Here is a 56,707-nt window from a genome sequence, read left to right as displayed (position 1 = left end):
ATGCGCCGCGCCATGACCTCGAGGCGGGAGACTACGTGCTGCTGAGCGTATCGGACACGGGCACGGGCATGACGGCGGAGGTCGCCGCCAAGGCCTTCGACCCGTTCTTCACGACCAAGCCGATCGGACAAGGCACGGGCCTGGGCCTGTCGATGATCTACGGCTTCGCGCGCCAGTCCGGCGGCACCGTCCTGATCGACTCCGCGCCGGGCCAGGGCACGACCATGCGCATGTACCTGCCGCGCTGCCGCGACGCCGCCCAGCGCACGGCGGAACCGGCCGTCCCGGCGATCCGCCCCGTCGCGGCCGGCGCCTCCGTCCTGCTGGTGGACGACGAGGCGCCGTTGCGTGCCGTGATGGCGGAAGCGCTGGAGCGCCTCGGCCATGCGATCACGACGGCCGGCGACGCCGCCGGCGCCTTGCGCGCACTCGATGCGGGGATTCCCGTCGACCTGCTCGTTACCGACATCGGCCTGGCCGGCGGAATGAACGGACGACAACTGGCCGAAGCGGCCCGGGCTGCACGGCCCGCGTTGAAGATCCTGTTCATCACGGGCTACGCCGAAGCCCGCCTGGTCGAACACGGGAGTTTCGATGCCAACACGCAGGTGCTGATCAAGCCGTTCGAACTGGGCGTGCTGGCACAACGGATCGCCGACATGACCGGCCAGAAGTGACCGGCCTTGGCCGCCGTGGCGCGGCCAACGAAAAAGGGGCATCGATCACTCGATGCCCCTTTTGGAATTCTGGCTCCCCGACCTGGACTCGAACCAGGGACCTGCGGATTAACAGTCCGTCGCTCTACCGACTGAGCTATCAGGGAATTGTGTTGCTATTATAACCGCCCCATCGCTCCTTGCACAGGCTGATTGCCAATCGTGCATGTTGCGCCAAGGCTTGAAACTTGGCTCCCCGACCTGGACTCGAACCAGGGACCTGCGGATTAACAGTCCGTCGCTCTACCGACTGAGCTATCAGGGAATCGTCTTCCAGCTCAGCATGTGCTGAACCGGAAGAGCCAGGATTTTAGAGAACTTTTGCGATAGCGTCAACGACGCGATCGATGTTCTTCGAATTCAGTGCGGCGACGCAGATACGGCCCGTGTCCACGGCGTAGATCGACTCGGCGCGCAGCTGCTCGACCTGCTCCTTGGTCAGGCCCGAATACGAGAACATGCCGACCTGCTTGCGCACGAAGTCGAAGTCCTTGCCCGGGGCCTTCTCGGCCAGCTTCTTGACGAGTTCCTCGCGCATTTCCTTGATGCGCACGCGCATGCCGGCCAGCTCGTCTTCCCAGGTCTGGCGCAGTTCCGGCGTGGACAGCACGGTGGCGACCACCTTGCCGCCGTGGGTCGGCGGGTTCGAGTAGTTGGTGCGCACGATGCGCTTGAGTTGCGACAGCAGGCGCGCGGCTTCCTCGCCCGACGATGCCACCACCGACAGCGCGCCCACGCGCTCGCCGTACAGCGAGAACGACTTCGAGAACGAGTTCGAGACCAGCAGCGGGCCGCCCGCGTCCACGAAGCGGCGCACGACGGCGCCGTCTTCGGCGATGCCCGAGCCGAAGCCCTGGTAGGCCATGTCCAGGAACGGGATCAGGCCGCCCGCCTTGACCGCCTCGATCACCTGGCCCCACTGTTCGGACGTCAGGTCGGCACCGGTCGGGTTGTGGCAGCAGGCGTGCAGCACGACGATGGCGCCTTCCGGCATCGCCTTCAGGGCGGCCAGCATGCCGTCGAAGTTCACGCCGTGGGTGGCCGGATCGTAGTAGGCGTAGTTGTTGACGGTGAAGCCGGCGCTTTCGAACAGCGCGCGGTGGTTTTCCCAGCTCGGGTCGCTGATGTAGACGTCGGACGACGGCGAGAAACGCTTCAGGAAGTCCGCGCCGATCTTCAGCGCGCCCGTGCCGCCCAGGGCCTGCACGGTGATCGCACGTTTCTCTTGAATTACCGGGCTGTCGGCCCCAAATACGAGTTCTTGCACAGCCTTGTCGTACGCACCCAGGCCTTCGATCGGCAGATAGGTGCGCGGGGCCGGTTGCTCCATCAGTTTCGCTTCTGCCTTGCGCACGCAATCCAGCAGAGGTACTTTCCCGTTGTCATCGTAGTAGACGCCGACGCCCAGGTTGATCTTGGCCGGATTGGTATCTGCATTGAAGGCTTCGGTAATGCCGAGGATGGGGTCGCGCGGGGCCATGGCGATGGCGCCGAAGATGCTGGCAGGAGCTGTGGAATTCATCGTGATAAACTGGGTTTGTCGCTGGGTTCGCAGCAGTTGTATAGACAGCGGTGACCGAAATCGCAAGGCGCGAAGCGGGCCGCAGGCGGATTCTCATTCTAGCAAAGGTCTGATCCCATGGCAGATTTATCGGTCGTAAATTCCCCCGAACCTACCGTCATCACCTTCCCGGACTCGCCGTTCAAGCTGCACCAGCCCTTCCCTCCCGCCGGCGACCAGCCGACGGCGATCGAAGGCCTGGTGGAAGGCATCGAGGACGGCCTGATGTACCAGACCCTGCTCGGCGTGACGGGCTCCGGCAAGACGTACACGATGGCCAACGTGATCGCCCGCGCGGGCCGTCCCGCGATCGTGTTCGCCCCGAACAAGACGCTGGCAGCCCAGCTGTACGCGGAGTTCCGCGAGTTCTTCCCGCAGAACGCGGTCGAGTACTTCGTCTCCTACTACGACTACTACCAGCCGGAAGCCTACGTGCCGCAGCGCGACCTGTTCATCGAGAAGGACTCGTCGATCAACGAGCACATCGAGCAGATGCGCCTGTCGTGCACGAAGTCGCTGATGGAACGGCGCGACGTCGTCATCGTCGCCACCGTCTCCGCCATCTACGGTATCGGTAATCCGAACGAATACCACAAGATGATCCTGACGCTGCGCCACAAGGACAAGGTGGCCCAGCGCGACATCATCGCGCGCCTGATCCAGATGCAGTACACGCGCAACGAGATGGATTTCTCGCGCGGCTCCTTCCGCGTGCGTGGCGACACCATCGACATCTTCCCGGCGGAGCACGCGGAACTCGCGATCCGCGTCGAGATGTTCGACGACGAGATCGACTCGCTGCAGCTGTTCGACCCGCTGACGGGCAAGGTGCGCCAGAAGATCCCGCGCTTCACCGTCTATCCGGGTTCGCACTACGTGACGCCCCGCTCGACCGTGCTGCGCGCAGTCGACTCGATCAAGGCCGAACTGCGCGACCGCCTCGAACAGTTCCGCGAGCAGGGCAAGCTGCTGGAAGAACAACGCCTCGAGCAGCGCACCCGCTTTGACCTGGAGATGCTGGCCGAAGTCGGCTTCACCAAAGGCATCGAGAACTACTCGCGCCACCTGTCCGGCGCCATGCCGGGCGAACCGCCGCCGACGCTGATCGACTACCTGCCCAAGGACGCGCTGATGTTCATGGACGAGTCGCACGTGATGATCGGCCAGCTGAACGCCATGTACAACGGCGACCGCTCGCGCAAGGTGAACCTGGTCGACTACGGTTTCCGCCTGCCGTCGGCGCTGGACAACCGGCCGCTGAAATTCCAGGAGTTCGAGAGCAAGATGCGCCAGTGCATCTTCGTCTCCGCGACGCCGGCCGAGTACGAGCAGCAGCGCGCCGACAACGTGGTCGAGCAGGTGGTGCGTCCGACGGGCCTGGTCGACCCGAAGATCATGGTGAAGCCGGCCCGTTCGCAGGTCGACGACCTGATGGGCGAGATCAACGACCGCATCGCCAAGGACGAGCGCGTGCTGGTGACGACGCTGACCAAGCGCATGGCCGAGCAGCTGACGGAATACCTGGGCGACCACGGCATCAAGGTGCGCTACCTGCACAGCGACATCGACACGGTGGAACGCGTGGAGATCCTGCGCGACCTGCGCCTGGGCACCTTCGACGTCCTCGTCGGCATCAACCTGCTGCGCGAGGGCCTGGACTTGCCGGAAGTGTCGCTCGTCGCCGTGCTGGACGCCGACAAGGAAGGCTTCCTGCGTTCGGAACGTTCGCTGATCCAGACCGTCGGCCGCGCCGCGCGTAACCTGAACGGCGTCGCGATCCTGTACGCGGACCAGATCACGGACTCGATGAAGCGCGCGATCGACGAGACGGAACGCCGCCGCGCCAAGCAGATCGCCTTCAACGAGGCGAACGGCATCGTGCCGAAGGGCGTGAACAAGAAGATCAAGGACATGATCGACGGCGTCTACAGCGCCGCCGCCGCGAAGAACATGCTGGAAGGCGCGCAGGATGCCGTGCAGGCGGCGAAGGTCGAGGGCATGAGCGAGAAGCAGATCTCGAAGGAGATCAAGCGCCTCGAGAAGCTCATGGTCGACCACGCGAAGAACCTCGAGTTCGAAAAGGCGGCGCAGGTGCGCGACCAGCTGCACGTGCTCAAGCAGCAGGCCTTCGGGGCGCCGGGGGCGGACAATGTGGTGTCGATACTGGGCAAGTAACTGCACGCTCCAGCAGCGTAACGGCCGGATCATCCGGCCGTTTTTTCGTGCCGCAGCACTGGAGCGCCTGACAAAACTTCCATGGCTGCGTTGCATCGTCTCGCGGTACCAGCGACTGTCTTCGACGCTGCGCCTTGCCCTGGAGGTTTTGTCAGGCGCTCTTAGTTGCCATTTGGACACAATCGTGCGCGCATGCACGAGCCAGCATGATACATTCGGGTCATCATTGTGAATTCCGAATGCCATGTCGTCCACATTATTCGACCGGATCGCGGATGCGCTCGCCGGCTTCGCTGCGGATACCCGCTTGTACGAACTCCGGCTGGCCGGCGACGACTCGCCGGACCTGCTCGTCGAAGCCTTCGCGGCCGATGATGCGCTGCAGTCCACCGGCACGCGCGACCTGATCGTCCTGTCCACCAGCGCCCACCTTTCCCTCTCTTCGCTGCTCGGCCGCCAGGCAACGCTCGACGTCAGCCTGGCGGACGGCAGCCGCACCGCCTTCCATGGCGAGATCACCCATGCGGCCATGCTCGGCAGCGAAGGCGGTTTTGCGCGCTACCGCTTGCGTGTGCAGAGCTGGCTGTGGCGGCTGACGCAGGTCCGCAACAGCCGGGTCTGGCAAGACCGCAGCGTCGTCGACATCGTGGACGACGTCTTCGCCGCCTACGCCCCGGCCGCCCAGTGGCGCTGGAGCGCCGAGGTCGGGGCGTTCATGGAACGCGTCTCGGCGCGCAGCTACTGCTGCCAGTACCGCGAATCCGACCACGATTTCGTCCTGCGCCTGCTCACCGAGGAAGGCCTGGCCTGGCGGATCGACCATGGCGCGGAAGGCGCGTGCCTGGTGCTGTTCGCGGACAGCACGGACGCGGATGCGATCCCGGACGATGCCAGCAGTGCGGCCGGCGCCGGCATCCGCTTCCACGGCGCCCGGGCCGCCGAGCGGCAGGACACCATCCAGGCGCTGCAGGCACGGCGTCGGCTCGTTTCCGGCATGACCACCCTCCTCAGCTACGACTACAAATCGAAAAAGGTGATCGGCGCCAGCGTGCCGGCCAGCCGGCGGCGCGCCGCGCTGCCGCAGCTGGAGAGCTATGACGTGCCCGGACAATATGCCTGGGCGGACGCCGACGAAGCCGATCACTATGCGCGCGTGCGCATGGAGGCGCGCGAGGCCACGGAAGCGCGCTGGCACGGCCGCTCGACCGTGCGCACGTTCGCCGCCGGCACCCGCTTCGCCGTCACGCAAGGTCCCCTCGCCTCCGCGCATCCGGACACCCCGCCCGCGTTCACACTGCTGCGCGTGACGAGCGTCGGCGTCAACAACCTGCCCGTCGCCGCGGCCCACGGCCTGGCCGAGCTCTTCGGGCCGATCCCGGAGTTGCTGGACCAGGTGCTGCGCGAGTGCGACCTCCACATCGACGGCATGGCACTGGCCATCGCCCAGGCCCGCGACGCCGGTTACGCCAACGTGTTCGACGCCGTGGCCGCCGACGTGCCCTGGCGCTTCACGCCCGCAGGCATCGACGGCCACTATGCACCCAAGCCGACGGCCGCGGGCGCGCAGAGCGCCATCGTCATCGGCCCCGATGGCCAGGACCAGCCGGCCGGCGCCGACGAACTGTATTGCGACGCCTTGGGGCGCGTGCGCATCCGCTTCCACTGGCAGGACGACGGCAATGCGTCCTGCTGGGTGCGCGTCGCGCAGCGCACGGCGGGCGGCGGCATGGGCAGCCAGTTCCTGCCGCGCATCGGCCAGGAAGTGCTGGTGCAATTCATCGAGAACGACATCGACCGCCCGATCATCGTGGGCGCGCTGTACAACGGCCAGGGCGAAGGCGGCGCTGCCCCCACGCCGGGCGGCGCGGCGCCAGGCGATGGCGCCGATGCCGACGCGCTGTACCGCCAGGCGGCGGACCATGCACCCTCATCGCAGGGCAACCTTGCCGCCGGCAACAGCCCGGTATGGCACGGCGCCGCGGCGGGCGCAGACGCCCACCGCAACACGGCCGGACAATGGGGCGTGCGCAGCAAGGAATTCGGCGCGCAGGGATACAACCAGCTGCTGTTCGACGATACCGATGCCCAGGGACGCGTGCAGCTGCGCTCGACCTCCGCGATGTCCGAGCTGACGCTGGGGCACCTGATCCACGCCGCCGACAACTACCGCGGCAGCCTGCGCGGCCAGGGCGCCGAGTTGCGCACGGATGCCTACGGCGCAGTGCGCGCCGGCGCCGGCCTGCTGGTGACGAGCTACGGCATCGGCCACGCAGCACAGGAGCGCGACCCGGCCGGCGACAACGCGGCCGGCATCGCGCTGCTGAAACAGGCCGTCAAGCTGGGCGAGACGTTCGATGCGGCCGCCGTCGCGCACAAGACCGTGGGCCTGGCCGCCCACGCCGGTGCGCACAAGGCCGGCGCCAGCAAGCTGGACGACAAGGCGGCGCCGCTCGCCGCCATGCTGGCTTCGGTATCGGGCATGGTCGGCAACGGCGGCGTCGACGCGGCGCGCAAGGATGCCGCGTCCAGGAAAACGGCGGCGCAGGACGGCGACCTGCCCCACACCGCCGATCCCCTGGTCGCGATCAGCGCGCGCGCCGGCCTGTCCGTGACGGCGGGCCAGTCGATCCAGCTCGCCAGCGACGAAACCACGACCCTGATGAGCGGCGCGGACAGCCAGCTCATCGCCGGCGGCCAGTTGCGGATGCACAGCCGGCAAGCCATCGGCATGCTCGGTGGCGCGGTGGCGCCAGGGGCGGACGGCTTGGGCATGCAGTGGATCGCGGCGCAGGACGCCATCGACGTCCAGGCCCAGGCCGACGCATTGGCCGTGCAGGCGCGCGACGACGTCCACGTCGTGAGCGCCAATGCCAACGTCGACTGGGCGGCGGCAAAGCACATCAGCCTCTCGACGGCGGGCGGCGCCAACATCACGATCGAAGGCGGGAACATCACGGTCCAGTGCCCGGGCAAGCTCACCGTTCATGCCGGCAAGAAGAGCTTGATCGGCCCGACCCGCCTGGCGTACCCGATGCCGTCCATGCCGACCAGCATCTGCATCGAATGCCTGAAGAAATCCCTGTTCGCAGCCCCCGCATTTACCCTGGTGGAGTAAGCGATGTTCGTTGACACCTATGCCCCCGGATGGCTCGAAGAACTGGCTACGCGCCCTGCCGCGCCGGACGGCAGCGCTTCCTACCTGTTGATCGATGGCGTGTTCGTCCCCGGCCTGTATCGCGACTTCCAGCGCCTGCTCGGCGCCGATGCGGTCCGCCTGCTGTTCGAAGGCCGTGCCGGATACACCGACGAGGTCGGGGATGTATCGCCGTTCCTGCTGCGCTATCCGGAAGGCGAACCACGTCTGGCTGCTGTGCTGGAGCGCTGCAGCGGCTGGCCCATGCTGAGCGTGCTCGAATCGCGCGAAGCCCTGCCCGATCTGGCGCGCAGGTTGGCCGCGTGGTGCCTGGTCGACAACGACGGACAAATGTTCAACTTCCGCTTCACGGATACCCGTCGCCTGCCCGGCATCGTCGCCGCGCTGGACGATCAACAACGCCGATCGCTGGCCGGGCCCGCGACGACGTGGCGTTATATCGGCCGGGATGGCGCCTGGCACGCACTCGACTTGCCCGGCATCGCGGCCCCCTACAAGGATGGCCCCCAACCGCTGAACAGCCGTCAGTTCGCACAGATGCTTGCCGATTCCGAGATCGACGAAGCGGTCCGGAGCCTGTCCTCCGTCGACACGGCGCTGCCGGCAACGCCGTTCGCGCGCTATCGGCTGGTGGCGACGGCCATGGACATCGCCAAGCAACACGGAATCGCTGAGGAAGACCGGCGTGCCTGGTGCGCCTATTTCGTGCGGGCGGGAGCGCCGCAGGACGAGCGTGCGATTGCCGGATTGATGCACGGCTGGCGCGAGTTGGCCTGATTCTTGGGATACGACAGCGTGTCGACCATGAATACAGAAATGCGGAAATGGATCGTGCTGGCGGCAATGTGTGCTGCAGTGGTTCCGGCGGTGGGGCATGCTGAACAAAAAATTCCGGTGAGTATTCACGGCATTAATTACAGCAATGAAGACTTCAGCTTCACGCTGGTCGACCCGGAGGATCCCAGGAACGAAGGCGGCGGCGAGCTGGTCGGCAGGTTTTCGGGCGGCGGCACGGTTTGCTGCTACGCCTTACCGAGGAATTGGCATCCTGGCATCAAAATCCTCATCAAATCGCAACATTGGCTGAAACGCGATGCCGACGGAAAGTTGCCCGAAATTGACGAAACCCATACGGTCGAAGTACCACGTTATGCAGACGATAAAGTGAGCGATCTTTGGGTATTGCGTCAGCAGGATGGATCGTATGCCGTCATTTCGAGTCGCTATCAACCAGATCATCAAAAATGGCCCGGCGAAGTCAAAGGATGGCCAGTTCCGTCACTCGAATACAGACAAGAAAGAATAAAGCTCGAACTCTCGTCAGCCGAAGACAGTGTCGAAACTGCTGAGCAGGTAAAACGAGAAATAGAGACAAACCCGGGAGATCATGCAAAAAGAATGTGGCCACTGATGGCTGACGGGCCATTAATTGATCGATCAAAATATCGAGGGCCAGATGACGAAAATTTTCGGGATTTTCTTAATTACCAAAATGAAGACAACCTGAGATTTTATAGAGAGCGAGTTCGCCTTTTGAGGAATATGGCTAAATGATTACGCATCTCTGCGGCCCCACCAGAAAAAATATTGTCATTCAGCAATAAAGGATTGCTTATTTTTCCGGGAATAGAAAAGTTCTACGGAATTGCAAGCCATAACTACTCGACTACTAGAGGATTATTTGGATAGTGATCGCAACGCATATGAATACTACATTGCTCTACTGCGAAACCACATTCGGACGTCAAGTTATACTCGCACGCTTATGACCCTCCTTCGGCAAAGAGAGATCTTGGTATCGTAGAAAAGATACGTATTCTTACCTTCGCTTTGTCCCGCGGGACTACGTAAGCCCGCGCTTTCGCTGAAGCAGAACACTAATGGCAAGTATTAGCGGGTTTCTTACCGTAGATAAAATAATAATTTATAGCGGGATATACCGTGATGACAATATGCATGAAGAAATCTTTTTTCCTAGTCTCACTGTTCACCGCCATGCTACCACTTGAGGTTCGTGCCGAACAAAAGGTTCCGGTGAGTATACACGGCGTCAATTACAGCAACGAGGACTTTAGCTTTGCGTTGGTCGATCCGGAAGACCCCAAGAACGGAGGCGCCGGAGAACTAGTTGGGCGGTTTTCAGGTGGTGGTACGGTCTGCTGCTACTCCTTGCCGAAAACTTGGCATCCTGGTATCAAAGTCCTGATCAAGTCACAACATTGGCTGAAGCGGGACGCTGACGGAAAGCTGCCTGAGATTAACGAGACCCATACAGTCGAGGTGCCACGTTATGCGGATGACAAGGCGAGCGACGTATGGGTGTTACGGCAGCAGGATGGATCATATGCCGTCGTTTCGAGTAAATATCAGCCGAATCATGAGAAGTGGCCTGGAAAGGTAAAAGGATGGCCCGTACCATCGCGTGAATATCAACTAGAAAGGATTGCGCTACAACTAAAAGAAGCAGAGAGGGCCGTAAGAAATTCGGAACGCGCACGAGTCCTCATGGAGCAGGATCCAGTAGGCTACTCGCGGAAGATGTGGGAGATAATGAAAGACACGACCTTAATCGATTCCTCAAAATACTCGGGTCCGGAAGACACAAAATTTCAGGATTTTCTTAGAGGGCAGAATGAAGAAAATTTAATAATCTTTCGCGAGAAAGTTAAGCAATTAGAAGCGTACCAACCATGATTGCGAAGCTTTGCAACGCAGTTCCAAAAAATTATCGGATGCTCAAAAGACAGTAACCGCGGCACATATGGAAACTACGCTGTCCCAATGCGAAAACCATCTTCGGCAATGAAGCTATACTCGCATGCTGCTGGTGCGCTACCTGCATAGAAAGATCCTGACATTGGAAAAAAGATAAATGTTCCCATCTTTAATTTTTCCATGGGACCACGCAAGCCCACGCTTTCGCCGAAGCAGAACATTAACGAGAAGTATTCGTCGGCTTCTTACCGCAGATAAAATATTCTGTAGCGGGACATATATTATGATGAAAAGATTTATGAAGACATCGTTTTTCCTAGTTTCACTGTTCACCGTGATGCTACCGCTTACGGCTCGTGCCGAACAAAAGATTCCGGTGAGCATACATGGCGTTAATTACAGCAACGAAGACTTTAGCTTTGCATTGATTGATCCGGAAGATCCCAAGAACGGAGGTTCTGGAGAACTAGTTGGGAGGTTCTCAGGAGGTGGTACAGTTTGCTGCTATGCCTTACCAAAAACTTGGCATCCGGGTATTAAAGTGCTCATCAAAGCGCAACATTGGCTGAAGCGAGACGCTAATGGACAGCTACCTGAGATTAAGGAAACTCATACGGTCGAGGTGCCACGCTATGCGGACGACAAGGTAAGTGATTTATGGGTATTGCGGCAGCAGGATGGATCGTATGCAGTCGTTTCAAGTCGATATCAGCCGAATCATGAGAAGTGGCCGGGGACGATAAAAGGGTGGCCAATCCCCTCTGCGGAATATAAGCGTGAAAGAATAATGGCTGAGATTAAGGAAACGGAAAATAGTATAAGGAATCTTGAGGCAGAGGAAAAAGAGATTAAAGTCGATTCAATAACGCATGCTAGGAAGATGTGGCCTGCGCTGGTCGATGCCGGGATAATTAAAGCCTCAGACTATACTGGCCCTGAGGATAAGAAATTTCAGAATCGCCTAAAGGATGACACTGAAAAATTCCTGAAGTCGGACCGAGAAAAACTTGAATATCTGAGAAACTATAAGCCATGACTACCGGACTATGCGCGCCAATCCCTGAGTTATTTACCAAATCGGCAGACAAGAGTTCCTTTTTCAATCAGACAGAGCAATTAATTTTGCGAAACCTCGAGAATATCGAAAAGCCTGCGCAAAATTCCCCTCTTGCCATCTGTAGAGAAAACCTATATTTCGGTTTCTTCTTTGACGGCACGAGAAATAATTATATAAAAGCAGAGGATACAAAAAGCCACTCTAATGTGGCTCGACTATATGACTGCTTCCCTGGCACAGATGCCGTAGGAGTGTTACCCAACGCAAGGTGGACATACAAAGACGACACGTTCAAAGACTTCAAAAACTACTTCAGAACATATATTCCCGGAGTAGCCACCCCGTTCGACAAAATTAAAGACCCAGGCAAAGGTTGGCAAGCGCTGTTCGGTGGGGCAATGGGACTCGGCGGCAGCAGCAGGATCGGCTGGGCGTTAGTCCAGGCGATCAACAACGTCCATCGCTTTTTCTTGGGGCAGCCTCTGGTTTCAGGAGAGGAAGAATACAGAGCCACTTGTGCCAAGTTCAGTTGGCTGCAGCGCGAAAACATGTTCTTCCAAGACCCTGTATTCGAAGATATGTCGGATAGCAATCGCGACACGTGCAGGCACCTCACGGCTCTACTGCGCAAGTTGCATTTTGCAGTCAAGCAACACTGGCACGCCCCTGGCGAGCTTCCTGCGAAAAAAGATCCGGGCATTGTAGAAACCATTCATATTTCCATCTTTGGTTTTTCGCGCGGCGCCACCCAGGCTCGTGCGTTCGCAAACTGGCTCATTGCCCTATGCGAACTGGATGCGCAACTGTGCAAAAAAACTGGGCGGACCCTAGGTGGTTTTCCGGTCCGGTTTGACTTTATCGGTATCTTCGACACGGTCGGCTCCGTTGGGGTTGGCGCTACGTTTGCCGACAAATTCTGGGGCAGATTCGCCGACGGACACGGCGATTGGGCAGACTCCGAGCGTAATTTGCGCATTCCTGCTGGCGTACCCTGCTTGCATTTGGTCGCAGCCCATGAAATCCGGCGCAGCTTCCCAGTCGACTCCATATCGATCAGGGGGGTCTTGCCCGATAAATGCAACGAGATCGTCATTCCCGGGGTGCACTCGGACATCGGCTCCGGCTATACCCCGAAGGAACAGGGAAGAGGCATTACCGACGATGGCTCCGACATGCTTGCGCGCGTGCCACTCATCATGATGTACAAGGCTGCACGCTTGAGCGGCGTCCCCCTGAAGCTCGAATGGGCACCGGAAATCGCGAAACAGCGATTTGCGATCTCGAAGAACGTCATCGACGATCTCAACAGCTATCTGGAGTGCTGTAGCGTCAAGGAAGGTTCGCTCACCGACATCATGCGTGAGCAGGCGCATTTGCGGATCCTGTATCACCGTACCCGTCGGATTGGCGGCAAGACGCCCATCACGGAAACCGACAGCTTCAAACGTGCAACCATGTTCGATAAAAACGATCTCAGGGGTGCGTATGAGGAACTGAACGCCGAAGTCGACGCGTTCGAACAGAGTCTTGCATCTGGAAAGACCAGCGCCCCGAGCCAGCCTCAAGGTCCAGGACTCGAGGACAAAGCCGAAGAATGGCGTGAAATCGCACTTTGGTGGAAGAAAAACGAAACTGCACCGGCCGCCGTGTTGAAGCTGTTCGATGACTATATCCACGACTCCCGCGCTTGGTTCAAGATTGCAATAAACGCGAAGGACAACGAGGCCGATCTGATCAAGGAGTTGGAAACCTGGAAGCATACGGTCGAAGCAGCCGAACTGCGTGCCAAGTCTTCTGGGGCGAAGCCGTATTACGGGGGACTCGACGCAGAACAGGTAAAGGCCGCGAAGGACTATGCGAAAACAGGCACCATCCCCGAAATGAAAACATTCGGGCGAGAGAACTGGGAGATCGCCGGCTATCTGCGCTACCGGCGAATCTACGCTGGCGGGGATAGTATGATGATCACGAAGACCGAGCAGGTGCCGGCACCTGCCGCTGCGTTTGCCAGCGTCGAAAGCGGTCGGGGGAAGGAAAGCGCCGCCATCTAGAGGCTGCGGCATACGCTGACGACCGGGTCGCGTATGCCGCTACCGCTGGGTCGGTCAGTGCACCTCGACCAATTGGATCTCGAAGATGAGATTCGCGTTCGGCGGAATCGGCCCCGTCCCTTCCTTGCCGTAGCCCATGGACGACGGCACGACGAGCACGCGCTTGCCGCCTTCCCGCATGCCGGCCACGCCTTCATCCCATCCCTTCAGCACGGCCGCGCCGCCGATGCGGAAGGTGAACGGCAGGCGCTTGAGCGAGCTGTCGAACTCCTCGCCGCGCTGCTGCGGCGCCTTCGGGTCGTACATCCAGCCCGTGTAGTGCACGGTAACGCGGTCGCCCACATTCGCAACCTTGCCAGTACCGACCACGGTGTCGATCTTCTGGAAGGTGATGGCCGACGTGTCGGCGACGAAGGGCTTCGGCGGCGGCGCTTCCTTGCGGCGCTCGCAGCCGGCCAGCATGCCCGCAAACGCGATGCCGATGGCGCAGGCGGCGAGCAGGGATTTCATCGCGGTGCGCATCACCTTACTTCACGTCGAGCAGTTCGACGTCGAAGATCAGGTTCGCCTTCGGCGGGATCGGGCCGATGCCGTCGTCGCCGTAGCCCAGCGCGGCCGGGATGATCAGCGTGCGCTTGCCGCCGACCTTCATGCCTTCCACACCCTGGTCCCAGCCCTTGATGACCTGGCCGGCACCCAGCGCGAAGCTGAACGGCTCGCGGCCGACGGAGGTGTCGAACATGGCGCCCTTCTGGCCCGGCTGGCTCGGTGCGAACAGCCAGCCCGTGTAGTTGACGACGACGGTCTGGCCGGCGGCGGCGACCTTGCCGGTTCCTTCGACGGTGTCGATCTTCTTGAATTCCTGGGCCGAGGTGTCGGCGGCGACGGCGGGCGCCTGGGGCGGCTCGTTCTTCTTGCGCTCGCAGGCACTCAGGGTCAGGACGACTGCCAGGCCGAGGGCGCCTGCGGTAAGCATCGATTTCATGGTTGTTTTCGGGATCTGTTGGACAAGTCCGACAGTATCCCCGGGCTTGCGCCGCCGCACAAGGGCGGCGGCGCGTCCGCGCGGGCAGCGCCCTCCCCGCCCAACCGGTCAGGCGGCTTCGGCCGGTGCCGGCGCCATGCGGCGGCGGCGTGCAGCCACCAGGCCGGCCAAGCCCATGCACACGAGCGCCAGGCTCATCGGCTCGGGCACTGCGGCGACGTCGTCCACGGCAAAGCCGCTGAAACCGGCACCATCGACGAGGAAGGTGCCGCTCAGGATCAGCGAATAGGTGCCGCTGTCGAGCCAGCCGGAACCGGCGATGGCGGCGCCAGTGACGTCGAGCAGGAAGTTGGGCACGTCCGTGTAGGGATCGCCCGTCGCGAAGAAGCCGGCGTCCTCGAACGTCACGGCGTTCGCGCTGTCCGGCTGCAGCTTGAGGCCGAACCAGGTCGTCGGTGCCGACGGCGGCGTATTGAACAGAAATTCCCACAGGAAGGTCTCGCCGGCCTGGACCGAGGCATCGCCGAGGCCGAAGTTCCAGGTCTGCGCCGTGCCCTCGCCCGACATGTCGGGGAACACGAACGAGGAGCCCGTGTAGGTATAGATCGGCGCGGCGAAGGCGGTGGCGGCCGTGCAGGTGGCAAGTACCAGGCCCAGCAGGAAATGCTTGATCGATTTCATTGTCGTCTTTCTCCGTTGTTCAAGTGAGCAAAAGCGTTCAGAACTGCACGCCGAGGACGCGCGCGAGGTTCGCCACGTCGAGCGTGCCGAGGCCCGTCGCCGGATTGAAGCTCGCCTTGCTGCTGTAGTAGAAGTCGGTGCCGGCCGTGATGGCGCGGAACGGCGAGCCGGCACCGTAGCCCCTGGCCTTGAAGGCGCCGTACAGCTGCGGCTGCAGGAAGCCGACGCGGCCGCCCTTGCCGGCGCTGATCAGGGTGAAGATACCGTTCAGCTGTGGCGAGACGAAGCTGGTACCGCCGCTGCCCGATCCCCACATGCCCTCCTGGTACACCGAGTAGCCGCTGTACGGGTCAGCGTTGAGGGACACGTCCGGCAGGTTGCGGCCCGCGTAGTTGCCGGGCATGTCGATCAGGTCGAGGACGCCGTTGCCGGGCTCGCCGACGAACGCGTTCTTGCAGTACAGCGTCTGGCCGGCCGCGCTGTTGGCGACGCCGGCCAGGTTCGCCTGGTAGCTCGGCCGCGCGAAGTTGACGCTGACGCCGCCGCCCCCACCGACGGGGAAGATGTTCGCGTAGTAGTAGGCCTGGCCGTAGTTCTTGACGAAGTAGTCGCGCAGGTAGTCCCAGGCCCAGGCGCGTTCCTGGCTCACCGTGATGGTGCCGTACAGGTGCGGCTGCACGTGCGGCAGCGTGGTGCCGCCGGCGGCCAGCACGATCGGATCGGCGGCCGGGTAGTCGACGCTCAGCAGCGTCGTGCAGTCCGGATAGGTGTAGTTGCGGTTGATGTCGTAGGCGCCGGCGTCGCCCGATGCGGCGATCACGGGAATGCCTTGCGCCGCTGCCTGCAGGAACACGGTGTGCAGCGCCGCCATCGACTCAGGATAGTTGGCGATTTCCGCCGAGCCCCAGCTGATCGACAGCGTGTCGACGAGGTTGTCGTCGACCGGCTGCGCGAACACGTCGATGAAGCCCTGCTCCGTGTTCGGCGCGATGTACACGCGCATGTCCGCGCCCGGGGCCACGCCGCCCGACTGCTGCACGTCCAGCGTGGTCTCGCCCGCGCCCTCGGTACCGACGCCGTAGCCCGGGCTGGCGCCGCCATCGACGCGCACGTCCGTGATGCGGTTGCGGGCCGTCGCCAGGCCCAGCGAATCCCAGTACGCGAAGGCATCGGACTGGCGGTAGTCGGCCAGCGTGGCGATGCCGATCGTGCGGCCGGCGCCGTCGATGCCCGCCTGGTACAGCGGCGTGATGTTGTACTGGCGGGCCAGGTCGGCGGTCGTGTACGAGCCGGGCTCGGCGGTGGCAGCGGCGGCCGGGGTCGGCACCTTGGTGGGCGCGACCTGCCCTTCGGCGGCAGCGGCGCCGGCGTTCACGCGGCGTACCGTATTGCTCTTCATCAGCGGACGGCTGCTCAGGCCGTGCACGCCCTTCACCACGCCGGCAAGCTGCGCCGGGATCGCCGTCGTGCTCAGCGGGGCCTCGTAGGTCTGTCCCGCCAGCGAGAAGCGGTGGATCGGACTGCCGAACACGGCGGCCAGCTGGGCATTGGTGCCCTGCACCGACACCAGCAGGTTGTTCTTGTACACGCGGGTCACCGCGAGGCCGCTGGCCTTCAGGAAGTTCACGACCTGGGATACGGACGCGGCATCCTGGCCGTACTGAGCACCGACCTGTTCCGGGGTCAGGAACCTGCGGTAGTTCGGACTGGCCGGATCGACGGTGGACGCGACGAACGCTTCCAGCGCGGCCAGGTTGCGCACGGCCAGGGACAGCGTGATCGCGCGGACTTCTCCCTGCGGCGCAAGGCCGAGGTCGACGGCGCGCGCATTCTTCGAGACATTCACTTGCGTGGAGGTGGTGGCTGCCTGGGCCAGGGAAGCGGCCAGCAGGCCGACGGCAACAGCAATTGCGCTAAGGGCTTTCATTGGACTCCCTCTCGTGGTTATGAAACCCGCGGGTGCGACGCTTGGAAGCGGGTAAGGAGTCCCAGAGCAACGTCCATGCCAATGTTTATCCACGATAAAAATTTACATGGAATCAACACCTTGAGGCGCCAAGGCGCAATCAATGGCAATAATTCGCTGTATTTATGTAATTTTCTTCGACAAAACGTCACAAAATAGTGCATAAATGCTTGGCATTTGGATATGTCGATTTCCTCTGGGAAGATTCATGCGACGCGCATGGACGGATTGGCACGTCGCGGGAGAGGGCTGCGGCACGCCTGCCCTATGGCGCAGGCGTTAGCACATGCCAGGTGGGTAACAAGGAAGATGGGAGACGCGGCGACCGGGGTGGAAAGATTGTCGACATCGCCCGTGTCATTGCATGAGAGGCATCGCGCCTCGAGGCCTCCGGTTAGGCGTAGCCGTGGTAGTGGAAGGCGGTGAACCGCCGTTGGTCGGGGTCGTACGTGGCATCGAAGAAGCACTTGCCACCGTCGCGGACGTTCAGGAACGCCTGGCTCAGGCGCGTTTCGTCCATGCCCAGCGTCTCGCATGCGCCCGCCACCCGTATGACGCGCACGCCGTTCGTGAGCATACCCTGGTACTGGACAATATACGTGTGCAGTTTCGGCGCGACCGTGGCACCGGCTTCCTTGCGCATCTCCGCCGCTATTTCGCTCAGCATCGCGTCGGGTACCTGCCATGCTCCGCCCCGGACTTCGAACCAGCGCTTCAGCAGAATCGGGGCGGCCGGGGGCGTCCATGCGGGACCGGCACCATCCTGCGCCTGCGCCCGCACCGATGCAAGACACGCGAGCAGCAGGGCCGCGATGGCGACGAAGGGACGGCGTACACATGCGAACATATGACGGCGGCTACAGCGTCTTGACGAACTCGCGCACCCCGCCCAGCAGCATCTCGATCGACATCGCCGTCAGGATCAGGCCCATCAGCCGTTCGAACGCCGTCATGACCTGCGGCCCCAGCACTTTCAGCAAGCGCTCGGCGCCGAGGAAGACGGCCAGCCAGACGACGCCCACGGCGGCCAGCGCCGCCACGTGCACCATCACCTCTTCCACGCTGCCCGAGGTGAATAGCAGCACCGTCGCCAATGCGGACGGACCGGCCAGCGCGGGAATCGCCAGCGGCACGATGAACGGCTCGCCGTGCTCGCTCTTGCCCAGCACGCCGTCCGGATGCGGGAAGATCATGCGGATCGCGATCAAGAGGAGGATCACGCTGCCGCCGATGCGCAGCGAAATGTCGGTGAGCTGTAGCGCGTTCAGGAAGTGGCGGCCGAAGAACATGAACAGCAGCAGCAGCAGGAAGGCGATCGCGCATTCGCGGATCACGACGCGCGGGCGCCGCGCCGGCGCCGTGTCTTTTAACGCTGCGACGAACAGGGGGACGTTGCCGAAGGGGTCGGTGACGAGCAGCAGCAGGATGAAGGTCTGGAAGAAGCTTTGGGTCATGGCGTGTTGTTGTTGTTTTCGAGGGCAGATGAGCGTTGGCCGGTAACACCTGCACGTCGTCCCCGCGGAGGCGGGGACCCAATGTCGCTGCGCCGCCGGCATGCGTGAAAATTAGGCCCCCGCCTGCGCGGGGGCGACGGTTCTAAGGGTACGGGCATTTGGAACAGCAGCGATCTTAACCGATCTATACAAGCGCCGTCAGGCGCCGCAGGCAAAAAAAAGCGGCGCCCCCGGCGCCGCCCTTCACTTCATGCCGCAGGCGGCACGAACGCAATCACTTCTGCTCGAACTTCTTCAGCCACGCCGACAGCTGGTGCGGACGCAGGCCGTCGTAGTCCTCGAACGGCTGGTGGATCCACGGGTTGTGCGGCAGGTCTTCCAGGTGGTAGTCCGGCACCAGCGACGAGGTGCCCTTGACCCAGATGACGGCCGAGCGCACTTCGGTGACGTCCGGGTAGTTCGACTGCAGGTGCTCGCGCACCTTCACCAGCGTCACGCCAGAATCGGCCAGGTCGTCGACCAGCAGGATGCGGCCGGCCAGCGGGCCCTTGGTCATCGTCATGTACTTGGCGATGTCCAGGTTGCCCTGCTTGGTGCCCGCTTCTTCGCGGTAGGAGCTGGTCGACAGGATCGCCAGCGGCACGTCGAAGATGCGCGACAGGACGTCGCCCGGGCGCACGCCGCCGCGCGCCAGGCACAGCACCATGTCGAACTTCCAGTTCGATTCGTAGACCTTCAGTGCCAGGCGCTCGACGAGGCGGTTGTAGTCATCCCAGGAAACCCACAGGTCCTTGTCGGTCGATGCAGGAGTATTCATCGTTCAGTAATCCCTATTGTTCTCTTATGCCGCGAACGGATGGCGCAGCACGATGGTTTCTTCGCGGTCCGGACCGGTCGACACCATGTCCACCGGAATGCCGACCAGCTCTTCGATACGCTTGATGTAGGCGCGGGCGTTGGCTGGCAGCTCTTCCATCGACTTGGCGCCGACGGTGCTTTCCTTCCAGCCCGGCATTTCCTCGTACACGGGCACGCAGGCCGCTGCCTCTTCGGCGCCGACCGGGAAGATGTCCACGTCGCGGCCGTCGATCTTGTAGCCGGTGCACAGCTTCAGCGACTCGATGCCGTCCAGCACGTCCAGCTTGGTCAGGCACATGCCGGTCACGCCGTTGATCTGCACGGACCGGCGCAGCAGCGCGGCGTCGAACCAGCCGCAGCGGCGGGCGCGGCCCGTCACGGTGCCGAACTCGTGGCCCACGCGCGACAGGTGCTCGCCGACGCCGGCGTCGGTCGGCAGTTCCGACGGGAACGGGCCCGAACCCACGCGGGTCGTGTAGGCCTTGGTGATGCCCATGATGTAGTGCAGCATGCCCGGACCAACGCCCGAACCGGCGGCGGCATTGCCGGCCACGCAGTTCGACGAGGTGACGAACGGATAGGTGCCGTGGTCGACGTCCAGCAGCGAGCCTTGCGCGCCTTCGAACAGCAGCTTGCCGCCGGCCTTGTGGGCGGCGTACAGCGCCGACGACACGTCGCCGACCATCGGACGCAGGCGCGGCACCAGGGCCATCGCGTCGTCGAAGGTCTTCTGGAAGTCGACGGCCTGGCCGCCCAGGTAGCCGGTCAGCACGAAGTTGTGGTAGTCCAGGTTCTCGCGCAGCTTCTCGGCAAAGCGGGTCTCGTTGAGCATGTCGGCGATGCGGATGGCGCGGCGCGCGACCTTGTCTTCGTAGGCCGGGCCGATGCCCTTGCCGGTCGTGCCGATCTTGTTCACGCCGCGCTTGGCTTCGCGCGCCACGTCGATGGCGACGTGGTACGGCAGGATGACCGGGCAGGCCTCGGAGATCTTCAGGCGCGAAGCGACTTCGACGCCGGCGGCTTGCAGCTTGTCGATCTCGCGCATCACGTCCGGTACCGAGACGACGACGCCGTTGCCGATGTAGCAGGCCACGCCTTCGCGCATGATGCCCGACGGGATCAGTTGCAGGGCCGTCTTCTGGCCCTTGATCACGAGCGTGTGGCCGGCGTTGTGGCCGCCCTGGAAACGCACCACGCCGGCGGCGTGGTCGGTCAGCCAGTCGACGATCTTACCCTTGCCCTCATCGCCCCACTGGGTGCCGATGACAACGACGTTCTTAGCAGTATTTGACATCACTTAACCTAAGTTTTTGAGAATCCAATTTCCTTGTTCGAGGACGAGCACGCGGTCGCACTCGAACTCGTCCTGTACATTGTCGTGCCCCGGCATGGACTGGATCACGACGTCGCCGGCCTTGCGCAGCTCGGCGATTTTTTCGCGCAGTTCGGGCGTGTTGCCCCACGGCGCACGAATGGCGTGTTTGCGATCGGCGACCGGCAGCAGGCGCGCCAGTTCGCGCAGGTCGAGCGAGAAGCCGGTCGCGGGACGTGCGCGTCCGAACGCCTCGCCCACATGGTCGTAGCGGCCGCCGCGCGCCACGGCGTTCGGCAGGCCCGGCACGTACAGCGCGAACATCGCGCCGCTTTCGTACTGGTAGCCGCGCAGGTCGGCCAGGTCGATCGCGACTTGCGCGCGGCCCATCGCGGATGCGGCCAGCGCGGCGAGTTCCGCCAGCGCGCGCGTGATGCCGGGCATGGCCGGCAGCAGTTCCTTGGCCCAGGCCAGCACCTCGATGTCGCCGTACAGGTTCGGCAGCGCCAGCAGCGCGTCGCGCGTGGCCGGGGCGTACTTCGCCGTGGCTTCCTGCAGGCCGGGAATGTCCTTCGAGCGCAGCAGGCCGTACAGCAGCTGCTCGTCGCGCTTGGCCAGCGGATCGTCGTCCAACAGCGCGCGCAGCACGCCGACGTGGGACAGGTCCAGGCGCGGCGTGTCGAAGCCGGCCAGGCGCAGCGATTCGAGCGCCAGTTCCTGGATCTCGGCATCCGCTTCGAGGCCGGCGTGGCCATAGATCTCGGCGCCGATCTGCAGCGGCTCGCGGGTGGCGTGCAGGCCGGACGGACGCGTATGCAGCACGCTGCCGGCATAGCACAGGCGCGTGACGGTGTCGCGGTTGAGCAGGTGGGCGTCGATGCGGGCGACCTGGGTGGTCATGTCGGCGCGCAGGCCGAGCAGGCGGCCCGTCATCGCATCGACCAGCTTGAAGGTGCGCGAATCCGTGTCCTCGCCGGCGCCGGCCAGCAGCGAGTCGACGTATTCGAGCAGGGGCGGCATGACGAGCTCGTAGCCGTAGGTACGGAACGTGTCGAGCATCAGGCGGCGCAGCTCTTCGATCTTGCGCGCTTCGGACGGCAAGACGTCGGCGATATTCTCGGGCAGAAGCCAGGTAGGCATGGGCAAAGCGGATGGAAGTTGTTAAACGTCGGGCAACAAGGAAGGCGGCTTTGCACGCATTCCTTGCGCCGAATCGACGATTTTAACCGAAAACCACGCAGGTTTGGCGGTCAAGATGGTAGAAGCGAATGATTTTGCGACAACAGATGCGTCGCGGGTAGGGATGGCGTTACGGATGGTGGGCATATGATGCCCACCCTACAAATGTTGACGACGATGAATATCGCAGGGTGGGCACCCCGTGCCCACCACGCGTCATTTGCCCGCGCCCGGCCCTTTGAAATACTTGAAGAACTCGGAATTCGAATCCAGCACCAGGATATCGCTCTTGCCCTTGAAGGTCGCCTTGTAGGCTTCCATCGAGCGGTAGAAGCGGTAGAACTCCGGGTTCTTGCCGAACGACGCCGTGTAGATCTGGGCGGCCTTCGCATCGCCCTCCCCGCGCACGATCTCCGCATCGCGCTGGCCCTCGGCCAGGATCACGCTGCGCTGGCGCTCGGCGTCGCCGCGGATCTGGTCGGCTTCCGCCGTGCCGGTGGCGCGCAGCTCGGCGGCCATGCGGGTACGGTCGGCCTTCATGCGCTCGATGATGCCGTTGTTCGCCTGGTCGGTGAATTCCACGCGCTTGAGGCGCACGTCGACGACTTCCACGCCCAGCGTACGGGCATCCTGGGCCACGCGCTGGCGCACGGCCGCGCCGATGTCGCCGCGCTGGCCCGCGACGACGTCGCGCACTTCTCGCTTGCCGATCTCCGCATCCAGGGCGCCGCGCACCAGCTGCGTCATCCTGGCGGCGCCACGCTCGGCGCCGCGCTCGTTGGCACTGGCGGCGCCGGCCGTCTGGATCAGGTACTGGCGCGGCTCGACGATCTTCCATTTGACGAAAGCATCGACGTGCAGGTCCTTCTTCTCGGCGGTGGCGAAGTGCTCGCCGTCCGGGGTGTCCAGCGTCTGCAGACGTTTATCGAGGTAGACGACGTTCTGCAGCGGCGCCGGCAGCTTGAAGTACAGGCCGGGCTCCTTGATCACGTCGCGCAATTCTCCCATCGCATAGACGACGGCATAGCGGTGCTGGTCGACGACGAACATGCTCGACGTCAGCAGGTACAGGGCCACCACCACGGCGGCCAGCAGGGTTACCAGGCGGCTCATCAGCGGGTCTCCCGTTCGCGTGCGTTCTCGCGGCTGCGCAGGTCGCGGTGCTGCGGCTGCTGGGCCGGCGCGGCCTCCTGCTGCTGTTGCTGCGGCTGCGCTTGCGCCGGTTGTTGGGCCGGCTGCGCTGGCGCGCCCGGTGCTTGTTGCTGAGGTTGTTGCTGCGGTTGCTGTTGCTGCGGCGCGGCCGGCTGGCCCGGCGCCGTCGGCTGCTGGTTCGACGGCACCATCACGGGGCCGGAACGGCTGCCGATGGCGGCTTCGTTGGCGGTCGACTGGGCCAGCATGCGGTCCAGCGGCAGGTACAGCTGGTTGGTGCCGGTCTTGGCATCGATCAGGATCTTGCTGGTGCTCGAGAACACCTGCTGCATCGTGTCCATGTACATGCGCTCGCGCGTGACGGCCGGCGCCTTGGCGTATTCGGCCACCACCGCGTCGAAGCGGGCCGCATTGCCGGCGGCCGTGTTCTCGACCTTGGCGCGGTAGGCTTCCGCGTCTTCCATCTGGCGCGCGACCAGGGCCCTGGCCTGCGGCAGGATGTCGTCGGCATAGGCCTGCGCCTCGGCCTTGGCCTTGGCGCGGTCTTCCTGGGCCTTGGCGGCATCGTCGAAGGCGCCCGCCACCTGGTCGGGCGGCTGCACCGACTGCATGTTGACGGACACGATCTCGGCGCCCAGGCCGTAGCCGTTGGCCAGCTGCTGGATGGCCGAACGTGCCTGCACGGCCAGCTTGTCGCGGCCGCCGGACAGCACGTCGTCCAATCTGCTTTTACCGACCAGCTCGCGCACCACCGTCTCGGCGGCGTCGCGCACCGTCTCGACCTGGTCTCGGTTGTTGAACACCCAGGCGACCGGATCCTTGATCTTGTACTGCACGGAGAACTGCACGTCGACGATGTTCTCGTCGTTGGTGAGCATCAGCGCCTCGTTGGGCTGCTTGTTGCGCACGTTGGCGCGATAGCCGATCTCGGCCGTCTGCACCTGGGCCACGTTGACGAGCTCATGGCCCTGGAACGGCGCCGGCCAGCGCCAGTTGAAGCCGGCCGTGGCCGTATGCGACACCTTGCCGAAGCTGGTGACGATGCCGACCTGCCCTTCCTGCACGATGAAGGCGCCGCTCGCCAGCCAGATCAGGGCGGCGATGGCGCCGACCACGACGGCGGTCAGGCCGGCGCCGCGGGCGTCCGGACGGAAGCCGTCGCCGCCGTTGCCGTTGCCCCGCTTGCTGCCGAAGAGTTTGTTCAGGCGCTGATTGAAGTCACGCCACAGCTGGTCGAGGTCGGGCGGGCCGTCGTTGTTGTTCTGGTTGTTGGGACGGCGGCCTTCCTGGGCCTTGCGCTCGCCCTCGGGCTTGTGGCCCCAGCGGGGATCGTTCAGCGACAGCTTGACGCCGGCCGCGATGCCGGACAGCCGGGTACGGGGACGCGCCCCCGCGCGGGCGCGGAGACGCTTGATCAGGGAAACGAACATAGGCTAGTGGTGTGGTCCGACAGGGGTGATCGCAGACAAGTTCTCGACCGGGCCCACGACCGAACCGGCGTCGGCGTCATGCGCCAGGCCGCGCTCGTCGATATCCAGCTCGTCGGCGGGTGCCGGGCCGGAACGGGCCGCTTCGACGATCGCGTCGCGCAGCAAGTCGAGGCCGGCGCCGCTATGGGCGCTGATGAAAACGCGGCTGATCTTACCATATTCATCACGCTCGACCCCGGGCTCCAGCCCGGCCGCATCGATCTTGTTCCAGACCAGGATCTGCGGCACGTGGTCGGCGCCGATTTCGCGCAGCACCTCGTTGACCTGCTCGATCTGCTCCATGCGCACGCCGGACGAACCGTCGACCACGTGCAGCAGCAGGTCCGCATGGATGGTTTCCTCGAGCGTGGCGCGGAACGCCGCCACCAGCTGGTGCGGCAGTTCGCGCACGAAGCCGACCGTGTCCGAGACGACGACGTTGCCGACTTCCTCGCCCAGGTAGAGGCGGCGCGAGGTGGTGTCGAGGGTCGCGAACAGCTGGTTCGCGACATACACCCCGGCCTTGGTCAGGGTATTGAAGAGCGTCGACTTGCCGGCATTGGTATAGCCGACCAGCGACACCGAGAATGTCTTGTTGCGTCCGCGCGAGCGGCGCTGGGTTTCGTGCTGCTTGCGCAGCTTGGCGAGGCGCGAGCGCAGCATCTTGACGCGTTCGCCGATCAGGCGGCGGTCGGTCTCGAGCTGGGTTTCGCCGGGGCCGCGCAGGCCGATACCGCCCTTCTGGCGCTCCAGGTGGGTCCAGCCGCGGATGAGGCGCGTGGCCAGGTGCTGCAGCTGGGCCAGTTCGACCTGCAGCTTGCCCTCGTGGCTCTGGGCGCGCTGGGCGAAGATATCGAGGATCAGGCTGGTACGGTCGACCACGCGCACATTGAGCTTGCGCTCCAGGTTGCGCTGCTGGGCGGGCGACAGGGCGTGGTTGAAGATGACGATCTCGACCTTGTCGGCGAGAGCCGCCTGGGCGATCTCGTCGGCCTTGCCGCTGCCGACGAAATACGCGGGGTCGGGACTGTTGCGCTTTGCGGTGATCGTGGTGACCGGATCGGCTCCGGCCGAGCGCGCCAGCAGCGCCAGTTCTTCCAGGCTGGCTTTGAAATCGCCAGCCCCGAAGTCGATACCGACCAATGCTGCGCGCATGACGGAGGCGTCAGCCATCGACCTCACTCGGCGTCTTGCTCAAGGTTGAGGTTGACGGCGCGTGCCGGAACGACGGTGGAGATTGCGTGCTTGTAGACCATCTGGGTGACCGTGTTACGCAGCAGGACTACGTACTGGTCGAAGGACTCGATATGGCCCTGGAGCTTGATCCCGTTGACGAGGTAGATCGAGACGGGGACGTGCTCCTTGCGCAAGGCGTTCAGGAATGGGTCTTGTAACAGTTGCCCTTTGTTGCTCATGACAGCTCCGTGATGTTGTTGTAGTTTCAAAATTGTGGCGAGATGCCAGTTTTCAAGTGGGTTGGCCGACATTCTCACGTTGTGAATGTTGGACAGACCTACTGTAACCTGTTTTGGTCTTCTTTGTCGTACCGCTACCGTTAAAGCTGGCTTAAATCCCGATGTGCCGCACTACCAAAAACGTCGTCCCTGCGAAGGCGTGATAGTGCCCCCGGCACTATCACCCCAACGTTGCATGCGTTGACGATATGCGCGCAAATTGGGTCCCCGCCTGCGCGGGGACGACGTCGGTTGATTATTACTCACCCTTGGCGAACGGATTCTTCCCGCTGCGCAGTTCGATCCGCAGCGGCGTGCCGATCAAGTTGAACGTATCGCGGAAATGCTTTTCGAGGTAGCGCTTGTACGGCTCTGTCACGCCATCGAGGGCATTGCCGTGGATGACGATGATCGGCGGGTTCTGGCCGCCCTGGTGGGCATAGCGCATCTTCGGACGGGTGCCGCCCTTGCGCTTCGGTTCCTGCTTCTCCACCGCCTCTTCCAGTGCGCGCGTGAGGCGCGGCGTCGACAGCTTGGCCGTCGCCGCGGCGTAGGCCGTGTCGATGGACTTCATCAGGTGGTTGATGCCGGTGCCCTTCAGCGCCGAGATGAACTTGGTCTCGGCAAAGCCCAGGAAGTCCAGCTTGCGGTCCATGTCGTTCTTGACCTGGTCGCGCTGGTCGCTCGTCAGGCCGTCCCACTTGTTGACGGCGATGACGAGCGCGCGGCCCGTCTCCAGGATGAAGCCGGCGATGTGGGCGTCCTGCTCGGAGATGTCCTGCTGGGCGTCGAGCATCAGCACGACGACGTTCGCTTCCGACACCGATTGCAGCGTCTTGACCACCGAGAATTTTTCGATGGCTTCGAACACCTTGCCGCGGCGGCGGATACCGGCCGTGTCGATCAGCGTGTAGTGGCGGCCGCCCTTCTCGAACGGCACCTCGATCGAATCGCGGGTGGTGCCCGGCATGTCGAAGGCGATCACGCGCTGCTCGCCGACGAGGGTGTTGATGAGGGTGGACTTGCCCACGTTGGGGCGGCCCACCAGCGCGATCTTGACGCCGTGGTCCGCCGGCGCCAGCTCTTCCTCTTCTTCCGGACGCTGTTGCAGCGCCTGGTCGATGGCCTCGTTGACGAGGTCCAGCGTGCCGTCGCCGTGCGCGGCCGAGATCACATACGGATCGCCCATGCCCAGCTCGTAGAACTCGGCGGTGACCGACGTGTACTTCATGCCCTCGCTCTTGTTCACGACCAGCATGACCTTGCGGCCCGACTTGCGCAGGAAGTCCGTGATGGTCTTGTCGTGCGGGGTCAGGCCCTGGCGGCCGTCGACGATGAACATGACCACGTCGGCTTCGGCGACGGCCTGGCGCGTCTGCAGCGCCATTTCGTGCATGATGCCTTCCTTGGCCACCGGCTCGAAGCCGCCGGTATCGATGACCAGGAAGGGGCGTTCGCCCATCCGGCCCTCGCCGTAGTGACGGTCACGTGTCAGGCCCGGCAGATCCGCCACGAGCGCGTCGCGCGAGCGGGTCATGCGATTGAAAAGGGTCGACTTCCCGACGTTCGGGCGACCTACGAGTGCGATTACCGGCTTCATTGAAATATTATTCGACCGCGATGGCGGTCACTGTTCCGTTTTGTGTTTGAAAAATCAGGTTCGAGCCGACGACCAGCGGCGGCGCCACGATGGCGCTGCCGTCGGTGGCGGCGCGGGCCAGGAAGGCACCGTCCTCGCGCGACAGGAAGTGCACGTAGCCCTGGTAGTCGCCGACGGCGACGGCGCGGCCGTACGACACCGGCGTGGACAGGCGGCGGTAGGCCAGCTTGTCGTTCTTCCAGGCGCTCGTGCCCGAGTCGCGCTGGTAGGCGAATACGGAGCCCTTGTCGTCCGGGACGAAGACGAAGCGCTGGTCGGCGGCGATGCCCACTTCCGACGAGATGTCGCGGGTCCAGCGCGCGCTGCCGTTCGACAGGTCGAAGCAGCCGACGCGGCCCTGGTACGTGACCGCGCAGACGTCGCCTTCGATGATGACGGGGGCGCCGCCGATGTCGGTCACGCGTTCCAGTTCGGTCGCGCCCTTGGCCACGCCCACTTCCAGTTCCCAGCGCGGCGCGCCGGTGGCCAGCAGCAGCGACAGCAGCTTGCCGCCCGGCTGGGCGATGATCACGTCCTTGTCGTGCACGATCATGCCCGGCGCCAGGCGCAGCGTCAGCGGCGGCGAGGTGCGTTGCACGGTCCACTTCTTCTCGCCTGTCCTGGCGTCGAAGCCGACGATGCGGTTGTCGATGCTGCGCGCGACGACGACGCCTTCGCCCACGGCCGGTGCCGACAGGATCTCGCTCGACAGCTGGGCCTTCCAGATCTGCTTGCCGTCCATGTCGTAGGCCAGCAGCAGGCCCTTGGCGGCGCCCACCACGATCACGTTGCCGTCGGTACCCACGCCGGCGGTGAGATCGGCATCGGTCTTGACGCGCCACAGCTGGCGTCCGCTGGCCGCCTCGGCGCGCACGATCTGGTTCCCGCCCGCCGCGATGACGGTGTTGTCGGCCACCGCCGGCGCCATCAGGTAGTTCTGCGACTTGCCGACGTCCAGCTTCCAGGCCGTGCGCACGGCCATCGATCCCTTCAGGTCGACCAGCGGCGCCGGCTGGTTGCCCTTCGGCTTGGACGAGAACGGGTTGAGCGAACTTAAGGTGGAGCAGCCCGTCATCAGGGCAAGGACACCGACACCAACGAGCTTGCGGGAAATACGCATGTTGTTTTTACCTTGTTCTTGAAAATACCTTGCTCCCGCAAGGGCGGGAGCGCATGCACTAGCACGTCGTCCCTGCGCAGGCAGGGACCCAATTTTGCATGAGCTGTCGCAAGGCCAGCCACATTGGGTCCCCGCCTGCGCGGGGACGACGGCGATCGGCCGATCAGGCCGGCTTGACCGTCACCGCCGGCGCGCCGCCGATGGCATCGAGCTTGACCTGGACGATCTGGCGGCCCGGATGGTTCTTGTCCATCTTGTCGAGCGCCGCCTGGTAGGCGGTGCGGGCGTCCGCGATCTTGTTCTGGGCGACCAGCACGTCGCCCTTGCGGTCCTGCGCCTCGGCGGCGAACTGCGGCAGGATATCGCCGTTCAGCAGCGCCAGCGCCTGGTCGTAGGCCTTCTCGTCGAGCAGCACGCCGGACAGGCGCAGGCGCGCGATCGACTTGTACTCGTCGTTGCCGTGGTCGATCGCCCATTGCAGCTGGGCCTTCGCGGTCTTCAGGTCGTTGGCGTCGAACGCGGCCTTGGCGGCGACCAGGGCGGACATCGGCGCATACGCGGTCGAGCCGAACTTGCTTTCGACGTCGGCGGCGATGCGCTGGGTCTTGGCATTGTCCTGGGCCTGGCTGGCGTTGACCAGCTCGTCGTACAGCGCGGACGCTTCCGCCGTCTGCTTGCGCTGGTGCGAGTTCCAGAAATTCCAGCCGGCGTAGGCGGCCAGCGCGATGATCACCACCCAGGTGATGAGGTTGCCGAAACGGCTCCAGAAGGCCTTGAAATTGGCTATCTGTTCCTGTTCTTCGAGATCGTATGCCATGGACGTCGTTCTTATTGATGGAGGATGGTGGATGGATTACGGGTGGTAGTGCACGTGATCATGGTCGTGGTCGTGATCGTGGCCGCCCACGATCTGGTCGACCAGGTAGTCGACGGCTTCGTCGAAGGCGACCGTGTTCTGCTGGGCGCCAGTATCGGCCTCGCGCAGCGCCTTGATGGCGACCGTGCCGTTCGCGACTTCGTCCTCGCCCAGGATCACGGCGAACGCCGCGCCGGAGCCGTCGGCCTTCTTCATCTGGCTCTTGAAGCTGCCGGCGCCGGCCGGGGTCGCGCAGTGCAGCACCACGTCCAGGCCCGCGTCGCGGATGCGCTCGGCCAGGATGAAGGCCTTGATGCGCGCTTCATCGCCCTGGTGCACCATGTAGACGTCGCACTGCGCCGGCTCGGCCGGCTCGCCCTGCGTCTTCATCAGCTCGATCAGGCGCTCGATGCCCATCGCGAAGCCGATGCCCGGCGTCGGCTTGCCGCCGAAGGTCTCGATCAGCGGGTCGTAGCGGCCGCCGGCGCAGACGGTGCCCTGCGCGCCCAGCGCGTCGGTGACCCACTCGAACACGGTGCGGTTGTAGTAATCCAGGCCGCGCACCAGGCGCGGGTTGACCGTGTACTGGACGTTGTTCGCGTCCAGGATCTGCTTCAGGCCGTTGAAATGCGCCAGCGATTCCTCGCCCAGGTAGTCCAGCAGCTTCGGTGCGGCGTTGACCAGGTCCTGCATCGCCGGGTTCTTGGTGTCCAGGATGCGCAGCGGGTTGGCGTGCAGGCGGCGCTTGGCTTCCGCGTCCAGCACGTCGATGTTCGCCTCGAAATAGGCGATCAGGTCGGCGCGGTGGCGCTGGCGCTCTTCCGCGTTGCCGATCGAATTCAGTTCCAGGCGGATCTCGGGCAGGCCCAGGTCGTCCCACAGGCGGCGGCACAGCATGATCAGTTCCGCGTCGATGTCCGGTCCGGAGAAACCGATCGCCTCGGCGCCGAACTGGAAGAACTGGCGGTAGCGGCCGCGCTGCGGACGCTCGTGGCGGAACATCGGGCCCTTGTACCACAGGCGCTTCGGACCGTCGTAGACCAGGTTGTGCTCGATGACGGCGCGCACGACGCCGGCCGTGCCTTCCGGGCGCAGCGTCAGCTGGTCGCCGTTCATCGAATCGGTGAAGGAATACATCTCCTTCTCGACGATGTCGGTGACGGCGCCGATGGCGCGCGCGAACAGTCCCGTTTCCTCGACGATCGGGGTGACGATCTTCTGGTAGCCGTAGCTCTTGAGGACCGATTCCGCGGTGTTCTCGAACAGTTCCCACAGCGGCGCGTCGGCCGGCAGGATGTCGTTCATGCCTTTGATGGCGACGATTTTCTCTTTTTTATCGGACATTTCTAATTCCTTCTGGCTGCTATCGCACTGCAGGTTCGTAGCTTGCGCGAATCCTGATAGTCAGCATGGGTTCCCGCCTTCGCGGGAACGACGGCGTATATTGTAATGGTACAAACAGCACCGTCGTCCCTGCGAAGGCAGGGACCCAATTTCACAGGCATCGCGGCGACCCATGCAAATTGGGCCCCTGCCTTCGCAGGGGCGACGTATCAGGCAGCTTCCGTCTGCTTCCCGTAATTCTTCTTCACATACTCGAGCACGATCGTCTTGAATTCCTCGACGATCCGTTCCCCGCGCAGTGTAGCGACCTTTTCGCCATCCACAAAGACCGGGGCGGCGGGCGATTCGCCCGTGCCCGGCAGCGAGATGCCGATGTTGGCGTGCTTCGATTCGCCCGGGCCGTTGACGATGCAGCCCATCACGGCCACGTTCATCGCCTCGACGCCCGGATATTCCTGCTTCCAGGTCGGCATCTGCTCGCGCAGGAAGGTCTGGATGTTGTCGGCCAGTTCCTGGAACACGGTCGACGTCGTGCGGCCGCAGCCCGGGCAGGCGATCACCATCGGGGTGAACTTGCGCAGGCCCATCGTCTGCAGGATTTCCTGGCCGACGACGACTTCCTTGGTGCGGTCGCCGCCCGGTTCCGGGGTCAGCGAGATGCGGATCGTGTCGCCGATGCCTTCCTGCAGCAGCACGGACAAGGCGGCCGTCGAGGCGACGATGCCCTTGCTGCCCATGCCCGCTTCCGTCAGGCCCAGGTGCAGCGCGTAGTCGCAGCGCTTGCCCAGTTCGCGGTACACGGCGATCAGGTCCTGCACGCCGGACACCTTGCACGACAGGACGATCTTCTCGCGCGCCAGGCCGATCTCCTCGGCGCGCTGGGCGTTCTCGATCGCGGACGTGATCAGGGCCTCGTACATCACGGCCTGGGCGCTCCACGGCTGGGCGCGCGCGGCGTTCTCGTCCATGATGCGGGCCAGCAGCGCCTGGTCCAGGCTGCCCCAGTTGACGCCGATGCGCACCGGCTTGTCGTAGCGGATGGCCGTCTCGATCATCTGGGCGAACTGGCTGTCGCGCTTGGCGCCCTTGCCCACGTTGCCCGGATTGATGCGGTACTTCGACAGCGCCTGCGCGCACTCGGGGTAGTCGCGCAGCAGCAGGTGGCCGTTGTAGTGGAAGTCGCCGACCAGCGGCACGTCCACGCCCATGCGGTCGAGCTGTTCGCGGATCGCGGGCACGGCGGCCGCCGCTTCCGGCGTGTTGACCGTGATGCGCACGATCTCGGAGCCGGCGCGCGCCAGTTCCTTGACCTGGATGGCCGTGCCGATCGCGTCGGCCGTGTCCGTATTCGTCATCGATTGCACGACGACCGGCGCGTCGCCGCCGACCTGCACCTTGCGCGCGCCGTGCTGCACGACCACGCCGCGGCTGGCGCGGCGCGCGAGCGGGCCCGACGGGATCGGTTCGGCGCACATATTCGTAGCGTTCATATTGCTGATAATCCGTTGATGGCAGCTTTACTGCAGATTAATGCGGGACAGGGTCTTGCCCGGCACCGCCGGCAGCGCGACGGCGTTGCCGCGCAGCGTGGCGCTCACGCCGCCCGGGTTGCCGACCACGACGCGCACCGGCTGGTCCACGTTGACGGTCTCGGTGCTGCCGCCCTTGACGAGGCGCGAGATCAGCGCCGGACCGCCCTTGGCCGGCCGTACTTCGATCCACGAATCCTCGCGCACGTTCAGCACCAGCGGATTGGCGCCGGCCGGCGCGGCCGGCTGGGCCGCGGCCTGGGCGGCGGCCGGGGTAGTGGCGGCGCCCGGCACGTTGCCCAGCGTCGCGGCCGGGGTCGCCGGCGCGGCCGGCGCGGCGGCAGGCGGCGCGCCCGTGGCCGTGGTCGCCGGCACGTTCACGACGGGGCCGGCGGCCGGCGCGGCGGCCGTGCCGGTTGTCGACGAGCCGGCAGGCGCGGCCTCGCCGCCCGGAGCCGGCACCGAGATCAGCGGTACCGACGGGCTCTGCAGCGTCTCGACGGCATGGCCGGCCGGCGCCTCGGTCGCGATGCCCGTGCCATTCGTCGCCGGGGCGGCCAGGCCGCCGTCGGCATCGCGGTGGCCGAGGGGGATCAGGCCGAACTGCCAGGCCGCGGCCGCGGCGGCGACCACGACGACGGCGCCCGCGATCCAGCCCAGCGGCAGCGAGGAGCGCTTGCCGTGGCTGGGGAACTTCGATTCCGAGAACGAGGCCGGCGCCGGACGGCGCGCCGCGGTGGCCGCGCTGTTGTCGACCGGGGCCGGCGTGTCCATCTCGATCTGGGCCACCAGCGGGGCCGGATCCATCTTCAGCAGCTTGGCATAGGCACGCACGAAACCGCGCGTCACCGCAGGGCTGGGCAGCGAGGCGTAGTCACCCGCTTCCAGCGCCACCACCTGGCGCACGGCCAGCTTCAACTGGTCGGCCACCTGCTCCACCGACCATCCCATCGCTTCGCGCTGCGCGGAAAGGGTTTGGCCCGGGACCCCGTGCCGCTTGTCGGGCGTCGCCGGCTGATCTGCACGCTCGGAACTCATTGTCGTCGTCTCTCTCGCTTAAAATGCACCGCTCTCGAATGCCGCGTACTCCGGCGAGCCGGGGAAGCGCTTGCGCAGCTGCGCCGCAAGGGATGCTTCCATGGACCGGTCGCCCAGCATGCGCTTGACCCGGATGGCCAGCCACAGCACGTCGGCCGACAGCGCGTCGAGCTTCGCTGTCTCCGTCAGGCGGTTGATGAAAAACCCGGCGCGGGTATAGTCGCGCCGCTCGAAATACACCCGCGCCAGCCCGGCCTGGGTCGCCGGGAGGTCGGGGTCGTAACGCAGCGCATCGAGCAGATAGCGCTCGGCCGCGTCGATATTCTTGAGTTTCAGGCTGCAGTTGCCCGCATTGGACAGCGCCTTGACGGGAGTCGCGTAGGCCGGGTTCTTCAGCGCGCTCTCGAAATACGTCATGGCTTCGCGGGGCCGGCCGCCGGCATCGCACAGGAACAGGCCGTAGTTGTTGGCCAGGTCGGGATTGCGCGGCGCCAGGCGCAGCGCATGGCGGAAGTTCTCGTCCGCCAGCCCCGTCTCGCCCATCGCCGAATAGATCAGCGCGCGCACGCCGTAGGCATCGGCATAGTCCGGGTCGGCGGCGATGGCCTGCTTGACCTCGTCGAGGGCGATCTCGTTCTTGCCGTTCTGGAAGTAACCGATCGCCAGCTGCAGGCGGATGGAGGCGCGCTTCTCCGCGGCCGTCTGGTCGGATGCCGTCTTCAGTTCCTGCGTGGTGGTACCGCTGCCGGCGCAGGCCGACAGCAGGGACACCGCGATGACGCAGCTGGCGAGGCGTCCGGCCGATCCCGCCATCAGGAAGCGATCTCCACGATCTTGCCGAAGTTGGCGCCGAACTTCTTCTGGTACTCGGCCATCTTGCTCATGCGCTCGTTGACGCGGGTGCGGTCCTTGACCTCGCCGGCCAGCTGGCCGCAGGCAGCGTCGATGTCGTCGCCGCGGGTCTTGCGGATCGTCGTCACGATGCCGGCGTCCATCAGCACCTGGGCGAAGGCCTTGATGCGCGGGTTCTTCGAGCGCAGCAGGCCCGATTCCGGGAACGGGTTGAACGGGATCAGGTTGAACTTGCAGTTCACGCCCACTTCCGGGTCGTTCACGAGGGCGATCAGCTCGCGCGCATGCTCGTCGCTGTCGTTGACGCCGTCCAGCATGCAGTATTCGAAGGTGATGAAGTCGCGCGGCGCGAACTCCAGGTAACGCTTGCAGGCGGCCATCAGCTCGCGCAGCGGGTATTTCTTGTTCAGCGGGACCAGGCCGTCGCGCAGCGGGTCGTTCGACGCGTGCACGGAGACGGCCAGCGCCACCGGGCATTCCTGGGACAGCTTGTCCATCATCGGCACGACGCCCGAGGTCGACAGCGTGACGCGGCGCCGCGACAGGCCGTAGGCGTTATCGTCGAGCATCAGCTTGAGCGCGGTGACGGTCGGCTCGAAGTTCAGCAGCGGCTCGCCCATGCCCATCATGACGACGTTGGTGATCTGGCGCTCGCCCTTCGGGCCCGGCTCGATGCCCTTGGTCTTGCGCAGCTCGAACTCGGCCATCCATAGCTGGCCGATGATTTCCGCGACCGTCAGGTTGCGGTTGAAGCCCTGCTTGCCGGTCGAGCAGAAACGGCAATTGACGGCGCAGCCGGCCTGGGTGGAAATGCACAGCGTGCCGCGCGTCTCTTCCGGGATGAACACGGTTTCGACGGCGTTGCCGTTGCCCACGTCGACCAGCCACTTGCGGGTGCCGTCGGCGGACGTGTGGTCGCTGATGATGGCCGGCGCGCGGACTTCGGCGCGGCTCTTCAGTTTTTCGCGCAGCGACTTGGCCAGGTCCGTCATGTCGTCGAAATTCGACGCGCCGAACTGGTGGATCCAGCGCTGCAGCTGTTTGGCGCGGAACGGCTTCTCCCCCAACTCGGCGCAGTAGGCGACGAGCTGCGCGGGATCGAAGTCCAGCAGGTTGGTGAGAGTTGCCATAATGATTCCAGTAGATTCCAAAATAAAGCCCGCCCGCCGGGCTCTACAGCACTGGGCGAGCGGGGATACAGCGTATGTTAACGCAGCCAGGCTGCATTAACACGAGAAAATTGTTGCGGCAATTGTCGCGGCAAACCGCCGCGACGACGCGCCGCAGGCGATTAACGCGAGTAGACGTTCAGGGCCGGGAAGTAATAGGCGATCTCGACTGCTGCGGTTTCGGCAGCGTCCGAGCCGTGCACGGCGTTGGCATCGATCGAGTCGGCGAAGTCGGCGCGGATGGTGCCGGCGTCGGCCTTCTTCGGGTCGGTTGCGCCCATCAGTTCGCGGTTCTTGGCAATCGCGCCTTCGCCTTCCAGCACCTGGATCATGACCGGGCCCGAGACCATGAAGTCGACCAGGGCGCCGAAGAACGGACGCTCCTTGTGCACGGCGTAGAAGCCTTCGGCTTCGGCGCGCGACAGCTGGGCCATGCGGGCAGCGACGATCTTCAGGCCTGCGCCTTCGAAGCGGCTGTAGATTTGGCCGATCACGTTTTTCGCGACGGCGTCAGGTTTGATGATCGACAGGGTGCGTTCGATTGCCATGTAAAACTCCAATAAAAAGAAAGGTTTAAATCGAGAAGTTGAAAACTCAATCAACCGGCGATTTTAGCATAGATCGACCGCCTTACCGAGATTGGACTGCCCGCGCAGTCGATGTTACAGTCATGTTGTCAATATCCTGCCCGCCGATGCGCGGGCGCGCGGCGCCGCCAGCATGCAGGCGCCCGCTTAGGGGATGCTTAAAACCCATCCTTTTGCCATTGATGGGGGCCGACGATCCCCATATAGTGCTTGTAACGCCATTTACCAACCGGAGGGCACCATGATTCCCAGCCTGCAGAAAACCTACGACACATCGGCCGTCCAGGCCTCGCGCAACCGCGTGCTGCGCAACACCTACTGGCTGCTCGCGCTGTCGATGATCCCGACCGTGCTGGGCGCCTTCGTCGGCATCACCTTCCACGTGCCCGCCTTCACGGGCGGCCTGGGCGTGCTGCTGTTCTTCGCGATCGCCTTCGGCTTCATCTTCGCCATCGAGAAGACCAAGAACTCGGCGGCCGGCATTCCCGTGCTGCTCGGCTTCACCTTCTTCATGGGTCTGATGCTCACGCCGCTCCTGCGCATCACGCTGGGCTTCTCCAACGGCGGCGCGCTGCTGATGGGCGCGTTCGGCGGCACCGCGGCCGTGTTCGCCGTGATGGCGACCATCGCCACCGTCTCCAAGCGCGACTTCTCGGGCATGGGCAGCTGGCTGTTCGCCGGCACCATCGTGGTGCTGCTGGCCGGCATCGCCAACATCTTCCTGCAGATCCCGGCCCTGCACCTGGTGCTGCTGGTCATGATCGTCGGCATCTTCTCGGCCTGGCTGCTGTTCGACGTGCAGCGCATCGTGAACGGCGGCGAGACCAACTACATCACGGCCACGCTGTCGATCTACCTGGACATCTACAACGTGTTCACCGCCCTGCTGCAGCTGCTGGGCATCGGCTTCGGCAACAGGGACTGAGCGCAGCGGGCTCGCCCGCCACGGAAAAACCGGTCTTCAGACCGGTTTTTTTTCGTCCGCCGCCCGGCGCCGCGCAGGGTGAACTAAAGTTTAATTGTCAGAATCCAACGTGTCTGCGTAGAATACGCGTTCGCTTTCACCCGACCCATCCATGCCACGTAGCCTGACCCATGTGTTGCTGTCGCTGCTGCTGCTGATCACGCAGCAGCTGTCGCTCGCGCACGGCTACACGCACTGGAGCGAGGTCAGCGAGCGCATCGGCCTCGCGCAAGCGCAGGCCCAGGCCGGCGTGCCGGACGGCGGCAAGCCGTCCAAGCCCGGCCTGCACGATTTGTGCGGCCAGTGCCAGGCAAGCGCCCAGATCGCCTATGCGCTGCCGAACACGCTGCGCCAGTTCGTTCCCGCCGAACTGGCCTATGCCGTCCCTTCGCTGCCGGACACGCCCGGCATCTGCCTGCTGGCGGCCTGCCCGTTCCAGCAGCGCGGCCCACCCCAGGCCGGATAACGCCCACCGTTTTCGTTTTTACCGCCCGGCCGGAGCAGCGCTCGCGGCCGTGCGGACCGTTATCCATTCGCTTGAGGTTTTAACCAGTCATGAAGATCCAACGTACGCTGCTGTCCAGCGCGCTCCTGCTCGCCTTCCAACCGGCCATCCACGCCCAGACCGCCAACACCACCGATGCCGCCGGCAATGCCGTGCACCAGGTGATCGTCACCGCGTCGCCGTTCCGCAATAGCGAAAGCGACCAGATCCTGACGCCCGCCAAGGTGCTGGCCGGCGACGAGCTGCGCGACAAGGTCGGCAGTTCGATCGGCGAGACGCTGTCCCAGGAACTGGGCGTGTCCGCCTCGGCCTTCGGCGCCGGCGCGTCGCGCCCCATCATCCGCGGCATGGAAGGCTCGCGCGTCAAGATGCTGGAAAACGGCATGGCGACGTCCGACGTCTCCGGCCTGTCGAACGACCACGCGGTCGCTTCCGAAGGCGCGGTGGCGCGCCAGATCGAGATCCTGCGCGGCCCCGCCGCCCTGCTGTACGGCTCGGGCGCCATCGGCGGCCTCGTCAACGTCGTCAACGAACGCATCCCGACCGAGCTGGAAGCCAAGCCCACCGGCCAGCTCGAGACGCGCTACAGCACCGTCGACAACGGCCGCAACGTGTCCGGTACGGCCGACGGCAAGGTCGGCGACCACATCGCCCTGCACATCGACGGCAACTGGCGCGACACGAAGGACTACAAGATCCCCGAGACGCGCGTGCTGAACGACCCGTCGACGAGCATGGACCGCCTGCCGCATTCGGACACGCTGGAAAAGAACATCGGCATCGGCGGCTCGTACATCGACGACTGGGGCTATGCCGGCATCTCGGCCTCCCACCTGTCGAACCTGTACGGCATCCCCAGCGACGAGGGGTCGCGCATCGACCAGAAGCAGGACCGCTACGACTTCGACAGCATGATCAAGCAGCCGCTGGCCGGCTTCGAGACGCTGCGCGTGAAGGCCGGCTATACGGACTACGAGCACGCGGAACTGGGCGAGGACGGCCCCGAAGTGCTGTTCCATAACCGCTCGCTGGAAACCCGCGCCGAGCTGACCCACGCGCCCATCGCCGGCCTGCACGGCACCTTCGGCTTCCAGACCGAGAACACCCACTTCTCGGCGCTGAGCCCGGACGGCGGGCCCGACACGGTGCCGCTGACCCATTCGAAGACGGCGGCCGCCTTCCTCGTCGAGGAAGCGAACGCCGGCCCCGTGAAGCTGTCGGGCGGCCTGCGCTACGAATCCGTCGACCGCGAACCGGTCAGCAACAAGAAGCGCACCTTCGACCTGACCTCGGGCTCGTTCGGCGCGGCCTGGCCGTTCATGCCGGGCTACAGCGTGGGCGCGACCCTGTCGTACGCCCAGCGCGCGCCAGCCATCGAGGAGCTGTATTCGGGCGGTCCGCACGATGCCACGGCCACCTTTGACATCGGCAATCCGGACTTCAGCAAGGAAACCTCGCGCAATATCGAGCTGTCGCTGGCCAAGACCTCCGGCCTGATCCGCTGGAAGGCCAACGTCTACCGCAACAACGTCGACAACTACATCTACGGCCGCATCACCGACGACCGGGTCGACGACGAGGGCAATCCGGGCGACGAGCTGCGCACGCGCATCTTCGAGCAGGCCGACGCCCACATCCGCGGCGCCGAAGCCGAGCTGACCTACAACCAGACGGGCGCGGGCTGGTCCGGCCGCCTGTTCGGCGACACCTCGCGCGGCAAGCTCGACGCCGGCGGCAACCTGCCGCTGCAGCCGGCCGACCGCATCGGCGCCAGCATCGGCTACCGCGAAGGGGCATGGCGCGGCGGCCTGTCGCTGATCCACGCGCGCGGCCAGGACCGCCTGGCGGCATCGGAGACGACGGACACGCCGGGCTACAACCAGCTCGACGCCAACATCTCCTACACCCAGCGCATCGGCGGCACGGACGTCACCTGGTTCGCGCTGGCGAAGAACCTACTGAACGACGACATCCGCCTGTCGACCTCGGTGCTGAAGGATATTGCGCCGCTGCCGGGCCGCAACTTCGTGATCGGCGTGCGCACTAAGTTCTAAACCGGGGGATCTTGTCACGGCGGCATGCCATTGTTCAAAAATGCATGCCGCCTGATAATTTTTATACCTTTTCTGTCAATTTCAGGGTATGACCGACAAGTGTATTTTTTTCTCAAGGGCTGGTCCAAGCCATTCTTTTGCACATAGAATGAAGCTTTCGGACTAGAAAGCGACCACCATGGAAGCCACGGCGTGCGACTTTCATCTGCTCGGCAGCGCCGGCGCCATCCGCGCCGGCTACCACCACCATGACTGGTCCGCGTCGCCGCTCGGTCCGCCCGAGTCGTGGTGCTCGGCGCTGCGCAATGCGGCCAGCCTGATCCTCGAATCCGAATTCCCCATGTACCTCGCGTGGGGTCCCCGCCTCACCCTGCTCTACAACGCCGCCTTCGCGCCGCTGCTGGACGTCGCCCATCCGGACGCCCTCGGCATGCCGCTGGCCGAGGTCTGGCCGGCGCGCTGGTCCGGCATGAAACCGCTCGTCGAGCGCGCGCTGGCCGGCCACGCGACCTATGGCGAAGACGTGCCGACGGCCGTCACGCGCGACGGCAATCCCTACGACGGCTGGTTCACGATCGCCTATTCGCCGCTGCGCGACGAGCACGGCAAGGTGCGCGGCGTCCTGTGCGTGACGAGCGAGACGACCCAGCGCGTCCAGCTGGAACGGCGCCATGCCGTGCAGCTGCAGGTGGTGGACAGCCTGCGCCGCCTGCACCACCCGGCCGACATCGTCGAATGCGCCTGCACGCTGCTGGGCCAGCAGCTGGACCTGTCCAGCACCTGCTACGTCGAGGCCGACGAGACCGACAATACCTTCGAGGTCGTGCACGACTGGCTGCGCGACGAAGGCGTGGCGCTGGCTGGCCGGCGCGCGCGCCTGGACGACTTCGGCCCGCAGGCGCTGGCCCTGCTGCGCACGGGCGCGCCGCTGGCCGTGCGCGACGCCCTGCTCGACCCGCGCCTGCCGCAGCGGGGCGACCGCTACGCCGCGGCCGGGGCGCGCGCCATCCTCGTGCTGCCCAAGGTACGCCGCGGCAAGCTGCTGGGCGCCCTGGTCGGCCACGCATCGCAGGCCCGCGACTGGGACGAGGAAACCCAGCGCCTGGCCACCGACATCGCCGAACGCAGCTGGGAAGCGCTGGACCGGGTGCGCGCCGAGCAGGCGCTGCGCGACGCCGTGGCGCGCCAGACCACGCTGCTGGACATGAACGAGTTCCGGCTCGAGGTGTCCGACGTGCTGCGCCGCCTCGACGATCCGAACGAGATCTTCCTGCGCACGGGCGCCATGCTGGGCCGCTTCCTGCAAGTGAGCCGGGTGGTGTACGGCGACTACGACGCCGACAAGCAGATCGTCACCTTCCACTCGAACTACACGGACGGCATGGTGGCCGAACTGAACGGCACCTTCCCCGCCGCCCTGTTCGGCAACGCCAACTTCGCCTCGCTGTCGCAGGGCACCTGGGTCTCGAGCGACCTGCAGCGCGACGCGCGCACGGGCGGGCCGGATACCTGGCCCCATTTCGTCTCGCTGCAGATCCGCGCGGGCGTGATGGTGCCGCTGAGCTGCAACGGCGCGCTGACGTCCTGCATGTTCATCAACGACAACCTGCCGCGGCTGTGGAACGCGGACATCGTGCGCCTGATCGAGGACGTGGCCGAGCGCGCCTGGAGCGCCGTCGAGCGGGTGCGCGCGGAAGACGCGCTGCGCCTGGCCGACCGCCGCAAGGACGAATTCCTCGCGATGCTGGCGCACGAGCTGCGGAATCCGCTGGCGCCGATCGCCGCGGCCGCCCAGCTCCTGAACATGGGACCGCCGGACGGCGCCCGCGTGGAGCGCACCAGCGCCATCATCGCGCGCCAGGTGGCGCACATGACGGGCCTGATCGACGATTTGCTGGACGTCTCGCGCGTCACGCGCGGCCTGGTGGTGCTGGCGCGCGACGAGGTCGACCTGCGCAGCGTGGTGGCCGACGCCGTCGAGCAGGTGCGCCCGCTGATCGAGGGACGCCGCCACCAGCTCGAGCTGCACGTCGCGCCGGCGCCGGACGCCGCCTTCGTGCAGGGCGACTACAAGCGCCTCGTGCAGATCCTGGCCAACCTGCTCAACAACGCCGCCAAGTACACCCCGGAAGGCGGCCGTCTGGCCGTCTGGATGGGCGTCAGCAACGACCAGGTGCTGGTGAGCGTGTCGGACACCGGCATCGGCATCTCGGCCGAACTGCTGCCCACCGTGTTCGACCTGTTCTCCCAGGCCGAACGCACGCCGGACCGCGCCCAGGGCGGCCTGGGACTGGGACTGGCCCTGGTGAAGAGCCTCGTCGAACTGCACGGCGGCATGGTGACGGTGACGAGCGAAGGCCGCAACAAGGGCAGCGAATTCACGGTGCGCCTGCCGCGCCTGCGCACCCGTACCGCGCCAGCGGCGTGCGGCACCGCGGCCTGCGCCGGGGCCGGCAGCGCCACGCGCAGCCTGAACCTGATGCTGGTGGACGACAACGTCGACGCCGCCATGACCCTGGGCCTGCTGCTGGAATCGGCCGGCCATGCGGTAACGGTGCTGCACAATCCCGCCGACGCGCTGGCGCGCGCGGGAGAAGCGCGCTACGACGCCTTCCTGCTCGACATCGGCCTGCCCGGCATGAACGGCTACGAACTGGCGCGCCGCCTGCGCAAGGTGCCGGGCGCGGAGCATGCGACGCTGGCCGCGATCACGGGCTACGGCCAGCAATCGGACCAGGCCAGCGCGGCGTATGCGGGCTTCGACAGCTACTTCGTCAAACCGGTGGATGCGGACAGGTTGTTCGCGCTGCTGGGGCAGGTGGCCGCGAAAATATAACAACGATAAGACAACGTCGTCCCTGCGCAGGCAGGGACCCAATCTTGCAGGCGCTGTCGTACGGCTTGCAGATTGGGTCCCCGCCTGCGCGGGGACGACGTTGTTTCGGGTGCGGCGGTTTTGCCGTTACTGCGGATCCGCCTGCGGCGCCTGCTCCTGCGCCACGAACTCGCGCGGCTGGAAGTCGTCGAGCAGGTCGAACACGCCCACCGATTCCACGTGCGAGGTATGCGGGAACATGTTCGCCACGCCCGCCTTGCTCATCACGTAGCCGGCGCGGTGCGTCAGGATGCCGGCGTCGCGCGCCAGCGTCGACGGGCTGCATGACACATAGACGATTCGCTTGGGCATCAGGTCCGGATTGGTCTGGCGCAGCTCGGCCAGCGCCAGCGCCAGGGCGACGGCGCCATCGCGCGGCGGGTCGACCAGCATGCGGTCGAACTTGCCCAGTGCCACCAGGTCGTCCTTCGTCACTTCGAACAGGTTGCGGGTGTAGAACGTGGTCTTGGCATCCAGGCCGTTGGCGCGGGCGTTTTCCAGCGCGCGCGTGGTCAGGGCCGTGCTGCCTTCGATGCCCACCACTTCGCGCGCCTGCGTCGCCAGCGGCAGCGTGAAGTTGCCCAGGCCGCAGAACAGGTCGGCCACGCGCTCGTCCTTCTGCACGTCCAGCAGGCGCAAGGCCTTCTGCACCAGCAGGCGGTTGATCTGGTGGTTCACCTGGGTGAAATCGGTCGGCTTGAACGGCATCCTGATGCCGAACTCCGGCAGCGTGTAGTACAGCTCCTTGTAGGCGGGATCGTTCTGCGCCGGATAATACGGCGCGGCCGTGTCCGGACCCTTCGGCTGCAGCCACCAGTGGATGTTCCACTTGTCGGCGAAGGCCTTCACCAGCACCTCGTCGGCCGGCGACAGGGGCGCCATGATGCGCAGCACGAGCACGGTGCTCTCCTCGCCCACGGCGACCTCGATCTGCGGCATCTGCTGGTAGATCGACAAGGAGCCGATCAGTTCGCGCAGCGGCACCAGCATGGCCGACAGGTGGTCCGGCAGGATCTCGCAGCTGGTCATGTCAGCCACGTAGGACGAATGGCGCTCGTGGAAGCCCACCAGCATGCCGCCCTTCTTGGCGACGTGGCGGACCGACAGGCGCGCGCGGTAGCGGTAGTCCCAGGTCGGGCCGTACATCGGGCGCATGATGTTCTCGGCCTTCGTCTTCCCGATGTGCCACAGATTATCTTCCAGCACGCGCTGCTTCATCGCCACCTGGGCGCTCGGCTCCAGGTGCTGCATCGAGCAGCCGCCGCAATGCCAGAAGTGCGGGCATTTCGGCTCGACGCGCATCGACGTCGCCTTCTGCAGCGTGACCATGCGGCCCGACTCCCAGTTCTTCTTCTTGCGCAGGGTCTCGAAGCTGACGCGTTCGCCCGGCAGCGCGCCTTCGACGAAGATCACCTTGCCCGGCGTGCCGTCCTCGTTCTCCAGGTGGCCGACGCCGCGCGCGTCCATGTCGAGGGATTTGATGTTGATGAAGGTTTCTTGCATGGTCGTGAAGAAGGGATTCGGAGTGGATCGCAATCGGTAGGACGGCCCGCACTCTCGGCACGTCGCCCCTGCGCAGGCAGGGGCCCAATTTTGCTCGACGAAGCCGGGACGCGAACGGTGCGACTGCGGTAACCAAATTGGGTCCCCGCCTGCGCGGGGACGACGGTTTTGGGGCCGTCAATAAAAACGGGCCTTTCCCGGCCCGGCGGGCATCATAACAAGGAATCGCGCACGACGCCACGGGCAGCCATGGCCCGCTTGAGCTTGACGAGGGCTTCCTGCTGGATCTGGCGCACCCGCTCGCGCGTCACGCCCATCTCCTCGGCCAGGGTTTCCAGCGTGGCCGGGTCGTCGTTGTCCAGGCCGAAGCGGCGCATCACGACCACGCGCTGCTTGTCCGGCAGCTTCTGCAGCCAGTCGCGCACCAGGAGCGTCATCTCGTGCTGCTCGGCGTGGGCGTCCGGGCTGACGTCGCCCTCGTCCGGCAGCATGTCCATCAGGCTGCTCTGCGGGTCGTTGTCGAGCGGGGCATCAAGCGAGGTCGCGTGCTCGGACAGCGCCAGGATGTCCTGCACTTCCTCGACGGGGCGCCCGACCAGGCTGGCGATGTCCTCGGCGCCCGCTTCCTTGCCGTCGTGGTGCTGGGCCTCGAGGTGGTACTTGGCGCGCAGCACCTGGTTCAGCTCGCGCACCATGTGCACGGGCAGCCGCACCGTGCGCGCCTGGTTCATGATGGCGCGCTCGATGCTCTGGCGGATCCACCAGGTCGCGTAGGTCGAGAAGCGGAAGCCGCGCTCCGGCTCGAACTTGTCGATCGCGCGCATCAGGCCGATGTTGCCTTCCTCGATCAGGTCGAGCAGCACGACGCCGCGGTTGATGTAGTGCTTGGCGATGGAGACGACGAGGCGCAGGTTATGCTCGATCATCTTCTGGCGCGCGGCGAAGTCGCCGGACTTGGCCAGCGTCGCGTAATGCACTTCCTCCTCGGCCGACAGCAGCGGCTTGGCGCCAATGCGGTTCAGGTAGTGCTGGGTGGTGTCGGTCGCGAGTTCGGCCTGCAGTACGTGCTTGAGCTCGTCTGCGCCGTCGAGCGGCGCATTGTCGGCCGCGCCCGCGAGCGTATCGCCGGGGCGCTCGCCGCCCTCCTCCGCCTCGTCCGGCAGGTCGTCCGGATCATCCGGCACATCTGGTTCGAGTGGATCGGGCGGCGGTTTCATGGGCGTCCCTAGCGGCTGGGCAGGAACTTGGCCGGATCGACCGGCTTGCCCTGCTGGCGTATTTCGAAATGCAGTTTGACCGTGTCGGTGTCCGAATTGCCCATTTCCGCGATCACCTGGCCCTTGGTCACGTTCTGACCTTCCTTGACCACGATCGTTCGGTTATGTGCATAAGCCGACAACAGGCTGTTGCTGTGCTTGACGATCACGAGATTACCATAACCGCGGATGCCGCTGCCCGCATACATCACCTTGCCGGACCCGGCGGCCATCACTTGCTGGCCCAGCCTGCCCGCGATGTCGATACCCTTGTTCTTGCCTTCGTCGAAGGTGGCGATGATGCGGCCGTCGGACGGCCACATCCAGCTCAGTTTCTCGTCGTCGCTGGCGGTGACGGTGCTGCCGGCGGCGATGCCGGTGACCTTTTCCGCCTTCGGATTGTCTTCCTTCTGGGCCAGCGCGGTGTCGCTGTACGGCTTCTTGGCGCCGCTCGGCTCGGTCTTCTTCGGCACCGCGGCCGGCTTGTCGGCGCCCGGCATGGCGATCGGGTTCGTCACGACGGTATTCCCGCCCCGCTCCGGCGGCCCCACCTTCAGCACCTGGCCAACCTTGATGTCGTCCGGATCGGAAAGATTGTTCCAGGCCACCAGGTCGCGGTAGTTCTGGCCGTGGTCCAGCGCGATGCGCAACAGGGTGTCGCCGCGGCGCACGGTATAGGTGCCGGCGGCATCCGGGCGGGTGTCCTCGGCCGGCGGCGCGGCGGGACGCGGGCGCGAAATGGCGACGGACGAGGTCGGACGATCGATCACGGGGGCGACGCGGGTCTCGGTACTGCAGGCGGACAGCACGCCAAGACTAAGGGTCAACAGGGCTAAGCGGGGCGTTGGTTTCATTCTCTCTTAATTCTGTTACAACATTCTGGCATTCAGGCAATGCCTGGCCGCAGCGGAACGAAATGGCAGCTTTCCAGGGTTTCGCTGGTCCATTCCGACTTGCCGGTGCGGGTAATACGCTGCAGGTGCTGGACCTGCGCGCCGACGGGGGCCACGAGGCGGGCACCGATGGCCATCTGCTCGAGCAATGCGCGCGGCACGTCGAGTCCGGCCGCCGCGAGGATGATGCCGTCGAACGGGGCCACCTGCGGGAGCCCAAGCATACCATCTCCGTACTGTAAACGCAGGTTAGCGATACGCAAGGGGCGTAAATTCGCCTTGGCGAGCTCGTGCAGCGGCTTGATCCGCTCGATCGAATACACCTCTTTCGCCACGCAGGCCAGCACGGCGGCCTGGTAGCCGCAGCCGGTGCCGATCTCGAGCACGCGCTCCAGCGGGCGTCCGCTGCCCTTCAGCAGCTCGATCATGCGCGCCACGATATAGGGCTGCGAAATCGTCTGGTTATGGCCGATCGGCAGCGATACGTCGGTATAGGCCTGGGCCGACAGCGCCTCCTCGATGAACAGGTGGCGCGGCACGGTTTCCAGCGCCACCAGCACTTGCGGATCCTTCACGCCCTGGCGTGCCACGCGCGCGGCCATGGCGCGGCGCGGCGCCTCGGTGGCCATCAGGTCGGACCGGGCCAGCGTCTGCTGGGGCTGCTGCGGCTGCACGCCGGCCGGCGGCTTGGGCGCGCCCGGTGCCTGGCCAGCCTGGTTCGAGCGGGCGTTCTGGGTCGCCGTCTGCGGCGTGGCCACGGGCGCCGGCGCAGCAGGCTTTCGCGTCGTCCCGCCCGTCACCGACGACAGGGGCAAGGGAAAATTGCTGCGCTTCTCGCTCATCCCAGCCCCCGCCGCAGCAAGTCGAGCTGTTCGCGGTGCGTGAGGTCGACCTGCAACGGGGTGATCGACACGTTGCCGCTGGCCGTCGCATGGAAATCGGTGCCCTCGCCCGCATCGCGGCAGGCACCGGGCGCGCCGATCCAGTAGATCTCGCGGCCGCGCGGGTCCTGGCCGCGGATCACGGGCTCGGACTGGTGGCGCCGGCCCAGCCGGGTCGGCACCAGCGCACCCATGTTTTCATACGGCAAATTAGGGATGTTCACGTTCAGCAGGAACGGCGACTCGATCAGGTCGAAGCGGCGCTGCACGATGTCGCGCGCCACGCGGGCCGCCGACTCCACCTCGGACCAGCCGCCGTGCACCTGGGAAAAGGCGATCGCGGGGATACCAAACAGATAAGCCTCGGTCGCGGCCGCCACGGTGCCCGAATACAGCGTGTCGTCGCCCATGTTCTGGCCGTTGTTGATGCCGGAAACGACGAGGTCCGGGCGATAGTCGAGCAGCCCCGTCAGCGCGATGTGCACGCAGTCCGTCGGGGTGCCGTTGACGAAATAAAAACCGTTGGCAGCCTTCGACACCGACAGCGGACGGTCCAGCGACAGCGAATTGGACGCGCCCGAGCGGTTGCTGTCGGGAGCGACCACCACGATGTCGGCGACCGGCGCAAGCGCATCGGCCAGGGCCTGGATGCCAGGGGCAAGATAGCCGTCGTCGTTACTGATAAGGATACGCATGCCGCGATTTTACCTGAAGCAACGGCCAGTTCGCCCCATCGTGCTGCACATTTATTGCACAACTGCGCCGGCCGCGCCGGCCGGCGCCGCGTCCGCGACAGGCCTTCAGCCGGCGACCAGCGGCCGGCCGACGGCCGCCTCGATCAGCGCGCCTTCGAGGGACGAGACCTCGTCCTGGGTGAAGGCCAATAACGCGTCCTTGTCGCCTTCCTGGAGGTACACCTGCTTGATCATCGCGGCCGCCCGCCGCCGTAGCGGATGCGCCACACTCGGGCGCAGGACGCGGCTGCGCAGGCTGTCGGCCAGGGCACGCGCTTCCCGGGGACTGCGGCTGTCGATCAGTTCCTGCAGGCGCGACAGGGCCTCGTCGAGCACGTCGGTCCCCGCCGCCGTGCCGTTGCCGGCCGCGCCGGGGCCCGGCGCCTCGCTGCCGGCGGCTCCACTGCTCCCGGCCGGCACGTCGCCGGCACGGCGCGCGCCCGGATGGCCGCGCTTGCCCTCTTCCATCGCGTGCAAGCCCGCTTCCAGCGCGATCACGTGCTGCTCGATGCGGCGCGCCGCCTCCAGTTCGCCGTGCTGGCCCAGGTACAGGTGGCCCAGGCGCGCCAGCTCGCGCACCATGCTCGAGGCCTGCGGATCGGCGGCGCGCCGGCGTAGCGCCTCGGCCGCCTGCAGCAGGCGCACCTCGGCCAGGGGACGCCAGGGGAAATGGCCCGGTTCCAGCCATTCGAGCAAGGCTTCGATGCCGCGCAGCGGACCCAGGCGGTCGCCCTGGCCCGGATGCGCGCGTCCGCACGGCAGCGGCGCCCCCAGGATGGCGGCCTGCGGCAACTGCACCTCGTCGAGGTAGCTGTCCAGCGTCACGCTGGCCAGTCCGTAGCTTTCGCCCAGCATCTTTTCCAGCGTGGCCTGGTAGCCGCGCACGCCGCGGCCCGCGTCGCCCAGGCGCCAGCGGCGCCGTCCCTCGCCCGCCGCCTCCACCGGCGCGGGCAGCGGATAGACCAGCAGCGGGCGCTGTTCGTCCTCGTGGCTGCAGCGGTAGTCGAGGGCGCGTGCCACCACGCCACGCAGGCCGTCCAGGCTGCGCGGGTCGGGCGTGAACAGGCCCACCATCTTGTCCGGCAGGAGCGCCGTGCACACGCTGGCCGCCGCCGAGCGTCCGCTGCGGCAGTCGATCAGCACGTGGGTAAAGCGCCCGGCCAGGCGCGCGGCGAAGGCGCGGAACAGCCCCGGACAGGCGCCGAACAGGCCGTCCCAGTCAAGCCGGTCGACGCGTTCGCCGTAGCTGTCGTCCAGGCGCCCGGCGCGCATCAGGTACAGGGGGCGGCTGTCGTCGACGCGTTCGATGTAGTCGTCCCAGTCGAGGGCGTCGAGCACGCGCGCGGCCTGCGCGGCGGCCGCGCCGTCGGTGTCGCGCAGCGGCTGCGCATGGGAGGCTGCCCGGTCCAGGCCCGCGCGGCAGGCTTCGAACAGTTCGAGCACGCCGCCGCGCAGGTTGCCGGACGCCTGGCTGGTGGCGCCGAAATAATGGTGCAGGCCGGGCGCTTCGAGGTCCCAGTCGATCATGAGCACGGGTGTCCTCGCCCCTTCGCGCCCGGCCAGCAGCCAGGCCGCGTGCACGAGGGCCAGGCTGCGCGCGGGGGCGCTGTCGTAGGAATAGAACGTCGTCACTTGGCCTGCGGATGCGTCCGGTCTTGCGGTGATGCGGTTGGTTTCCATAGGGCTCCTCATTTTTTGGGGAAGGTAGGATCCGGTATCTCGCGCCATGGCGGTGGGACATCGGGGAGCACGAATTGGTTGCAGTCATGCCCCGGCGGCGTGCACTTTTTCAGGTACTGGTAGTGGGTGACGATCCGCCTGACCATCTTGGCGATGTCGGGCAGGAATTCCGGGTTCGACTTCAAGTCGGCCGTCGCCATCGTGAAGCGGGAGAAGTCGACGTAGAACGAGGCGTCGCTGACCTGGGGCGGCAGGCGCTCCGGGTGCTGGGTCATGATCACCGGGATGATCAGCCGGCTGGGCAGCGGATACCAGGTGGCGCGCTCCGCTTCGAGCAGGCGCATGGCGGCATACTCGCGCCGCGTGTATGCGTGGGCCTCGTACTTCGGGGTATAGATCAGCACCATGCAGACGCTCTCGCACATCGCGCGCGCGATCTTGCGGTCGAGGTCGTCGCCGCCGCCGAGCTGCTCGGAATCGATGAACAATTCGTCCTCGTCGTCGAAATACGGCTCGAGATAGCAGCGCAGCGCATCGACCAGCGTGGTCTTGAAGCGCTGCATGAGCTCGTGCCGGCCATGGGCATAGCTGAAAAAACAGCCGTACCGGATCGTCATCGCCTCTCCTTCCATTCATCTACCGCTGGGACTGGAAGACTCTAGCAACTCACCCGTGCTGCATGTTGCGGGAGCGCAGAAGGCCGGACGGGCCCATAATGCGATGTTTACGTAGTCGATAACAGGGAGAGAAACATGAAAGCCATCGTCTGCAAGAACTGGGGACCGCCGGACAGCCTGGTGCTGGAAGACGTGCCGGACCCGCGACCGGGCCCGGACGAGGTCCTGGTCGAGGTCCGCGCCGCCGGCGTCAATTTCCCCGACGTGCTGACCGTGCAAGGCAAATACCAGATCAAGCCGCCGCTGCCTTTTACTCCGGGCAACGAGTTCGCCGGCATCGTGCGGACCGTCGGGCCGGGCGTCACGGCCTTTGCCCCGGGCGACCGCGTGATCGGCTTCACCCGCACGGGCGCCTTCGCCGAACTGGCGCTGGCGCCCGTGTCCACGCTGGTGCCCATGCCCGCCGTCCTGGACTTCGACGTCGCCGCCGCCGTCACCCTCACCTACGGCACGGCGCACCATGCGCTGGCCGACCGCGGGGCACTGCGGCCGGGCGAAACGCTGCTCGTGCTGGGCGCGGCCGGCGGCGTCGGCCTCGCTGCGGTCGAGCTCGGCAAGGCGCTGGGCGCGCGCGTGATCGCGGCGGCAGCGGGCGCCGACAAGCTGGCCGTGTGCCGCGACTCTGGCGCCGACGTCCTGATCGACTACGAGCGCGAGGACCTGCGCGCGGCACTCCGCGCCGCCACCGACGGCCGCGGGCCGGACGTGATCGTCGATCCGGTCGGCGGCATCTACAGCGAACCGGCGCTGCGCTCGATCGCCTGGCGCGGACGCCACCTCGTGATCGGCTTCGCCAACGGCGCGATCCCGCAGGTGCCGTGGAACGTCGTGCTGCTCAAGGGCGCCTCGGTGGTGGGCGTGTTCTGGGGCGATTTCCAGCGCAAGGAGCCGCAGGCCAATGCGGCGGCGATGCGCACGCTGCTGGACTGGATGGCGGAAGGGAAGCTGCGTCCGCTGGTGTCGAAGCGCTATGCGCTGGCGGATACGGCGCGGGCGCTGGAGGACATGGCGGCGCGGCGGGTCACGGGCAAGGTCGTCATCGCGCCTTGATCAGGTCCGGGGCAAGACCCGGCTGATCGACGGCAGGCAACTCCGGGGTCAGAGCCCTTTGAAAAGCAACACCGGGCCCTGCCCCCTGCGGGCCAGCTTCAAACAGCCGGCGGCAGGTTCTTGAAGAAGTCGATGACCTCTTCCTGCACCCGCGTACGCTTGAACGGCGGCAGGCTCTGCCAGATGCGGCGGCCGTAGGGCTTGCTGATCACGCGCGGGTCGCACAGCATCAGCACGCCGCGGTCGTCGACGTCGCGGATCAGGCGGCCGGCGCCCTGCTTCAGGTTGATGATGGCTTCCGGCAGCGTGTGGTGGACGAAGCCGTTCATGCCCTTCTTTTCCATCACTTCGATGCGCGCGGCCAGCACCGGGTCGTCTGGCGGGGCGAACGGCAGCTTGTCGATGATGACGAGCGACAGCGCCTCGCCGCGCACGTCCACGCCTTCCCAGAAGCTCTGGCTGCCCACCAGCACGGCATTGCCGGCGTTGCGGAAGGAATCGAGCAGCTCGGTACGGCCGCGCTCGCCCTGCACGAACAGGGGGAAGTCCAGGCCGCGGTCGGCGAATTCCTGGCGCAGGCGCTCGGCCACGCGGTTGACGGCGCGGATCGTCGTGCACAGGAAGAAGGTGCGCCCGCCGGCCGCCTCGATCACGGGCAGCGCCATGTCGACGACGGCGTCCGTATAGCCCATCGTGTTCGGCTCCGGCAGCCCGGTCGGCACGTACAGGATGCCCTGCTCCGGATAATTGAAGGGGCTGGGCCAGGTGTGGGCCGGCTCGCCCGTCATGCCGAGCTGTGCCGTGAAATGCTTGAAGTCGTTCTTCACGGCCAGCGTCGCCGACGTGAAGATCCAGCTGCGCGGCGCGCCGGCGCGCTGGCCGGCGAAGATCGGCGCGATCGACAGCGGCGTCTTGTGCAGCTGCAGCGCGGAGGCGAAGGCCTCGACCCACAGCACGGCATCGTCGCCCTCGATTTCCTTGCCCTTCTTCGGCTCGGACTTCCAGGCCTTGTACTGCTCCAGCAGTTCGACGGCGCGCACGCGGCACTGTTCCAGCGTCTCGGCGCGCTCGGCGTTTTCTTCCAGCACGTCGATCAGGCCTTCGAGTTCTTCCTTCAGCTTTTCCAGCGCGGGGAAGAACCCGGAATCCGGCGCGATCTGGGGCAGCGACAGGCGCGTGCCGCTATCCGGGAAAGTCAGGCGCAGGTCGCGCGCCGCCTTTTCCACCGTCGTCACGGCCTTGGCCCAGTCGACGCCGGCGCGCGCATGCGCCAGGCCCTCCGCCAGCACGTCGCGGCACAGTTCCAGCACCTGGGAGGTCGAGACGGAGGTGCCGAAGAACAGCGTGGCCACTTCCGGCAGCTGGTGCGCCTCGTCGAAGATGATGGTATTGGCCGACGGCAGCAGCTCGGCCATGCCGCCTTCCTTCAGTGCCACGTCGGCGAAGAACAGGTGGTGGTTGACGACGACGACGTCCGCCTGCTGCGCCTCGCGGCGCGCCTTCATCACGAAGCAATCCTGGTAGTACTGGCATTCCTGGCCCAGGCAGTTCTCGCGCGTGGACGTCACCAGGTTCCAGACCGACGCCGTTTCCGGCACCTTGGTCAGCTCGGACTTGTCGCCCGACTGGCTCATCTTGACGAAGCGCGAGATCTCGCGCAGGTGGCCGACGTCGTCGCGCGAGGTCAGGCGCCCGTTCGACAGCGTGCGCTCCAGGTGGTAGTGGCAGACGTAGTTCGAGCGGCCCTTGAGCAGCGCCACCGAGACGGGCGCGCGCAGCGCGGCGCGCACGTTCGGGATGTCGCGCGAGAACAATTGGTCCTGCAGGTTCTTGGTGCCCGTCGAGACGATGGTCTTGCCGCCCCACAGCAGGGCCGGCACCAGGTAGGCGAAGGTCTTGCCCGTGCCGGTGCCCGCTTCGGCGATCAGCGTGCCCTGGGTGCCGATGGCGTGCGCGATGGCCTTGGCCATCTCGGTCTGCGACTGGCGCGGCTTGAAGCTGCCGACGGCGGGCGCGAGTGGGCCGCCGGCGCCGAAGATGCGGTCGACCTCGGCATCGTACTTGCCGGGCGCCTGCTCGGGCGCCGTGCCGGCGGTGTCGGGAGAAAGCGGTGCGCCGGCATCGAGGCCGGCTTGAGGAAGATGGTCGGTCAAGGGAAAGCGGAATTCGATCAGGCCGGAACGTCCGGCACCAGCTGCATTTTCAGCAGCGTGATGTGGTCCTTCAGCTGCAGCTTGCGCTTTTTCAGGCGGCGCAGCTGCAATTGATCGGTGTGACCGTCACGGGTCAGCATGTCTATGACAGCGTCGAGGTCGCGGTGTTCCACGTCGAGTTCAATAATGCGGCGCTGGATCTCCTGGACGTCGATCATGTCAATTCCGAACAATATCTAAAGGCTGGGGTGGGAGGGATGCGCGGTCCGCCAAGCCGTGGCGGAGCGGCTCCTGGGCATTAGCGTCTTGCAATTACCGGCTTGCAACTATAGTGCAACTCGGTGCATAGTTTAATCTACCCCGCCGTTGCCGCCAACAAAGATCGGCAAGGCGGCCCCGGAAAGCGACGCTTTGGTCCCTTATTTTCCATGGTTTCATGATGCCGTATAAAATCGAAGCAGGCACCGCCCAGCACATCGGCAACCGGCCCCGCCAGAACGACCGGGCCGCCTTGATGAAAGGCGCCTGGGCGCCGGGCTATGTGCTGGCCGTCCTGTCCGACGGCATCGGCGGCGCGGACGCGTCCGAACAGGTGCTGCACACGGCCAGGCAGGTATTCGACGCGTTCAAGCCCGGCGACCGCCCCTCCATCGCGCGCCTGCACCAGTTGCTGCGCGACATCGTCCAGGAAACCCACCTGGTCATCAAGATGAATGCGGTGACGACGCAGGCCGAGGCCCACGCCAGCTTCGTCGGCCTCGTATTGACGCCGCACGGCGAGGCGGCCTGGACGCACGTGGGGGATTCCCGCCTGTACCACTTCCGGGACGGCAGCTGCGTGGCCCGCACCGGGGACGCGGCCTATGTCGAGCACCTCGTGTCGAGCGACCGCCTGCCGCCGGACGCGGCCAGGAACCACCGCAAGTCCAAGCTGCTGCTGAATGTCCTGGGTAATAGCCGCAAGGAACCGTTCATCACGGTCGGCCACCATGCCGGCCTGGCGGCGGGCGACGTCTTCCTGCTGTGCTCCGACGGTTTGTGGCACTTCTTCACCGACGCCGAGCTGGGCGCCGTCACGGCCCGCAACACGCCGCGCCAGGCGTCCGGGAGGCTCATCGACAAGGCCGGCGAACGCTCGCAAGGCAAGGGCGGCAACTGCACGATGGCGATCGTGAAACTCGTCGACGCTGCGTAGGAAGGACGCCGCACCCTCCCTGCGCACGCCACATCATTTGCCGGCAGCCGCGTCCTTGGCCTTCTGCTCCGCTTCCTTCGCTTCCTTGGCCGCGCGCTCGGCCTTGCGCTGTGCCACCTTGGCCTGGCGCTGCTCGGACTCGGCCTTGCGCTGCTCGTAGTTGCGGACGTTCTCGGCGCGCTTGCCCGCCTCCTGCGCTGCCTTGCGCTCGTCCGCCTGCACCCGCTTGGCGTGGTCGGCCTGGCGCTTGGCCAGCGTCGGCGTCGGCGGGGCGGCCGGCGGCTTCGGCTCCGCCGTGGGTTTCGGCGGCTGGGCGGCGAGCTCGGCTTCCTTCTCCTGGAAGCGGCGCTCGGCCTCGGCCACCTGGCGGTCGCGGCTCTCGACGATGGCTTCGCGCTTGAAGCGCTGGGCCTGCACCTCGATGGCGCGCTGGGCCGCCAGCGCCGTGCGGCGCTGTTCCTTGGCCTCGTCCAGGCAATTATTCACGAAGAACTTGGCATAGCAGACGGTGATCCGGGCATTGAAGCGGGCCTCGATGCCGGCACGCTCGCGCGCCACGGCGGCCAGCTGCTGGTCGGCCTCGGCGACCGAGGTCACGGGCGGGGGCGGCGTCTCGTGCGGCACGGCCTCGGGGGTCGTACCGCAGGCGGCCAGCAGCATCGTCAGGCTCAGGGCCAGGATGCTGCCGATGGAAAAACGGTTAATCATCGGTTCCTCTTGGTGGGCATCAATCAAACATCGCCGTACAGGCATCAGGCCAGCGCATCGGCGGCGCCGCGGCGGTCGGCCAGCATGTACTCGCGCGACTGCATCTCGATGATACGCGACACGGTGCGGTGGAACTCGTTCGACATCGCGCCTTCCGTGTACAGCTGCTCGGGCTCGACCTCGGCCGACATGATCAGCTTGACCTTGTGGTCGTAGAACACGTCGATCAGCCAGGTGAAGCGGCGCGCCTCGGACGACATCGACGCGGACATGCGCGGCACGGCCGACAGGATCACGGTGTGGAACTGGCTGGCCAGTTCCAGGTAGTCGTTCTGCGAGCGGGGGCCGCCGCACAGGGTGGCGAAGTCGAACCAGATGACGCCGCCCGCCTTCCTCAGCGCCTTCAGCTCGCGCTGCTCGATGCGCACGCGCGGATCCTCGTCGGCCGTATCGGCCACCTTGGCGAAGGTGTCGCGCAGGGCCTTGTCGGCGCTGGCGCCCAGCGGCGTGTAGTAGGCCTGCACCTGCTCGAGCGCGCGGTGGCGGTAGTCGATGCCGGCATCGACGTTCAGCACGTCCAGCTTGTCCTTGAGCAGCGCGATGGTCGGCAGCATGCGGTCGCGGTGCAGGCCGTCCGGGTACAGCGTGTCCGGGTCGTAGTTCGACGTCATCACGAAGGAGACGCCGTACTCGAACAGCTTGGACAGCAGGTTGTACATGATCATCGCGTCGGCGACGTCGCTGACGTGGAATTCGTCGAAGCAGATCAGGCGGTATTTCTTGGCGATGCGCTTGGCGACTTCGACCAGCGGATCCTCGACGCCCTTCAGTTCGTCGAGCTGGCGGTGCACCGCGCGCATGAATTCGTGGAAGTGCAGGCGCGTCTTGCGCACCACGGGCACGACCGAATAGAAGCTGTCCATGAGGAAGGACTTGCCGCGTCCGACCCCGCCCCACATGTAGACGCCGCGGGGCACCTCGGGACGGTTGAGCAGGCGCTTGAGCGTGGACGAGCGCTGCGACTTGTACTGCACCCACTCGTCATAGGCCTGCTGCAGGCGGTCGACGGCGCGCTGCTGCGCGGCATCGGACTTGAATCCGCGCTCGGTCAGCGCGTGCTGGTAATACTCTTGGACGTTCATGGGATGGACAACATAAAAATGTGGGGTGGACGGCGACGCCGTCCACCCCACGCCCGGTCATGCGGCCGGGATTAGAAGTTCAGCGAACGCTTGTCGACGGCGAGCGCGGCTTCCTTGGTCGCTTCCGACAGCGTCGGGTGCGCATGGCAGATGCGGGCGATGTCTTCGGCCGAGGCCTTGAACTCCATCGCGACCACGGCTTCCGAGATCAGCTCGGAAGCGACCGGGCCGACGATGTGCACGCCCAGGATCTCGTCGGTGGCGGCATCGGCGATGACCTTGACCATGCCGGTGGTGTCGCCCAGCGCGCGCGCACGGCCGTTGGCCATGAACGGGAAGGTGCCGGCCTTGTAGGCCACGCCGT

The 56,707-nt window shown here is 65.3% G+C and carries 49 protein-coding genes and 2 tRNA genes (2 of these 51 running past the window's edge); 14 read left to right on the top strand and 37 right to left on the bottom strand.

Annotated elements, in window-relative coordinates:
• Nucleotides 1-677 carry the final stretch of a PAS domain-containing protein gene (locus ACI1V7_RS02560; protein WP_404530206.1) on the top strand. 2,635 nt of this gene lie to the left of the window's left edge, so 677 of the gene's 3,312 nt are visible here — the last part of the coding sequence; the start codon falls outside the window, past its left edge; it ends in the stop codon at nt 675-677.
• 70 nt (nt 678-747) lie between these two features.
• Here the strand turns inward: ACI1V7_RS02560 and ACI1V7_RS02555 are convergent.
• The 3 genes from ACI1V7_RS02555 to ACI1V7_RS02545 all read right to left on the bottom strand — a co-directional run bounded on the left by ACI1V7_RS02555 (nt 748) and on the right by ACI1V7_RS02545 (nt 2,238).
• Nucleotides 748-823: transfer RNA gene (locus tag ACI1V7_RS02555), tRNA-Asn, on the bottom strand.
• A gap of 82 nt (nt 824-905) precedes the next feature.
• Nucleotides 906-981: transfer RNA gene (locus ACI1V7_RS02550), tRNA-Asn, on the bottom strand.
• A gap of 45 nt (nt 982-1,026) precedes the next feature.
• Entirely contained in the window at nt 1,027-2,238 is a 1,212-nt protein-coding gene (locus tag ACI1V7_RS02545) for an amino acid aminotransferase (protein ID WP_404530205.1), read from the bottom strand.
• Nucleotides 2,239-2,355: 117 nt separating this feature from the next.
• Here ACI1V7_RS02545 and uvrB point away from each other — a divergent pair, with 117 nt between their 5' ends.
• The 7 genes from uvrB to ACI1V7_RS02510 all read left to right on the top strand — a co-directional run bounded on the left by uvrB (nt 2,356) and on the right by ACI1V7_RS02510 (nt 13,429).
• The gene (gene uvrB, locus ACI1V7_RS02540; protein WP_404530204.1) at nt 2,356-4,452 is read left to right on the top strand and encodes an excinuclease ABC subunit UvrB; all 2,097 of its coding nucleotides are present in this window, start codon (nt 2,356-2,358) and stop codon (nt 4,450-4,452) included.
• Nucleotides 4,453-4,696: 244 nt separating this feature from the next.
• Complete coding sequence (locus ACI1V7_RS02535; RefSeq protein ID WP_404530203.1) at nt 4,697-7,567, top strand: type VI secretion system Vgr family protein; 2,871 nt, start codon at nt 4,697-4,699, stop codon at nt 7,565-7,567.
• Between the two features lie 3 nt (nt 7,568-7,570).
• Entirely contained in the window at nt 7,571-8,383 is an 813-nt protein-coding gene (locus ACI1V7_RS02530; protein WP_404530202.1) for a DUF4123 domain-containing protein, read from the top strand.
• Nucleotides 8,384-8,410: 27 nt separating this feature from the next.
• The gene (locus ACI1V7_RS02525) at nt 8,411-9,160 is read left to right on the top strand and encodes a DUF3304 domain-containing protein (RefSeq protein ID WP_404530201.1); all 750 of its coding nucleotides are present in this window, start codon (nt 8,411-8,413) and stop codon (nt 9,158-9,160) included.
• Between the two features lie 402 nt (nt 9,161-9,562).
• Entirely contained in the window at nt 9,563-10,300 is a 738-nt protein-coding gene (locus tag ACI1V7_RS02520; RefSeq protein WP_404530200.1) for a DUF3304 domain-containing protein, read from the top strand.
• A gap of 319 nt (nt 10,301-10,619) precedes the next feature.
• On the top strand, nt 10,620-11,357 hold the full coding sequence (locus tag ACI1V7_RS02515; protein WP_404530199.1) for a DUF3304 domain-containing protein: 738 nt from the start codon (nt 10,620-10,622) through the stop codon (nt 11,355-11,357).
• A complete protein-coding gene (locus ACI1V7_RS02510; protein ID WP_404530198.1) occupies nt 11,354-13,429 on the top strand; it encodes a T6SS phospholipase effector Tle1-like catalytic domain-containing protein in 2,076 nt (691 codons plus the stop codon). Before ACI1V7_RS02515 ends, ACI1V7_RS02510 begins: the two co-directional genes overlap by 4 nt.
• Nucleotides 13,430-13,483: 54 nt before the next feature.
• Here the strand turns inward: ACI1V7_RS02510 and ACI1V7_RS02505 are convergent, their stop codons facing one another.
• The 22 genes from ACI1V7_RS02505 to ndk form a co-directional block, all read right to left on the bottom strand.
• Complete coding sequence (locus ACI1V7_RS02505; RefSeq protein WP_404530197.1) at nt 13,484-13,939, bottom strand: FKBP-type peptidyl-prolyl cis-trans isomerase; 456 nt, start codon at nt 13,937-13,939, stop codon at nt 13,484-13,486.
• Nucleotides 13,940-13,955: 16 nt separating this feature from the next.
• Entirely contained in the window at nt 13,956-14,414 is a 459-nt protein-coding gene (locus ACI1V7_RS02500) for an FKBP-type peptidyl-prolyl cis-trans isomerase (RefSeq protein WP_404530196.1), read from the bottom strand.
• A 108-nt stretch (nt 14,415-14,522) separates the two neighbouring features.
• On the bottom strand, nt 14,523-15,095 hold the full coding sequence (locus ACI1V7_RS02495; protein WP_404530195.1) for a PEP-CTERM sorting domain-containing protein: 573 nt from the start codon (nt 15,093-15,095) through the stop codon (nt 14,523-14,525).
• Between the two features lie 37 nt (nt 15,096-15,132).
• Nucleotides 15,133-17,022: a S53 family peptidase gene (locus tag ACI1V7_RS02490; protein WP_404530194.1), complete on the bottom strand. Its 1,890-nt coding sequence runs from the start codon at nt 17,020-17,022 to the stop codon at nt 15,133-15,135.
• Nucleotides 17,023-17,455: 433 nt separating this feature from the next.
• On the bottom strand, nt 17,456-17,908 hold the full coding sequence (locus ACI1V7_RS02485; protein ID WP_404530193.1) for a hypothetical protein: 453 nt from the start codon (nt 17,906-17,908) through the stop codon (nt 17,456-17,458).
• Nucleotides 17,909-17,918: 10 nt separating this feature from the next.
• Entirely contained in the window at nt 17,919-18,515 is a 597-nt protein-coding gene (locus ACI1V7_RS02480) for a MarC family protein (RefSeq protein WP_290414685.1), read from the bottom strand.
• Between the two features lie 274 nt (nt 18,516-18,789).
• On the bottom strand, nt 18,790-19,332 hold the full coding sequence (locus ACI1V7_RS02475; protein ID WP_404530192.1) for a phosphoribosyltransferase: 543 nt from the start codon (nt 19,330-19,332) through the stop codon (nt 18,790-18,792).
• A gap of 24 nt (nt 19,333-19,356) precedes the next feature.
• A complete protein-coding gene (locus ACI1V7_RS02470) occupies nt 19,357-20,667 on the bottom strand; it encodes an adenylosuccinate synthase (protein ID WP_404530191.1) in 1,311 nt (436 codons plus the stop codon).
• Nucleotides 20,668-20,670: 3 nt separating this feature from the next.
• Complete coding sequence (locus ACI1V7_RS02465; protein WP_290414688.1) at nt 20,671-21,825, bottom strand: ATP phosphoribosyltransferase regulatory subunit; 1,155 nt, start codon at nt 21,823-21,825, stop codon at nt 20,671-20,673.
• Between the two features lie 255 nt (nt 21,826-22,080).
• Complete coding sequence (gene hflC / locus ACI1V7_RS02460; protein ID WP_404530190.1) at nt 22,081-22,977, bottom strand: protease modulator HflC; 897 nt, start codon at nt 22,975-22,977, stop codon at nt 22,081-22,083.
• Complete coding sequence (hflK, locus tag ACI1V7_RS02455; protein ID WP_404530189.1) at nt 22,977-24,446, bottom strand: FtsH protease activity modulator HflK; 1,470 nt, start codon at nt 24,444-24,446, stop codon at nt 22,977-22,979. The genes hflC and hflK overlap by 1 nt, the downstream gene beginning before the upstream one ends.
• 3 nt (nt 24,447-24,449) lie before the next feature.
• On the bottom strand, nt 24,450-25,640 hold the full coding sequence (gene hflX, locus ACI1V7_RS02450; protein WP_404531528.1) for a GTPase HflX: 1,191 nt from the start codon (nt 25,638-25,640) through the stop codon (nt 24,450-24,452).
• 23 nt (nt 25,641-25,663) lie between these two features.
• The gene (hfq, locus tag ACI1V7_RS02445; RefSeq protein WP_036168820.1) at nt 25,664-25,900 is read right to left on the bottom strand and encodes an RNA chaperone Hfq; all 237 of its coding nucleotides are present in this window, start codon (nt 25,898-25,900) and stop codon (nt 25,664-25,666) included.
• Between the two features lie 298 nt (nt 25,901-26,198).
• Entirely contained in the window at nt 26,199-27,539 is a 1,341-nt protein-coding gene (gene der / locus ACI1V7_RS02440) for a ribosome biogenesis GTPase Der (protein ID WP_404530188.1), read from the bottom strand.
• Nucleotides 27,540-27,546: 7 nt separating this feature from the next.
• Nucleotides 27,547-28,698, bottom strand: a complete 1,152-nt coding sequence (gene bamB, locus ACI1V7_RS02435) for an outer membrane protein assembly factor BamB (RefSeq protein WP_404530187.1) — start codon at nt 28,696-28,698, stop codon at nt 27,547-27,549.
• Nucleotides 28,699-28,861: 163 nt separating this feature from the next.
• Nucleotides 28,862-29,515 carry a YfgM family protein gene (locus ACI1V7_RS02430; RefSeq protein ID WP_404530186.1) on the bottom strand — a complete coding sequence of 218 codons (654 nt, stop codon included), beginning with the start codon at nt 29,513-29,515 and terminating at the stop codon, nt 28,862-28,864.
• A 36-nt stretch (nt 29,516-29,551) separates the two neighbouring features.
• Complete coding sequence (gene hisS / locus ACI1V7_RS02425) at nt 29,552-30,898, bottom strand: histidine--tRNA ligase (RefSeq protein ID WP_404530185.1); 1,347 nt, start codon at nt 30,896-30,898, stop codon at nt 29,552-29,554.
• 209 nt (nt 30,899-31,107) lie between these two features.
• Nucleotides 31,108-32,373, bottom strand: coding sequence for a flavodoxin-dependent (E)-4-hydroxy-3-methylbut-2-enyl-diphosphate synthase (ispG, locus tag ACI1V7_RS02420; RefSeq protein ID WP_404531527.1), 1,266 nt, complete (start codon nt 32,371-32,373; stop codon nt 31,108-31,110).
• A 42-nt stretch (nt 32,374-32,415) separates the two neighbouring features.
• A complete protein-coding gene (locus ACI1V7_RS02415; protein ID WP_404530184.1) occupies nt 32,416-33,465 on the bottom strand; it encodes a RodZ domain-containing protein in 1,050 nt (349 codons plus the stop codon).
• 18 nt (nt 33,466-33,483) lie between these two features.
• The gene (gene pilW / locus ACI1V7_RS02410; protein ID WP_404530183.1) at nt 33,484-34,278 is read right to left on the bottom strand and encodes a type IV pilus biogenesis/stability protein PilW; all 795 of its coding nucleotides are present in this window, start codon (nt 34,276-34,278) and stop codon (nt 33,484-33,486) included.
• A complete protein-coding gene (gene rlmN / locus ACI1V7_RS02405) occupies nt 34,278-35,450 on the bottom strand; it encodes a dual-specificity RNA methyltransferase RlmN (RefSeq protein WP_489672315.1) in 1,173 nt (390 codons plus the stop codon). The genes pilW and rlmN overlap by 1 nt, the downstream gene beginning before the upstream one ends.
• A gap of 158 nt (nt 35,451-35,608) precedes the next feature.
• The gene (gene ndk, locus ACI1V7_RS02400) at nt 35,609-36,034 is read right to left on the bottom strand and encodes a nucleoside-diphosphate kinase (RefSeq protein ID WP_296945159.1); all 426 of its coding nucleotides are present in this window, start codon (nt 36,032-36,034) and stop codon (nt 35,609-35,611) included.
• A gap of 280 nt (nt 36,035-36,314) precedes the next feature.
• On the opposite strand from ndk, the gene ACI1V7_RS02395 reads away from it, so the two are divergent.
• The 4 genes from ACI1V7_RS02395 to ACI1V7_RS02380 all read left to right on the top strand — a co-directional run bounded on the left by ACI1V7_RS02395 (nt 36,315) and on the right by ACI1V7_RS02380 (nt 42,432).
• On the top strand, nt 36,315-36,998 hold the full coding sequence (locus ACI1V7_RS02395) for a Bax inhibitor-1/YccA family protein (protein ID WP_290414699.1): 684 nt from the start codon (nt 36,315-36,317) through the stop codon (nt 36,996-36,998).
• 151 nt (nt 36,999-37,149) lie between these two features.
• Complete coding sequence (locus tag ACI1V7_RS02390) at nt 37,150-37,503, top strand: DUF2946 family protein (RefSeq protein ID WP_404530181.1); 354 nt, start codon at nt 37,150-37,152, stop codon at nt 37,501-37,503.
• 89 nt (nt 37,504-37,592) lie between these two features.
• Nucleotides 37,593-39,596 (top strand): TonB-dependent receptor, encoded by a 2,004-nt coding sequence (locus ACI1V7_RS02385; protein WP_404530180.1) that lies wholly within the window; start codon nt 37,593-37,595, stop codon nt 39,594-39,596.
• A gap of 178 nt (nt 39,597-39,774) precedes the next feature.
• Nucleotides 39,775-42,432: a hybrid sensor histidine kinase/response regulator gene (locus ACI1V7_RS02380; protein WP_404530179.1), complete on the top strand. Its 2,658-nt coding sequence runs from the start codon at nt 39,775-39,777 to the stop codon at nt 42,430-42,432.
• Between the two features lie 126 nt (nt 42,433-42,558).
• Here ACI1V7_RS02380 and rlmD read toward each other — a convergent pair whose 3' ends face one another.
• The 7 genes from rlmD to ACI1V7_RS02345 all read right to left on the bottom strand — a co-directional run bounded on the left by rlmD (nt 42,559) and on the right by ACI1V7_RS02345 (nt 50,035).
• Complete coding sequence (gene rlmD, locus ACI1V7_RS02375) at nt 42,559-43,974, bottom strand: 23S rRNA (uracil(1939)-C(5))-methyltransferase RlmD (RefSeq protein ID WP_404530178.1); 1,416 nt, start codon at nt 43,972-43,974, stop codon at nt 42,559-42,561.
• A 212-nt stretch (nt 43,975-44,186) separates the two neighbouring features.
• Nucleotides 44,187-45,191: an RNA polymerase sigma factor RpoS gene (gene rpoS / locus ACI1V7_RS02370; protein ID WP_404530177.1), complete on the bottom strand. Its 1,005-nt coding sequence runs from the start codon at nt 45,189-45,191 to the stop codon at nt 44,187-44,189.
• Nucleotides 45,192-45,199: 8 nt separating this feature from the next.
• Entirely contained in the window at nt 45,200-46,084 is an 885-nt protein-coding gene (locus ACI1V7_RS02365) for a peptidoglycan DD-metalloendopeptidase family protein (protein WP_404530176.1), read from the bottom strand.
• A 32-nt stretch (nt 46,085-46,116) separates the two neighbouring features.
• On the bottom strand, nt 46,117-46,965 hold the full coding sequence (locus ACI1V7_RS02360; protein ID WP_404530175.1) for a protein-L-isoaspartate(D-aspartate) O-methyltransferase: 849 nt from the start codon (nt 46,963-46,965) through the stop codon (nt 46,117-46,119).
• The gene (gene surE, locus ACI1V7_RS02355; protein WP_404530174.1) at nt 46,962-47,699 is read right to left on the bottom strand and encodes a 5'/3'-nucleotidase SurE; all 738 of its coding nucleotides are present in this window, start codon (nt 47,697-47,699) and stop codon (nt 46,962-46,964) included. The genes ACI1V7_RS02360 and surE overlap by 4 nt, the downstream gene beginning before the upstream one ends.
• A 105-nt stretch (nt 47,700-47,804) precedes the next feature.
• Complete coding sequence (locus tag ACI1V7_RS02350) at nt 47,805-49,418, bottom strand: hypothetical protein (RefSeq protein ID WP_404530173.1); 1,614 nt, start codon at nt 49,416-49,418, stop codon at nt 47,805-47,807.
• An 8-nt stretch (nt 49,419-49,426) separates the two neighbouring features.
• Nucleotides 49,427-50,035, bottom strand: a complete 609-nt coding sequence (locus ACI1V7_RS02345) for a toll/interleukin-1 receptor domain-containing protein (protein WP_404530172.1) — start codon at nt 50,033-50,035, stop codon at nt 49,427-49,429.
• A gap of 135 nt (nt 50,036-50,170) precedes the next feature.
• Between ACI1V7_RS02345 and ACI1V7_RS02340 the strand changes: the two genes are divergently transcribed.
• Nucleotides 50,171-51,145 (top strand): NADPH:quinone oxidoreductase family protein, encoded by a 975-nt coding sequence (locus ACI1V7_RS02340; RefSeq protein ID WP_404530171.1) that lies wholly within the window; start codon nt 50,171-50,173, stop codon nt 51,143-51,145.
• A gap of 98 nt (nt 51,146-51,243) precedes the next feature.
• Here ACI1V7_RS02340 and yoaA read toward each other — a convergent pair whose 3' ends face one another.
• The gene (gene yoaA / locus ACI1V7_RS02335; RefSeq protein WP_404530170.1) at nt 51,244-53,298 is read right to left on the bottom strand and encodes a DNA repair helicase YoaA; all 2,055 of its coding nucleotides are present in this window, start codon (nt 53,296-53,298) and stop codon (nt 51,244-51,246) included.
• Between the two features lie 17 nt (nt 53,299-53,315).
• Nucleotides 53,316-53,516, bottom strand: coding sequence for a YdcH family protein (locus tag ACI1V7_RS02330; RefSeq protein ID WP_036168848.1), 201 nt, complete (start codon nt 53,514-53,516; stop codon nt 53,316-53,318).
• Between the two features lie 218 nt (nt 53,517-53,734).
• Here ACI1V7_RS02330 and ACI1V7_RS02325 point away from each other — a divergent pair, with 218 nt between their 5' ends.
• On the top strand, nt 53,735-54,493 hold the full coding sequence (locus ACI1V7_RS02325) for a PP2C family protein-serine/threonine phosphatase (RefSeq protein ID WP_404530169.1): 759 nt from the start codon (nt 53,735-53,737) through the stop codon (nt 54,491-54,493).
• Nucleotides 54,494-54,526: 33 nt separating this feature from the next.
• On the opposite strand, the gene ACI1V7_RS02320 is transcribed toward ACI1V7_RS02325, so the two are convergent.
• From ACI1V7_RS02320 to lpdA, 3 genes are all read right to left on the bottom strand, one after another.
• The gene (locus ACI1V7_RS02320) at nt 54,527-55,201 is read right to left on the bottom strand and encodes a hypothetical protein (protein ID WP_404530168.1); all 675 of its coding nucleotides are present in this window, start codon (nt 55,199-55,201) and stop codon (nt 54,527-54,529) included.
• 44 nt (nt 55,202-55,245) lie between these two features.
• Nucleotides 55,246-56,343: a cell division protein ZapE gene (gene zapE / locus ACI1V7_RS02315; protein ID WP_404530167.1), complete on the bottom strand. Its 1,098-nt coding sequence runs from the start codon at nt 56,341-56,343 to the stop codon at nt 55,246-55,248.
• Between the two features lie 71 nt (nt 56,344-56,414).
• On the bottom strand, nt 56,415-56,707 hold the 3' portion of the coding sequence (gene lpdA, locus ACI1V7_RS02310) for a dihydrolipoyl dehydrogenase (RefSeq protein ID WP_404530166.1). It continues 1,141 nt past the right edge of the window; the window shows 293 of its 1,434 coding nt (coding positions 1,142-1,434); the start codon falls outside the window, past its right edge; it ends in the stop codon at nt 56,415-56,417.

This window comes from Massilia paldalensis, assembly GCF_044901715.1.
Taxonomy (GTDB): Bacteria; Pseudomonadota; Gammaproteobacteria; order Burkholderiales; family Burkholderiaceae_D; genus Telluria; species Telluria paldalensis.
Note: the sequence above shows the minus strand (reverse complement) of the source record. Positions and strands in the feature narration are given on the sequence as shown.

What these genes read in the sequence shown, in the direction of transcription:
- ACI1V7_RS02545 (WP_404530205.1), bottom strand. Translation starts at nt 2,238, where the DNA reads ATGAATTCCACAGCTCCTGCCAGCATCTTCGGCGCCATCGCCATGGCC.
- uvrB (WP_404530204.1), top strand. Translation starts at nt 2,356, where the DNA reads ATGGCAGATTTATCGGTCGTAAATTCCCCCGAACCTACCGTCATCACC.
- ACI1V7_RS02535 (WP_404530203.1), top strand. Translation starts at nt 4,697, where the DNA reads ATGTCGTCCACATTATTCGACCGGATCGCGGATGCGCTCGCCGGCTTC.
- ACI1V7_RS02530 (WP_404530202.1), top strand. Translation starts at nt 7,571, where the DNA reads ATGTTCGTTGACACCTATGCCCCCGGATGGCTCGAAGAACTGGCTACG.
- ACI1V7_RS02525 (WP_404530201.1), top strand. Translation starts at nt 8,411, where the DNA reads ATGAATACAGAAATGCGGAAATGGATCGTGCTGGCGGCAATGTGTGCT.
- ACI1V7_RS02520 (WP_404530200.1), top strand. Translation starts at nt 9,563, where the DNA reads ATGAAGAAATCTTTTTTCCTAGTCTCACTGTTCACCGCCATGCTACCA.
- ACI1V7_RS02515 (WP_404530199.1), top strand. Translation starts at nt 10,620, where the DNA reads ATGAAGACATCGTTTTTCCTAGTTTCACTGTTCACCGTGATGCTACCG.
- ACI1V7_RS02510 (WP_404530198.1), top strand. Translation starts at nt 11,354, where the DNA reads ATGACTACCGGACTATGCGCGCCAATCCCTGAGTTATTTACCAAATCG.
- ACI1V7_RS02505 (WP_404530197.1), bottom strand. Translation starts at nt 13,939, where the DNA reads ATGAAATCCCTGCTCGCCGCCTGCGCCATCGGCATCGCGTTTGCGGGC.
- ACI1V7_RS02500 (WP_404530196.1), bottom strand. Translation starts at nt 14,414, where the DNA reads ATGAAATCGATGCTTACCGCAGGCGCCCTCGGCCTGGCAGTCGTCCTG.
- ACI1V7_RS02495 (WP_404530195.1), bottom strand. Translation starts at nt 15,095, where the DNA reads ATGAAATCGATCAAGCATTTCCTGCTGGGCCTGGTACTTGCCACCTGC.
- ACI1V7_RS02490 (WP_404530194.1), bottom strand. Translation starts at nt 17,022, where the DNA reads ATGAAAGCCCTTAGCGCAATTGCTGTTGCCGTCGGCCTGCTGGCCGCT.
- ACI1V7_RS02485 (WP_404530193.1), bottom strand. Translation starts at nt 17,908, where the DNA reads ATGTTCGCATGTGTACGCCGTCCCTTCGTCGCCATCGCGGCCCTGCTG.
- ACI1V7_RS02480 (WP_290414685.1), bottom strand. Translation starts at nt 18,515, where the DNA reads ATGACCCAAAGCTTCTTCCAGACCTTCATCCTGCTGCTGCTCGTCACC.
- ACI1V7_RS02475 (WP_404530192.1), bottom strand. Translation starts at nt 19,332, where the DNA reads ATGAATACTCCTGCATCGACCGACAAGGACCTGTGGGTTTCCTGGGAT.
- ACI1V7_RS02470 (WP_404530191.1), bottom strand. Translation starts at nt 20,667, where the DNA reads ATGTCAAATACTGCTAAGAACGTCGTTGTCATCGGCACCCAGTGGGGC.
- ACI1V7_RS02465 (WP_290414688.1), bottom strand. Translation starts at nt 21,825, where the DNA reads ATGCCTACCTGGCTTCTGCCCGAGAATATCGCCGACGTCTTGCCGTCC.
- hflC (WP_404530190.1), bottom strand. Translation starts at nt 22,977, where the DNA reads ATGAGCCGCCTGGTAACCCTGCTGGCCGCCGTGGTGGTGGCCCTGTAC.
- hflK (WP_404530189.1), bottom strand. Translation starts at nt 24,446, where the DNA reads ATGTTCGTTTCCCTGATCAAGCGTCTCCGCGCCCGCGCGGGGGCGCGT.
- hflX (WP_404531528.1), bottom strand. Translation starts at nt 25,640, where the DNA reads ATGCGCGCAGCATTGGTCGGTATCGACTTCGGGGCTGGCGATTTCAAA.
- hfq (WP_036168820.1), bottom strand. Translation starts at nt 25,900, where the DNA reads ATGAGCAACAAAGGGCAACTGTTACAAGACCCATTCCTGAACGCCTTG.
- der (WP_404530188.1), bottom strand. Translation starts at nt 27,539, where the DNA reads ATGAAGCCGGTAATCGCACTCGTAGGTCGCCCGAACGTCGGGAAGTCG.
- bamB (WP_404530187.1), bottom strand. Translation starts at nt 28,698, where the DNA reads ATGCGTATTTCCCGCAAGCTCGTTGGTGTCGGTGTCCTTGCCCTGATG.
- ACI1V7_RS02430 (WP_404530186.1), bottom strand. Translation starts at nt 29,515, where the DNA reads ATGGCATACGATCTCGAAGAACAGGAACAGATAGCCAATTTCAAGGCC.
- hisS (WP_404530185.1), bottom strand. Translation starts at nt 30,898, where the DNA reads ATGTCCGATAAAAAAGAGAAAATCGTCGCCATCAAAGGCATGAACGAC.
- ispG (WP_404531527.1), bottom strand. Translation starts at nt 32,373, where the DNA reads ATGTGCGCCGAACCGATCCCGTCGGGCCCGCTCGCGCGCCGCGCCAGC.
- ACI1V7_RS02415 (WP_404530184.1), bottom strand. Translation starts at nt 33,465, where the DNA reads ATGAGTTCCGAGCGTGCAGATCAGCCGGCGACGCCCGACAAGCGGCAC.
- pilW (WP_404530183.1), bottom strand. Translation starts at nt 34,278, where the DNA reads ATGGCGGGATCGGCCGGACGCCTCGCCAGCTGCGTCATCGCGGTGTCC.
- ndk (WP_296945159.1), bottom strand. Translation starts at nt 36,034, where the DNA reads ATGGCAATCGAACGCACCCTGTCGATCATCAAACCTGACGCCGTCGCG.
- ACI1V7_RS02395 (WP_290414699.1), top strand. Translation starts at nt 36,315, where the DNA reads ATGATTCCCAGCCTGCAGAAAACCTACGACACATCGGCCGTCCAGGCC.
- ACI1V7_RS02390 (WP_404530181.1), top strand. Translation starts at nt 37,150, where the DNA reads ATGCCACGTAGCCTGACCCATGTGTTGCTGTCGCTGCTGCTGCTGATC.
- ACI1V7_RS02385 (WP_404530180.1), top strand. Translation starts at nt 37,593, where the DNA reads ATGAAGATCCAACGTACGCTGCTGTCCAGCGCGCTCCTGCTCGCCTTC.
- ACI1V7_RS02380 (WP_404530179.1), top strand. Translation starts at nt 39,775, where the DNA reads ATGGAAGCCACGGCGTGCGACTTTCATCTGCTCGGCAGCGCCGGCGCC.
- rlmD (WP_404530178.1), bottom strand. Translation starts at nt 43,974, where the DNA reads ATGCAAGAAACCTTCATCAACATCAAATCCCTCGACATGGACGCGCGC.
- rpoS (WP_404530177.1), bottom strand. Translation starts at nt 45,191, where the DNA reads ATGAAACCGCCGCCCGATCCACTCGAACCAGATGTGCCGGATGATCCG.
- ACI1V7_RS02365 (WP_404530176.1), bottom strand. Translation starts at nt 46,084, where the DNA reads ATGAAACCAACGCCCCGCTTAGCCCTGTTGACCCTTAGTCTTGGCGTG.
- ACI1V7_RS02360 (WP_404530175.1), bottom strand. Translation starts at nt 46,965, where the DNA reads ATGAGCGAGAAGCGCAGCAATTTTCCCTTGCCCCTGTCGTCGGTGACG.
- surE (WP_404530174.1), bottom strand. Translation starts at nt 47,699, where the DNA reads ATGCGTATCCTTATCAGTAACGACGACGGCTATCTTGCCCCTGGCATC.
- ACI1V7_RS02350 (WP_404530173.1), bottom strand. Translation starts at nt 49,418, where the DNA reads ATGGAAACCAACCGCATCACCGCAAGACCGGACGCATCCGCAGGCCAA.
- ACI1V7_RS02345 (WP_404530172.1), bottom strand. Translation starts at nt 50,035, where the DNA reads ATGACGATCCGGTACGGCTGTTTTTTCAGCTATGCCCATGGCCGGCAC.
- ACI1V7_RS02340 (WP_404530171.1), top strand. Translation starts at nt 50,171, where the DNA reads ATGAAAGCCATCGTCTGCAAGAACTGGGGACCGCCGGACAGCCTGGTG.
- ACI1V7_RS02330 (WP_036168848.1), bottom strand. Translation starts at nt 53,516, where the DNA reads ATGATCGACGTCCAGGAGATCCAGCGCCGCATTATTGAACTCGACGTG.
- ACI1V7_RS02325 (WP_404530169.1), top strand. Translation starts at nt 53,735, where the DNA reads ATGATGCCGTATAAAATCGAAGCAGGCACCGCCCAGCACATCGGCAAC.
- ACI1V7_RS02320 (WP_404530168.1), bottom strand. Translation starts at nt 55,201, where the DNA reads ATGATTAACCGTTTTTCCATCGGCAGCATCCTGGCCCTGAGCCTGACG.
- zapE (WP_404530167.1), bottom strand. Translation starts at nt 56,343, where the DNA reads ATGAACGTCCAAGAGTATTACCAGCACGCGCTGACCGAGCGCGGATTC.